This is a genomic window from Dongia sp. (assembly GCF_041909655.1).
Classification (GTDB): Bacteria; Pseudomonadota; Alphaproteobacteria; order Dongiales; family Dongiaceae; genus Dongia.
Genome location: NZ_JAYRDA010000017.1, coordinates 1 through 56,201, shown reverse-complemented (window position 1 = coordinate 56,201; position 56,201 = coordinate 1). Strand labels below are relative to the sequence as shown.

Genomic DNA, 56,201 nt, shown 5'->3' with positions numbered 1-56,201 from the left:
GACGATCACGGCATTGCAGGTTGAGGTGCTGCTGTGGGCTAGCGCCGCCCGGCATAAGATTGGCTGTACCAATTGCCGGTGAGACTATTGCGCTAGTCCTCCATCCGCGTTCACGTAGAAATCATAGACCAATGATCCTTCCGGAAATGTCCTCTTTTGAACAGCACGGGATTTAAAAGAGCCTAGGATCAGAGCACGTTCGCAAACAACTCTTTGCCGGCGGACGATCGCAGGCCGCGCGCTCATCAACCAGGTGGCGCGCCAATGTCAGCGCAGATTTAAGATGGAAGATCGCGGTGCCAAGGGCATCGCCTGAATCTTCATGGAGAATATGAAATGAATGCACCAACATGGCTGCAGCCGGGAATCACCGGCGCGATCATCGGCGGCATTGCGACGATGGTCATCGGCTTCAGCGCCGGCGGCTGGTATCTGGGCAGCACCGCCGAGACCATGGCCGCGACCCGTTCCGAGGTCGCGGTGATCGACGCCCTGGTTCCCGTCTGTATCAGCAAACAGCAGGTAGACCCAGAAGCAACCGGCATGCTCGCGAAGCTCGGGACGATGAAGACCACCTACGAACAACGCGATTACATCATGAAAGCCGGCTGGGCGACCATGCCGGCAACCGATGCCCCGAACCGGGATTTGGCCATGGCTTGCGCCGAGGCACTTTCGAAGGCGGCCGGCAGTTAATATCTCTGCCCTGCCGCAAGTATGGCGTGATTTGACGTGGATCCAGGCGTAGATTGCGTGAATGCCCGATTGGCGTCGATTATCCGCCGATCGGGCGGCTCGTTCACGCTCACTCATGCAACTCGATCATTCAGCAAGGACGCGGTGAAAGTGACCCTGCGTTCGGCGCGAGGAGATCCCGCATTCGCGACAAGCCAAAACTGAAAACGGCAAGGGCACAAGCCAAGCCTATTGCACGCGCGTCGGCCGTGAAGAAGGTCGCCAAGACCGTCAAGGCTAAACGCCCACAAACGCGCAAGACTGTCGGATTGATTCCGGCCATACATTTTGATGTCCGCAATTTCCTCGGCACCTTGGGCGCCGGCCGTTCAAACGCCTCCTATCGCCCGAAGGCGGTCATTTATCGCCAGGGCGATCCGGCGGATGCTGTTTATTATATTGAAACGGGCAAAGTTCAGTTGACCGTCGTTTCCCAGCACGGCAAGGAAGGCGTCATTGCCATGCTGTCGGCTGGCGACTTTTTCGGCGAAGGTTGCCTCGCCGGCCAGCCGCTCAACATGGCGTCGGCCTCGGCGATGGCACGCTCCACGATCAGCCGCATCGAGAAGAAAGCGATGATCGCCGCATTGCATCAGCATCCCGCGATGTCCGAGATGTTCATGGCCTTCCTGCTGTCTCGGAATATTCAGATCGAGGCGGACCTCGTCGACCAGCTCTTCAATTCAAGCGAACGCCGCCTCGCACGCCTGCTCCTCCTGCTGGCCAATTTCGGCAAGGAGGGGAAAATGGAGACCATCATTCCCCGGATCAACCAGGATATCCTGGCTGCGAAGGTCGGCACCACACGATCGCGCATTAATTTCTTCATGAACAAGTTCAAGAAGCTCGGATTCATTGAATATGACGGCGGCCTGAAAGTTCATACCTCGCTGCTGAACGTCATCGTGCACGATTGACTGGCTCGTTCGGGCGGCGCTCCCCCTCTCTCTATCCAAACGTGAACGCATAGGCGCGGACGCCCTTGTCGTAGAACTGGATCTCGAAGGTCCGGTCTGTCACGGATCCGGTTTGCCGGACGAGCTGATACAGGCGATCCTCCCTGACGGAACCCCAGCCATCAGCATCGATGTCGGCGCCATGATCGGCGCCGGGTGCTGCGCCATCTATCGTGACGCGAAAGCGGATGGGGCGGTCTTGCGCGGCAGGACCCATCACGAGGTGAAGGTCACGGGCGTGGAAACGGTGTCGGATGCCGCCACCCGCCGCGCTGAGCGTGGCGAACTCGCTTCCCACAATCCAGGTTCCAGCCAGGTCCCAGTAATTGAGCGGCAGTTCCGGCGCAAACTGATAGAGACCGGGCACGTCATGCCGAACACCGCTAGGAGAAATGAAATTGCTGGCGTTGGCATAACCGATATAGGTTTCGCCCGATCCCAGGTTTCTTTCATCCGCGGCGGCCTGCGGACCCTTGCCGTCGATCGCGGCGATCTCGCCGGCAACGGGGGTACCATTGGCTTCGCTTAGCAAGCGCCGGATCAGCCGCTCAGACTCGTCATAATTACCTTCGCCCAGAGCGTAATCTCGGATCTCTCCATCGGCGCCGATGAAATAGAGCGCAGGCCAGGCTCGGTTGCCGAAAGCGCGCCAGATCCCGAAATCATTGTCGATCGCGACGGGATAGGTGACGCCGAGTGCCGTCGCCGCTTTGGCCACATTGGCGGCGTCCTTTTCAAAGGCGAATTCCGGGGTATGCACGCCGATCACCACCAGCCCGCGATCCTTATAGGCTTCGGCCCAGGCACGGACATATGGCAAGGCCCGCAGGCAATTGATGCAGGAATAGGTCCAGAAGTTCACCAACACGACCTTGCCGCGCAGATCCCCGGCATGCAGCGGCGGCGTGTTCAGCCATTGCTGCGCGTCCAGCAGCGATGCCAGCGAATTGGAGAGGACCGGCGCAGGATCGGCGGCCATGGCCGCGCTCATGTTCAATGCGTCCTCTGTATGTAAAGCCGTCATGAGACCTTGCTCGATCGCATTTGTGCGCGCGGCAGACCAGCGCGTCAGCAGACCGGTATCGATTCCAGTCCAAATGAGCGCCGCGCCTGCCACCACCGCGACGCCGAGAACGCGTTTTAGGCCATCGCTCCCGCGAACCGAAAGTTTGAAGATCGCGAGCAGGCGCCCGCCGAAGAACAGCCCCGCGCCCAGCGACGTTGCTGCGCCCAAACCATAGGTCAGCAGCAGTAGCGATGTCTCGATGCCGGGACCGTTGAGGGCCGCGCCGGTCAGCGCCAATCCCAGGACCGGACCGGCGCAAGGTGCCCAGACCAGTCCGGTGGCGATACCGAGCAACAGGGAACTGGCAGGCGTAGCACCCCTTTCGGCAACACGACGTCCGGTCCAATCCATCAGTCGGGACCCGGCAACGACGATCGGTGCCGTCAGCCGTGTTGCCAAGGTGGGGAACAGCATCGTCAAGCCGAACAGGGTCATCAGCGTCAAGGCAATGAACCTGCCGCTCTGGTTTGCCGTCACGGCCCAGTTACCGGCAAAGGCCGCCAGGCTCGCCACGACGGCAAAACCAAAAGCCAGGCCCAGCAGCATCGGCAAGCCGCCTTGTTGAAAGGGCCTGTCGGCACGTGCCAGGACGAAAGGCAGGACCGGCAAGATGCACGGCGTGGCAATGGTCAGCAGGCCAGCCAGATAGGCGAGGACGTATAGGGTCATCGATTGTGCTTCACGAAATATGGCTGGCCGACTGACGCCGGCAATTCAGTTACACCAAATTGATCTCGACCTTGATGTTGCCGCGCGTGAGCTTGGAATAGGGGCAGGTCTGGTGCGCGGTATCGACCAATCCCTGCGCTACATCCCGTGCCAAGCCGGGGAGGCTCACATTGAGGCGCGCCTGCAGGAAATAGGCACCGCTCGCATTGACCAGGTCGACTTCGGCGTCCACGGCGAGATCGGGCGGAAGGGCGACCTTCGCCTTGCCGGCCGCCAAACCGATCGCGCCGATGAAGCAGGCCGACCAGCCCGCGGCGAATAGCTGCTCCGGATTGGTGCCGGTGCCGGCCGAGCCGGGGGAGGATAATTTGACGTCCAGGCGGCCATCATTGCTGCGGGATGCGCCGTCTCGGCCGCCGGTCGTATGGGTCTTGCCGGTATAGAGCACTTTCTCGATCTGGGTCATGAAGGGGTTCCTTGCTGAAGGTATTTAATATCTAATCCGATTAAATCGGACGCGATGTATATAGGGGTGAAAAATCCGCCGTCAAGCCCTTCCGATTAAATCGGATGCGATATATATAAATAAGGGAATTGGCTGTGACCAGCGAGAGGATGAACATGAAACCCGGCGGCACGAAAGAAGGTAAAGGCCCGAAACTGGCCGACTTTTTATGTTTTGCCATCTATTCGGCCAATCTGGCCTATGGCAAGGCCTACAAGCCGATCCTTGAGGAACTCGGTCTTACCTACACCCAATACATCGCGATCGTCGCCTTGTGGGAGGAGGACAACCAGACCGTCAGCAGCCTGGGGGAGAAGCTGTTTCTGGAATCCAACACGCTTACCCCGATCCTGAAAAAGCTCGAGGGAATGGGTTATCTCCGCCGCCAGCGGGATCCCGCCGATGAACGCCAGGTCCGGGTCAGCCTGACCGATGCTGGGCGGCGCCTCAGGGAGAAGGGGCTCAATATGAATCTGGTGAAGGCTTCCGGCCTGACGGCGGAAGAATTCCCCAAGATGCAGAAGGCGGTGGTGACGCTGCGCAACAACCTCATCAAAGCGGCGCAGGGCGAGGAATGAGGGCGAGGCTTTCGCGCGTGCGGTTTACGACCACTGGTCCGTCGTGACGCTGCGCCGCGCTTAAACTCAACAACCAGATGAACCAGATCCTCCGTTAAATCACGGCCTCTCGTGTCTCAAATATTCTGACGACGGGCACCCGTCACCAAAGAAATTCTCGGAGCGGATTTGCCCGCAGTACCGATGACGGGCGCTACTTGCTTTAGCCGAGCTCGTGGAGCGGCCATTGTTTCAATCGCAACGCTGATGGCGCGCTGTGTCGCCGGAATGTAATGCGGGTCGTTCACGATCACGTCTACACGGCGCTCTGCCAAATTCTGGTCCAAGCACCGTTCTGAAGTTAGCAATCATCGAATGCAATTAGCGAGATAGTGACATGATCGATATGACGTCGAAGGCTGTTGAGGTTTCAGAGCGCGTGCCAACTTCCGATTGGTCACCCTCTCCCCCAGCGGAACATGCGCATGTCATCAGCAGCGACGAGGAAGCGATCGCGATTGCCGAAGATTTACGCGTCCGCTTTCTTGCCGATGCAGGCTCAAGAGACAAGCACAGACGGCTACCGTTCGACGAGATCGACGTTTTTTCGCAAAGCGGCCTTTGGGGTATTACGATACCCAAAGCATACGGTGGCGCTGGCGTCTCGCAGACCACCCTCGCGAAGATTTTCATGCTCTTGGCTTCAGCGGATGCCTCGCTGGCGCAGATGCCGCAGAGTAACTTCGAAATCATCGACGTCATTCGACTCACTAGCAGCGAAGAGCAGAAGAGAGAGCTCTTCGGTAAGGTGCTCGCGGGCAACAGACTTGGCAATGCCTTTTCGGAATTCAAAGGCAAGAATGTCGAAGACATGAAGACCCGACTGGTGCGTGACGGGGATGATTACCTTGTCTCGGGGGAGAAGTTCTACTCAACTGGCGCTCTGTTCGCCCACCTTGTGCCGATCGTGGCACTGGATGAAAGTGGTCACGTCTTTGTTGCCGTAGCTGATAGAGCGGCGAGCGGATTGACAGTTATCGACGACTGGTCAAGCTTTGGCCAGCGCACGACCGCAAGCGGCACGGTGCTGCTTGAAAACGTGCGCGTTGCCGCGTCTCGGGTATTGCCTGCCCACATTGTCTACGAACATCCAAGCGCCGTCGGTCCGCAGAGTCAGATCATCCATGCAGCGATTGATCTGGGTATTGCCAAGCACGCTATCGATACCACAATCGAGTTGCTCAACACCTATGCTCGTCCCTGGATCGATAGCGGGCAAGACCGCGCAACGGACGACCCATACACCATCGCGGCGATCGGGGACCTGAAAATCCGGTACCACGCTGCCGAACTGATGCTCGAACGCAGCGGCCGGCAACTCGATGCCACGATTGCCAATGCCAATGAACAGACAATAGGCCTGGCCAAAATCGCGATTGCGGAGGCAAAGGTTCTGTCGACGGAGCTTGCCCTGCTTGCATCGAACAAGCTGTTCGAACTCGTTGGAACGCGCTCAACGCTCGACAAACTCAATCTGGATCGCCTGTGGCGTGACGCGCGGACACATACGCTGCATGACCCGGTTCGCTGGAAATTTCACGCGATCGGTCGATATTACCTGAATGGAATTCAACCGCCGATACATTCGTGGATCTAAGCAAAGTAGACGCCCTCCTGGAGGCGCCAGCGTTTCCAGGGCGCGAGTTTAGGACCATTGGTCCTGTGTACCGCTGCGGCGCCGTGCCTTTGCATTCACTTGCGGTCGCGCGGGCTTGATCTCGCTCACCGGCCGGCCATAGAGCCAGCCCTGGCCCAGATCGACACCGAGCTCGGCCAGGCATTTGTGCTGGTCTTCCTTTTCGACCATCTCGGCCACTGTCTTGATGCCGAGGCAACGGCAGGTGGTGAGCACGCCCTGGACGATCGCGCGTTCGCGCAAGGATTCGGTGATGCTGCGGATATAGACGCCGTCGATCTTGACGAAATCGACCATCAATTGCTGCAAATAGGGCAGGGACGAGGCACCCGCGCCGAAATCGTCGAGACAGACGGAATGGCCGCCGCTGCGCAGCCGGTCGACGGCGCGCGCTGCCTTGGCTAGGTCGTCAAGCTTGGCCGATTCCGTGATCTCGATGATCAATTGCGACCGGCGCGGCCCCATGCGCTGTGCGAGCTGCTCGAACATGGTGAGAAACGTGTCGTTGAGCAGGGATCTGGCCGACATATTGACGGCGAGTTGCAGCGTTCCTGCCTTGCCGGCGCTGTCCGAGATTTGTCGGACAGCACCCTGGGTCACGGCCAGATCGAGTTCGTGGATGATGTTGATTTCTTCCGCAAACTTGACGTCCTCGAAAGGCGAGCGGCCATCGGGGAAGCGCAGCAGGACTTCGTGATGATGCACGCTCCGGTCGGCAAGATGCACGATCGGCTGGAAATGCAGGGCGATCTTGTGCGTATGAATGAGGTCGCGCATCGAAACGACCCGGCTCAGGGTTTCCGCCGTCATCTTGCGCAGGTATTCATTGGCCGACATGCCTTGAGTAAGGCTCGCGGTACCGTCGCTGCTGAAGCGGCCGACCACATAGGCGAGGATGCTTTCGACGTCGTCATCTGCCAGAGCGGGGTCGTGCAACACGATCGTGCGGTCGCTCAGATTGAGCGCCTCGGCGTCGAGATCGTAATGGCGCCCGACCTCGGCGATCGCGGCAACGATCGAGGCCGAGTTCTCTTCGCCGAAATGCGCCACGCCGAATTTGCCATCCGCGATATGGGTGGCTGAATTGTAATCCATGGCATGAAGCTTTAACTGGGCGCCGATTTCCGACAGCAGGGATTCGGCGCGTTCGCTTCCCAACAGACGGTCAAGCTCGGCGCTCTCGCAGATTTCCAGCAGCGTCAGGCAGGCCGATTTGCCGGCGGCGCGGGCAGTCCGAACCGCCTCGGTGGCGCTGTGGGTGAATTGCGCGGCTTCGACCAGGCCGGTGACCCGGTCGGGGGCGGATGTACCGGTCTTCCGCGCGCCGATGTCGGGGCCGATTGTTATCGACAGGAAATAGACCTGCACTTCCTGAAGAACAGACCGGTTGATCGAAATCTGCGTCGCGATGGATATGCCCTGATCGTTCTGCAGGACGATCGGCATGTCGCGTCGGCGCTGGCCCGGGCCTAATTGATGCAGAGCGGATTTCATCAGCATGACGTCGCCGGGGGCGACGATACGGGCGACAGGCTGGCCGATCAGGCTGTCCGCATCCAGGCCCAGCATGGAGCGCAAGGCGCCATCAGCCCAGCGGATGCGTCCATCGCCATCCAGTTCCATGAGGATATCGGCATGCGCGAAGGCAAAGCCGACAAAACGGTCGCGCTCCTCACGCAGGCGATGCTGGCCCTGGCTCGCTAGCATAATGAAAAATCCTAGGACTTGAGCGAATAGATCGCGCTACGAAGCAACTAACAAGATAATCCAGGCTAGCGGCGAAAGGCTTAATTTTTCGTCAAATACCTGACGATCCGAGAAAAATTGGCGTCTGCGCCTTGGGGATCCGCGCGCTGGCAGCGCATCTGCCCCTTGTGGCCCTCTGGGCCGCGCGCTATCCATGCCTCAACCGGGCGGGATCCGGCGGAAAATGGGCGAGGGGAAAATGTCGAGAACGATCAAAGCGATACTGGGTGCTACGTTGGCTTTTGCCATGGCGGTGGCTATGCCGCTGGCCGGTCAGGCCCAGGACAGCAAATCGCTGCTGGATGAAATTCTGGCGCGTGGCACCTTGCGCGTGGGCACGACGGGGGATTATCCGCCCTTTTCGGAGCTCGACCAGTCGACCAATACCTATAGTGGCTACGAGATCGATGTCGTGACTCAGCTTGCCGCCGATCTCGGCGTCACGCTGGAATTCGTGCCGACGACCTGGGACACGCTCTCGGCCGGTATCCAGGCCGGGAAGTACGATCTGGCTGCGTCCGGTATCACCTTGACTCTGGATCGCATGAAGACCGTCGGCTTCTCGATTCCTTATCTCGATTCACCCTTGCTGCCGATCGTGCGCAGCGAGGATGGCGGCAAATACGCGGCCTGGCGCGATCTCGATAAAGAAGGCATCCGCATCGCCGTGATGAGCGGCACCTCGGCGGAAGGCTCTGCCAGGAAGGTCTTCACCAAGGCAGAAATCGTGACCATCGTGGCGCCGGCACTCGATTATCAGGAATTGCTCGCCGGCAAGGTCGATGCGGCGATCACCGATACGGTCTTCATCAAGAAAGTGCTCGGTCAATATGCCGACAAGATCGTCGCGGTCGATCCCGACCATGTCATCGAAGGCCAGCCCAATTCGATGATGACCGTGCGCGACGATCCGACCTGGCTCAACTGGCTGAATACCTGGGTGGAGATGAAGCAGCAGACGGGCTATTTCGACACGCTCTTTGCGAAGTGGATCGCCGGCAGTTGATGTCGGTTTCTGATCGTAGCCTCCCGCCGCGTGGCGGGAGGCTTTTCTTTGTCCCGGTTCTCTGTCTGCCGCTCGCCGGTTGCGGCGATTGGGCGCCGCTGCTGCCCGGGACGCCGGCCGGGGACAAGAATTTCTGGTCGCTGGTCCTCGGCCTCCAATACACCTTGTTGCTCTCGGTCTATGCGATCGTCATCGGCTCGTTGATCGGCCTGGTCGGCGCGATGCTGGCGCGCAGCGGTTTCCGCGCCCTGCGGCGCGCGGTCTGGCTCTATGTCGAGACCTTTCGCATGGTGCCACTCTTCGTGCTGCTGCTGTGGATCTATTACGCTCTGCCGATCGCCATCAACGAATTGCCGGATTCCATTTCGGACCTGCCCGGTTTTGATGCGCTGCGGCGGATGGAGCCGTTTACGGCGGCGATCATCGGTCTGTCATTGAACGCCGGCGCCTTTCTGGTCGAGATCTTCCGCGCTGGGATTGAAAGCGTGGGCAAGCCGCAGGTGGATGCCGGCCTCGCTTTCGGCATGTCGCGGCCTTTGGTCATGCGCCGCATCATCCTGCCCCAGGCGACCCGGCGCATGCTGCCGCCGATGACCAGCCAGTTCATCTCGATCGTGAAGGATTCATCCCTGGCCGGTGTGATCGGCGTCATGGAGGTGACGCGACGCGCGACGCTGCTGCAGACGCAGATCCTGCATCCGATGGAGATCTATACCTTCCTCACCCTCGAATACATGGCGATCCTGGTCCTGCTCACCGCACTCGCCCGGTATCTGGAGCGGCGCTATCCGCAGCACGGGTGAGGGCGTCTAGCGCAGCACTTTTTCCGCGCGCGCCATCGGTTCTTCGGCGCTGGCGATGAGGTCGGCAAAGGCCGCCCGCAATTGCTCGCAGCGCAGCGCCCCGGCCTGTTTCATGATCTGGCGCACCACCTGATAGCGCGCATAGAACTGCACCAGATCGACCGAGATTTCGCGCGGCAGGTCCTTGAGGCGTCCGGCATTGGCGGCGAAGATCGTCGCTTCCGGGAGGGCCATATTGGCGAGCTGCGCGGTGGGGATCGGCAGATCCTGGATGATGCTGGCCGTGGCCGCATGCGCCGTTTCGGTCGCGGCGCGGATCGCCAGCACTTCGCCCAGGAAAAGGGCGATGAGTGCCTGCACTTCACCTTGCTGGCGCTGTTCACGCGCGCGCCGCTTGCCGTTCGCGCGCAACAGGGCGATGAGGCCGCCGATAATCACCACCAGGATGAGCGGCAGGAGTGAGAGCCAGTTGCGCACCAGATCGCGGTCGATGCCGGGTTCCACCACCGGCGCCGGCGCCACGGTGATTTCTTCGGCCTGGGCGGGCTTTGCCCAGATGCCGAGCCGGCGCTCGCGCGCCTCCGTCTCGGCGGCGTCATAGCGCGCGGAACGTTCGCGCGTTTCGGCATTCTGGGAAATCGACTGGCGATAGACCGCGACCATGCCCCCGGCCAGCATCGCTTCCGCGACGTCGTCCTCGCCAACCTTGCAGACGCCGGATAGATGCTGCCGGTCCTCACCGCGATCGAGCACGGCGCAGGTCAGGCGCTGTCCGTCGATCAGTGCCTGAAGTGCCACCCGCGCTTCCGGTCCCATCGGCACGGTCATCAACGGTGCGGCGATGCCATCCAACTGGAAAATCACGTCGCCGATGGCGATCTCGTCGCCGTCGATCGCCTGGCCGGTGCCCTCCAGCGTGGCCGGAATCTGCGCTTCCAGCGGCGCACTGCCGACTTCACCGACCGGTACCGCGGGTGGGGGCGGTTGGGTCGGATTCTTGTTTTGCGCAATGGCCGGCGCGCCCAGAACGAGGGCGGTCAGGATCGGTGCGGCGAAGAGGAGCGAGCGTGGCATTGCTTTTCCTGGATTTTTTGCATCCCCGTCCCTTTGGTAATGGGGTGCCCGGCAATCGTCAATGGCAGGGTGATACAGGCTTGACTTGAAGCTGAATGATCATTCAAAATTTGAACGCTTATTCAATTTCACGGGGGTTCCGGATCATGGGCAGCAGATACGACGCCATCGTCATCGGTGGCGGCCATAACGGTCTGACGACCGCCGCCTATCTGGCCAAGGGGGGCGACCCCAATGGCAAGAACAAGCTCAAGGTCCTGGTCCTCGAGCGCTACCACAAGGTGGGTGGGGCGGCGATGTCGGAGGAGATCTTCCCCGGCTTCACCTATTCGACCTGCTCCTATGTCTGCTCGCTGTTGCGGCCCGAGATCATCCGCTTTCTGGACCTGCCGCGCCATGGGTTGCAGGTGATCCCTTACGAGATCAATTCCTCCCCCAATCCGGAAGGCGAGGGGATCGTCACCTATTCGGATCACGACCGGACTCGCGAATCCTTGCGCAAGCATTCGATCAAGGATGCCGAGGCCTATGACCATTACGCGGCCGAGATCAGCCGGCAATGCCGCTTCATCAAGCCGCTGCTGATGGTGACACCACCCGATCCCACCCAGCTCAATCCCTTTGCCCAGAACAAGATCAATCCCTGGGGCAAGCGCACGGACCTTGAGGGCCTGCTCAAGATCGCCTCCGAATTCGGCCGCATGGGCGAGAAGCAGATGTATGAGATCATCCGCTTCTGGACCATGTCGATCGGTGATTTCCTCGATGAATATTTCGAGACGCCGCGCTGGAAGGGTTTCGCGGCCGCTTCGTCGATCATCGGCACGGCGCTTGGTCCCTATTCGCCGGGCACGGCCTATGTGCTGCTGCATCATTATATGGGCGAGGTCGACGGTCAGATCGGCGCCTGGGGCTTCGCGCGGGGCGGCATGGGTTCGGTCTCGAAAGCGATCGCCTCGGCGGCGACCGAGGCCGGCGTCGAGATCCGCACCAATGCGGAAGTCGACAAGGTCATCGTCCGCGACGGGAAATGCGTCGGCGTCGTCTTGAAGAACGGCGAGGAAATCTATGCCCGCACGGTGGTCAGCAATGCCGATCCGAAGCGGACCTATCTGAAGCTCATCGACAAGTCGGATCTCGATGCGATCGATCCGGACATTCACACCTACGCCAAGAATTTTAAGATCCGCGGTTCGTCCGGCAAGCTCAACATCGCGCTCGACGGTCTGCCGCAATTCGCGGGGCTGCCCAAGGAATCGGCCTGGGGTACCATCGATATCGGCGGCGATTTCGATTATATCGAACGCGCTTTCGACGATTACAAATACGGCTCCTGGTCGAAGCGGCCTTTCCTCGACATCGTCATCCCGACCACGGTGGATCCGACCATGTCACCGCCCGGCAAGCATTTCATGTCGGTCTTCGTGCAATACGTTCCCTACAAGCTGGGCGAGCAGCAATGGACGCCGGAGATGAAGGCGGCCTTTGAGAAGGACGTGCTGGACACGATCGAGATGAACGCGCCGGGCTTCAAGAACCTGATCCTGCATTGTCAGACGCGCACGCCCTGGGACATCGAGAACGAGGTGGGCCTCACCGAAGGCAACATCTTCCAGGGTGAATTGACGCTGGATCAAATGCTGTTCAACCGGCCATTCCCGGGCCTCGGCCAATATCGCGGACCGTTCGACGGCTTCTATATGTGCGGTTCCGGCACACATCCCGGCGGCGGCGTCATGGGGGCACCCGGGGCCAATGCGGCACGCGAGATGCTCAAAGACTTCAAGCATGGGGTGGTGTGATGGCAACCCATCATCAAGGTTACGACGCGATCGTCATCGGCGCCGGCCATAACGGCCTGGTGACGGCGAGCTATCTGGCCAAAGCGGGGCAGAAGGTGCTGGTGCTGGAGGCGGGCGACCGGCCCGGCGGCGCCGCGCAGACGCGGGAATTCGCACCCGGCTATCGCGTCTCCACCGTCGCGCATATCCTCCACGCCCTGCATCCCAAGGTGATCGCCGATCTCGATCTGGAATCCCACGGTCTCAAGCCGCGCGCGCACAAGATCGGCACCTCGGCCTTGCTGCCGGGCGGTGCCCGCATCGACATCACCGACGATGCGCTGGCGACCCACGATTCGATCGCGCGCTTTTCGCCCAACGATGCGCTGGCATGGCATCCGCGTATGGAGCGGCTGATGCGTATTTCGGGGGCGCTCGGCACGTTCCTGATGAAAACACCGCCCAGCCCGTCGCCCTCGGCCAACGACTTCCAGACCAAGCTGGCGCTGGGCATGTTCGCGGTACAATTGCGCATGATGGGCAAGAAGGACATGCTGGAGCTCTCCCGCATCTTGACCATCAACGTGGCCGATCTTGCCAACGACTTCTTCGAAAACGATACGCTGAAAGGCCTGCTCGGTTTCGAAGCGACGCTGGGCGTCTATCTGGGGCCACGGTCGCCCAATACGGTCTTCAATCTGCTCTACCGGCTCGCCTCGCTCGGCAAGCACGGATTGGGTGGGCTCTATCTGCCGCAGGGCGGCATGGGCGGGATCATCGACGCTCTCGTGAAGGTGGCGCTGGGCAAGGGTGTCGTCATCCGCACGGAGGCGCCGGTCGATCATATCCTGATCGAGAAGGAAGTGGCGGTCGGTGTGGTGCTGGCCAATGGCGAGGAGATTCGCGCGCCGATCGTGGCCTCCAGCGCCGATCCGCAGCGCACACTGCTGAAGATGGTGCAGCCCGGCAATCTCGATACCGAATTCCTGCGGCGCATGCGGCATCTCCGCATGAATGGTTGCGTCGCCAAGGTCCATCTGGCGCTGGATGCCCTGCCGGGCGTCTTTGCGCAGGCGCAGGGCCGCATGGTGGTTGCGCCGTCGACCAATTACGTCGAGCGCGCCTTCGATTGTGCGAAATATGGCCGCGTTTCGGATCATCCGGCGCTGGAAATCGTGATCCCGACCTTGACCGATCCAAGCCTGGCGCCCGCGGGCAAGCATGTGGCCTCGATCCTCTGTCAATATGCGCCCTACAAACTGCGCGAGACCACGCCCGACCAGGCGCGTGCCCAGGTTCTGGAACGGACGCTGGAGGTGCTGGAGCTGATGGCGCCCGGCACCGGCAATCTTGTGAATGCCTCGGAAGTGCTGACGCCCCATGACCTCGAAAGTCGGTTCAACCTTTCCGGCGGTCAATGGCATCAGGGCGAAGTGACTTTGGATCAGGTCTTCTTCCTGCGGCCGGCAGCCTCGTTCCAGCAATACAAGATGCCATTGCCCGGCCTCTGGCTGTGCGGGGCGGGGGCGCATCCGGGCGGCAATGTCTCTGGCGCCGCCGGTGCCAATGCCGCGCGCGAAATCCTGAAAGACCTTCGACAGAACGACAAGCGGGGGGCTGCCTGATGACCCATGTTCAGCACCTGAAGCCTTTTCTGAAGAAGACTCCCTTCCATGAGCCGATGCAGGCCCTGATGCATGGGGCAGGCTGGATCCGCTGGCAGGGTTATTATTCGCCGGCCTTCTATGATTCCGTGCAGTCGGAATATTTCGCGGTACGCAACGGGGCCACGGTCTACGATATCTCGCCCCTCATCAAATATGCGATCAAGGGCAAGGATGCAGCCAAGTTCGCCAATTATCTGGTGACGCGCGACCTCACCAAGATCAAGCCGATGAATGCCGCCTATACCGCCTGGTGCGATGACGATGGCCGCATGATCGAGGAGGGGACGCTCTTCCGCCTGGGCGAGAACGAGTTCCTGCTGAATGCCGCACTTCACCAACTGCATTGGCTGAACGAATCCGCCTACGGCTTTTCGGTCGAGATCGAGGAGATTTCGGATCAGCTTGCCGGTCTGTCGCTGCAAGGTCCGACCTCCCGGCGCATCCTGGAAGAGCTCGGCGTGGCGGGAATCGGCAAGCTGCCACATTTCGGCATCCTGGAAACGAATATCGACGGCAAATGGCTGCGCATCGACCGTGCCGGCTTTACCGGCGATCTCGGTTACGAAATCTGGGTGAAGCCGCAGGATGCCTTGTGGCTGTGGGAAAGCCTGTTCCGCATCGGGGATCCCTTCAAGATCGCGCCCATGGGCAGTCACGCGCTGGAGATGACGCGGATCGAGGCCGGTTTCATCCTGGTCGATGTCGATTATATCGGCGCGCATCATGCCATCCGGCCGACCCAGCGAGTCTCGCCTTTTGAAGCCGGGATCGGCTGGGCCGTGGCGCTGAAGAAGGATGCCTATTTCGTCGGCAAGCGTGCCTTGCAGAAGGAGAAGGCGGAGGGGAGTTCGCGTTACATCCTCTCGGGCGTCGAGATCGAGGGTCGCAAGCCGGCGCCCGGCGCCTTTCTCTATGCCGACCAGAAGGGCACCAAGGAATTGGGGCTCACGACCTCAGCCATGTGGTCACCGCTCCTGAAGAAGAACCTCGCTTTCGCCCAGTTGCCGGCGGCCTATGCCAAGCCCGGCACCGAAATGTGGATCGAAATCTGGTACCCGAAGGAAAAGAAGATCGAGCGCAGCATGGTGAAATGCTGGGCCCGAAACCGCATGTTCTTCGATCCGCCCAGGAAGAAGGAGATTGTTTGACGAGCTGAACGTCGACAATCATGGCCAAGAACGCCCCCATCCGCAGCAACCGCCGCAAGGAATTGATCGAGGCGACGATCGCCGTCATCGCTCAGTATGGCTATCACGGCACGACGGTGAGCCGGGTCGCCAAGGAGGCGGGCGTCTCGGTCGGCTTGATGAATTTCCATTTCGAAACCAAGGACAAGCTGTTCGAAGCGGTCTTCAAGCATCTGGCCGACGAGTACCAGCAGGTCTGGGAGGAGCGGGCCAGCGCCTCGGACCAGGCCCCCTGGCCGCTGTTGCAAACGATGATCGCGACATATTTCGATCGCGAGGTTTTCAATAACGACCGGCTGCCGGTCTGGTTCGCCTTCTGGTCGGATCCGGCGCTCCGCGACAAGTTCCGCGATGCGGCAACGGCGGTCGAGCGGCGCTATGTCCAGCAATTGGAGATCCAGATCGGCCATCTGCTGGATTTCCACGCCCATCCCGACTGGGCGGCGCGGAATGTGGCGAGCGCGCTTTCAGCCATGATCGACGGATTCTGGCTGCAGGCCTTGCTCTATCCCAAGAAATTCAAGGCCAAGGATGCGGTCATCAAATGTACGGATTTCATCCGCACGGTCTTGTCCTATCACCTGCAGCGCCGCGAGCTGGCCCATCTGCGCCGGAAGGATGAGGACGCCGAAGACCTTTCCGATTTCGCGGCGGCTGTGCCCGAGAAAGACGCGCCGGGGACCTGAGCTAACCTTTCCTTGTTTAGGCAAGGACGTAATGCCCTAGAATGAATAGGTTTTTAGCTGGCCATGGCGTGCAGCCACGTCTCGGGCCGGAATCGCGCGAACGCCCTGACGGATAAATGACGCCCAGAAAGGGCACGGAAAAGTCACCCCAAGCGCGACATGTCGAAAATCGACTTTTGACCGGGGGATTGGGTATGGTCGCCCTTGCCCAGCGCCCTGGCCGCCGATTCCGATGCTGCGGGTTCCGGTGGCCTGTGGCAAAGGTTATCCCTCCGACGGTTGCCCGTCCGATTACTGGAGATTTCTCGCTGATGCTGCGTCATGCGCCGATTGTCGGTTTTCTCGTGTTTCTTTTTGCCGCCTGTGCCTGGGCACAGATTGCGCAGGCGCAAGACGCCCCGACATCGGCTGAAACCGATAAGTTGATCGAGACGCTGAAGGATCCGCAACGGCGCGAGGAATTGCTGCGCCAACTCGAAATATTGCGCCAGGCGCAAGGGCAGGCTCCGAAAGAGGCCGCTCAACCGGCAAACGGCTTGGAAGCGGTCGACCACACGATCGCGAATGCCCTTTCCTCGCTGACGGGGAAAGATGAGGCGGCCAACGAAGCGACGGATGCCGGCGCGGCACCGGAAGGCTCCGGGGCATTGGTCACGCTGGAGGAGATGGTCAGCGAGATCCGCGACAATCTCGAAGAATCCTGGCAATGGCTGGGCGGTCTCAAGGACGAAATCGGTCAGTTGGACTACACCGTCAACAGCCGGAAATTCCGTGCCTTCTGGGCGTCGCTGTCCTGGGAATTGCTGGCCATTCTGGCCGGCGCCAGCCTTGTGGGCGGCATCACGCATTTCCTGCTGCGTCGCCCAACCCAGCGTCTGCTGGGACATGCCCGGACCGTCACACGGCTGGTCTGGCGCAACGCTCTCGGCGTGGTGCTGAAACTGTTGCCGGCGGCCTTGTTCGGCCTTGCCGGATATGTGCTGGTGATCGCCCTCGATCTCAAACCGACGCCGAGCTTGGTCGCCATGGCGCTTATCAACGCGCAAACCGCGGTGCTGCTGATCATGGCGGTGGGCAGCCTCGATTTCGCCGTGGCGCGCGGACGCATCATGCCGGATTGGTTCACCGACGAGGCGACTTCGTTCCTGCGCGCCTCGATCCTGCATCTTGCCATCACGCTGAGCTATGGCGTGATGATGATCGAACTTGCCGGTGCCATGGGCGTCGACGCGGCGCTCATCCGCCTGCTGGTCCATATCGTCGGCTTCGTCACGGTGGCCATCGCGCTCTATACGGTCTATCGCCTGCGCCGCATCCTGGCTTTGCACGAGCAGGTACAGGAAGCGCAGGAAATCGACGCCATGGCGGCCGGCGCCGACAATGCCGCGGCGGCCATCGCCACCCGGTCGATTGCCAAGGCCGAGAATTCCTTGCGCCGCAACTGGGCGAGCTTTGCCACCCTGGCCGTGCTCGGGTTCTACATGCTGTGGATGGTGGCCCCAGTCGAGGTGCTGCTGTTCTGCCTGCGGGGTGCGATCCTCACCATCCTGGTGACGGTGTTCCTGCGCTCGCTGACGCGCCTCATCCGCCGCGCGTTCAAGCGCCATCTGGCGGAAGAGGGAAAGCAGACCTGGTGGAGCACCGGGCCGTGGCGGCGCTTTCAGCTCTATATCGATATCTTCCGCCGCGCCATCCTGGCCATCCTGACCGTGTTCGCGGGCATCCTCATTCTGCAGATCTGGGGTGTCGATTTCGTGGCCTGGCTGGTATCGCCGGTGGGGCAGCGTCTCGCCGGGGGCCTAGTGACGATTCTGCTGCTTATCATCGGCGGCATCGTGCTTTCCGAACTTTTCAGCATCGCCGTCGAAAGCCATCTGCAGAAGCGCAGCGCGGATTATTCCGATCTTTCGCGCCGCTCGCGCGCCCGGACCTTGTTGCCGCTGCTGCGCAACGTGGTGCGCGTGGCGCTGGGTACCATCATCACGCTCCTTGTACTTGGCGAGATGGGAATCCAGATCGGGCCGCTATTGGCCGCCGCCGGTGTGGTCGGCCTTGCTGTCGGTTTCGGCGCCCAGACCCTGGTCAAGGACATCATCACCGGCATCTTCATCCTCATTGAGGATACGATCGCGGTCGGCGACGTGGTCGATCTTGATGGTAATAGCGGCGTGGTGGAAAGCATGACCATCCGTACCGTGCGCCTGCGCGATCAGGCAGGGACGGTGCATACGGTGCCGTTCAGTGCGATTACCAAGGTCATGAACATGACGCGGGATTTCTCCTACGCCGTGTTCGAGATCAACATTGCCTACAATCAGGACATCCAGCAGGTAATCGACGTGGTGCAAGGGGTCGCAGCCGAGATGCGTAAGGACCCGAAATTCGCCCGCGATATTCTGGAGCCGATCGAAATCCTGGGGCTGGACCGGTTCGCCGATTCCGCCGTGGTCATCAAGGCACGCATCAAGACCAAGCCGATCCGGCAGTGGGATGTGGGGCGGAGTTTCAACTGGCGCCTGAAGGATGCCTTTGATGCGGCCGGGATCGAGATACCCTATCCCCAGCGCACGATGCATATCGTGGCACCCAAGCATCTGGCGGAAATCGCGCCGCCGCCGGAGGCGCCTGTCAAGGCGACGTGAAGAGTTCCCGCGCGCCCGTCAGGCCGCGCAAGGCATGGGAGCCCAGGGACCGCGGCCCGACACCGTCGAGGTGGCGCGTCATTTCCTGCGACATCACGAGCGGGACGCCCAATTCCTTGCCCTTTTGCACCATGCGCGCGCCCGCATTGACTGCCGGGCCGATCACGGTGAAATCGAGCCGCGAGGTGCCGCCGACATTGCCGTAGAGCACGTCGCCGATATGGAGCGCGATGTCGACCGGCATCGCATGCGGATGCTCGATTGCGAGCGCCGCATTGCTGCGGAGTGCTTCGATGGCGGCCTGATAGGCGGCACGGGCGGCCTCGGCATCGGTGGCGGGATTGGTCGGAAATACGGCAAGCAGGCCATCGCCCATGAATTTCAGCACCTGGCCGCCGTTGGTTTCGATCGGGGTCACGACAAGTTCAAGGTGGCGGTCGAGTGAGGTGAGGAGAGCGGCGGGGTCGAGCGTTTCCCCGCGCTGTGTGAAGCCGCGAAGGTCGGCATAGAGGATCGCCGCGCGGAGGCTGCGCATATCGCCGCGCGTGGTAGTGCCCTGGAGAACGCGCAAGGCGGCGTCCTGCCCGAGATAGGTCGCGAGCAGATCCTGGGCGAGGGTCGCAAAGACGCGGCCTTGGATGGCGGCCGAGAGATGCGGCAATAGCCGCTCGAACGCCACCTGATGCTGCTGCGACCATCCTTCCGGCAGATCGCAGCAGAGGGTCACGATGAAGCCAAGAGGTTCGTCGGGCATTGCCGTCGGGAGGAGCGTGAAGGGGATGAGATAGGCGGCCCAGGCGGAATAGCCGCGCGCCGCGAAGTCCTTGAGGATATCGAAATCGAGCTGTGCTTCCGGCCCTTGCAGGGGGCGATAGAGCTGGTCGATCCCCGCGGTCAGCATATGATGGATCGGCGAGCGCTGATAACCCGGCGGCATCGACGCATGCTCATAGCGCTCATGAATCACCGCGCCCGCCTGCCGTTCATAAATGTATCCTTCGGCGCGGATCAGCGGATTGAGGAGGCGGACCCCCAGATAGGCGCGCCCGACGCCGAAGCCCAGTGCGTTCAGGCGTTCCATGAAGCCGGCCATAATCGCATCGACCGGAGATCCATCGAGGCTGGCCCGCGCCAGCCAGAGCGGGAGATCGTCGAGGGAAGTGCCGGCGCCGGAATCGTCCATGGCGCGATCCTGCTGAGACGCGCGGCGCTTTGCAAGGCGCAAAAGAAAACGGCGCCGCACCCGGTGGGGCGCGGCGCCGTCGGTCAGCGCGGAAAGTAGATGTATTAGCCGCTGATGCCGGGCATCAGCTTGTTTTCGGTTTCGCGGCCCTTGGCGAGCTCGTCGAGGGTGAGATCGACCGCCTCCTCGAACTTCTGAAGCGTCTCGTCGAGGCAGGCCTTGTCGTGGGCCGAGGAGATGAACCAGGGTTCGCGGCTGTCCGGCTCGCACATGATGCCCATGTCGATGAGGTAGCCAGCCATCGTGTCGTAGAAGGTGTAGTCGCTGAGCTTCCAGTTGCGGTAGGTGGTCGGCGCCTCGGCGCTGAAGAACAGGCCCGACATCGATTGATGGCCGGTGAAGCTGTGCGGGATGCCGCGCTTCACCAGCACCTTGTGCATGCCGTCCTGCATCGCCTGGCCATAGCTGGCGATGTTCGCCAGGGCATCGGTATCCTTGAGAATGGTCAGCGTCGCCTCGGCGGCGGCGAGGCTCATCGCCTGGGCGGTATAGGTGCCGCCATGCGCAACGCCCTTGCCATATTTGCGGAGGATCTCTTCCTTGCCGCCGATGGCCGAGATCGGATAGCCGTTGGCCATCGCCTTCGCCACGGTGAAGATGTCGGCCTCGATGCCGTAAAGCTGCTGCGCGCCGCCCTTGGCGACACGGAAGCCGGTCTTCACCTCGTCGACGATCATCAGCACGCCATATTTCGTGCAGAGCTCGCGCACGGCCTTGATGAATTCCGGCTTCGAGGGAATGCCGCAGCAATTGCCGAGGATCGGTTCGATCAGCACGGCGGCGATGGTGTCATGATTCTTCTTCAGTACCTCTTCGAGGCGCTGCGCGTCGTTATAGGGGACCTGCCAGAAGAGCTGGCGGACGAGCTGGGGGATGCCCTCGCCATAGGGAATGACCTTGGGCTGCTTGGTCTGGTCCTTCATGTCCTCGGGATCGGCCGTCCACATGCTGGCGTCGAACAGGCCGTGATAGGAGCCTTCGAAGGTGACGTAATTGTCCTTGCCGGTATAGCCGCGGGCGAGGCGCAAGGCCGCCATCACGGCTTCGGTGCCGGAATTGGAGAAACGCACCAGCTCGGCGGCGGGCATCATTTCCTTGATCAGCTTGGCCACGGCTACTTCCTTCTCGGTGCCCAGCGCATAGACCGTGCCGATCGATTGCGCCGCGCGCGCGGCGGCATCGACGGTGTCGTTGCAATGGCCGAGAATCGCCGGGCCATAGCCGAGGCGGTAATCGATGTACTCGTTGCCATCGATGTCCCAGAGGCGGGCACCCTTGCCGTTTTTCACAAAGATGGTGTTGTCGTCGCCCCAGTAACGGAAGTTGGAGCTGACGCCGAGCGGCATGTGCTTGAGCGCTTCCTGGAAGTGGGCGCGGCTCTTCTCCATCTTCCGGCGCTCGGTCTTGATCGTCGACATGATAAAATACTCCATGAATACAATGATTTGCGGGGCTGTCCCGCGCTCCGGTTAGGTGCCTGTCCCAGTCTGGTCACCGTCCGGTCATTGAATGTTTGTATAAAAAATCTATCATGAGATTCGGAAATGCTCAATATCGCTAAATGAGTATTTAATGTTGCGACTGCAGCAAAGCGAGATATATCATGCACTTATCCGATTCTGGGCGGGATCGATTCCCAGGGTTCGCCTAATTTTATTGCCGAATGCCTAAAGGGGAGGCAGCGCTGATGGCCAAGGCCGAAGCCGCCAAGGAAGTACGCCGCAAGCAATTGATCGACGCCACGATCCGCGCCATCGGCCGGGTCGGCTATGCCAGCGCGACGCTGACGCATGTGGCGAGCGAGGCTGGCCTGTCGCCGGGCATCGTCAATTTCTATTTCAAATCGAAAGAGCAATTGCTGGTGGCGACCCTCGAGCAGATCGCCGAGGAATATTCGACCTTCTGGCAGCAGGCGATCAACAAGGGCAAGGTCTCGCCGGCGGCGGGCCTCGAAGCGATGATCGAGGCCGACTTTCATCCCACCGTCTGCAATGTCGAGAAGGTCTCGATCTGGTACGCCTTCTGGGCCGAGGCGCGCAGCAATGCGAGCTATCACGACGTCGTCCACAATCTCGAGCAGGATTATCTCGCGCAGACGGCGACGCTTTGCCAGCGCATCATTCAGGAAGGCGGCTATGAGGAGGTGAGCGCACGCGACGTCGCGACCGGCCTCAACGCCATGATCGACGGCCTCTGGTTCGATTGCCTGATGGAACCCAAAAGCTTCAACCGTTCGGAAGCCAAGCGCATCTGCCGCCTCTATCTCGCCTCGGTCTTTCCGGCGCATTTCTCGGGTGGTGCCGCCAAGCGCGGGAAGGGCGATAACGACAACGGCGTCGTCGTGGCGCTGGATCAGGAAACGCAGGGGCGTCATGCCCACCGGGCACGCCTGGCCGCGGCCTTGCGCAAGCGCATGGAGCCGGTCGGCCCCCTGCGCCGCGAAGTGCTCGCGGCCAGTGCCGGTATTTCGGTAAAGATGCTGGAAAGCTGGCTCGACGGCCGCGCCGAGCCCAATTCCTGGCAGATGGGGCGCCTCATCGTCGCCACCGATGCGCAGCTCTGGTTCGAGATCTACGGGCCTATGCATGAGGAGACGCAGCGCCTGTTCGACTCACGCCTCGCCCAGGCGCAGGAACAGGCCACCCGCGAGCGCGCGGCATTGGCAGCGTTGGCCAACAAGAAGGAATAGGCGGTCGAAGTCGGGCGGGGCATTCATCCAGATCATGCGGCCCTAACACGATTGGCGCGCAAGCCCTCTATTTTATGCGTCTTTCCCCTGGACAAGCAGGAAGCTTGTCGTGAATTCTGATTGTGCACAATGCCGTGTAGGAGGGTGATTCAGGTGTTGCACAAGCCAAATCGAGCTTCGCTTGTTGGGCTTGCGCTATTGTGCGTAGCGACTGCACGAGCGGAAGCGCAAGACCTTCCTGAAAATGCGATCATAGAGTTCTCGTCAGCGCTCGACTGGGTAAAGGTCGACGGATACATGTATTACATATCCCTTCCGGATGATGCGGCCATCAAGCGAATTCAGAGCTACGGCAAGATAAATCTGCCGAATGATCGCGCCGGCATTATCCAAAGCTGCAGCATGGGTATTGATGTTACTTCTGGTATGGCTAACAGCAATCACTCATACGGCGCCATCTGTGACGCAGTCACAGATGGAAAACCGAACTTGATCGCAATATGCGATGACATACACATTGGATGGTTTGCGGCCGCCGAAGTATCGGGAAGTATGAGCGAGAGAGAGCTTGCCCTGTTTGTCGTGAAAAGCTGTGTTGGGGGTTAATTTCAATATCGCGATAGCCCCAACCTTACGATCCATTTCTGAGTATCAACGATGAGATCGCCCCACAAACTCGATCGGCTGCTGCGGCCGAAAAGTGTCGCCCTGGTCGGGGCGAGTCCGAAAGACGGCAGTGTCGGGCGCGGCATGATCACGTCGACCGGTATGCCGGGGACGCCGTGCAAGATCTATTTCGTCAATCCGGGCTATGACGAGATCGACGGGCAGAAATGCTACAAGTCGCTCAAGGATCTGCCGGAAGTCGTCGATCTCGCGGTGCTGGGGATCGCGAACGCGCGATTGGAGGCAGCCCTTGACGAGGTGATCGCCTGTGGCATCGGTGCCGTCACGGTTTTCGCCAGCGGCTATGTCGAGAACGACACCGAACCGAAGCTCACCGAGCGCATCGCCGCCAAAGCGCGGGCCAACGGGATCGCGATCTGCGGCGGCAATTGCATGGGCTTCTATCACCTGGATTACGGCCTCCGGGTCTGCGGCTTTCCGCCGCCCGCCTGGATCCGCAAAGGCAATGTCGCCTTCATCACGCATTCCGGCTCGGCCTTTTCGGCGCTCTGCCATACTGACCGGCGCTTCGGCTTCAGCCTCGCGGTTTCGGCGGGGCAGGAACTCGCGACAGACGTCGCGCAATATATGGATTTCGCGCTGGAGATCCCGGCCACCAAGGTGATCGGCCTGTTCCTGGAAACCGTGCGCGACCCGGCGGGCTTCAAGGAGTCACTTGCCACAGCACAGGCCAAAGGCGTGCCGGTCGTGGCGCTGAAGGTCGGCCGCACGGCGGAGAGTGCAGCACTCGCGGTGTCGCATTCCGGCGCCGTCGCCGGTAACCATGCCGCCTATCAGGCCCTGTTCGAACATTACGGCGTGATCGAGGTCGCCAACATGGATGAGCTCGTCAACGCGCTCCATCTTTTCTCGTCGGAACGCAAACTGGCTGCCGGCGGCCTCGCCACGATGCACGATTCCGGCGGCTTTCGGGAATTGGTGATGGATCTCGGGATCGAGATTGGCGTGCCCTTCGCGCAGATCAGCGAAGCAACGCGCGACAAGCTGGCGGCGCGCCTCGATTACGGGCTGGAGCCGATCAATCCGCTGGATGCCTGGGGCACCGGCAATGACTGGGAGGCGATCTTCGAGGACTGCCTGCAGGCCTTGGTCGACGATCCCGATACGGCGCTGGCGAGCTTCTGCGTCGAGGCGCGCGACGGCTATTATCTTTCGGCCGGTTATGCCGATGTCCTGCGGCGCGTGGCGCAGCGGACCCGGAAGCCGGTCTTCTACACCACCAATCTCGGCAGCAACGCCAATCTCGACCTCACCACCAAGCTCGCCCATGACGGTGTACCGGTGCTCTCGGGCGTTGCCTCGATGCTGAGCGTCGTGAAGAAGGCGATGGCGGAGCGCGACCGCGCCGCCCTCGGCGTCGATCCGGCAATGCAAGCGCCGCAGGGCCTGCGCGCGAAATGGCAATTGCGGCTAGCTACCGGCGATCTCTCGGAGGCCGAGGCGCTGGATCTGCTGGCCGATTACGGCGTGTCGGTGGTGCCGCATCTCTTTGCCGAGAGCGAAGCGGAGGCACTGAAAGCGGCAGAGCAGGTGGGCTATCCCATCGTTCTCAAAACGGCGATGTCCGGCATCCTTCATAAATCCGATGTCGGCGGGGTGAAGTTGAACCTTGTGGATGCCGAGGCGGTGAAGGCCGCCTATGCGGATCTCGCGGCGCGTCTCGGCCCACGTGCGCTCGTCATGCCGATGGCGGGGAAGGGCACCGAGATTTCCTTCGGCATGACTCATGACGCCCAGTTCGGGCCGGTGGTGATGATCGGCGCCGGCGGCGTGCTGATCGAGATGATGAAGGACCGCCGCTTCGTGCTGCCGCCTTTCGGGGCGAAGATGGCACGCTGGCAGATCGATAAGCTCTCACTGCGGCCCCTGCTGGACGGCAAGCGTGGCGCCAAGCCCGCCGATGTGGCCGCGCTGGCGCGTGCGTTTGCCGCATTCTCGACGATGGTCGCCGATCTTGAGGGCCTGGTGAGCGAGATCGACGTCAATCCACTCATCGTCAACGAACGTGGCCTGGTGGCGGTGGATGCGTTGATCGTGGGGCGGACCGGTCACTAGCGCCCCCACCCAACCCTCCCCCTAAAGGGAGAGGGCTTTGGAACGAGGCCGAAGGATCAAGCTCGCTCCACCTCCCTCTCCCTTTAGGGGGAGGGTCGGGGTGGGGGCTTACGCCGCTTCGCGGTTTAGCGGCTGGCACATGCAATGGACGCCGCCGCCGGCCCAGGTGAACATGGTCATGTCGGGGTCGTAGACTTCGAAGCCGTGGGCGCGGAGTTTGGCGTTGAGGTCCTTGGCGCCGGAGGTCGAGAGGATCCGGTCCTTGCCCAGTGAGACCACGTTGCAACCCAAGGCCATCGTCTCCTTGAAGGTCGCCGGGATAATCTCGATCTTCTTCGCCTTGAGGAAATCGACGACGTCATCCTCGGTCGTATCGAGGCAGACGGCGGCCACCTTCTCGTTCAGCATGCAGACCATCAGATCGATATGGACGTAGAACTGGTCGATCGGCGCGAATTTCACTTCCCAGCCTTCGTCCTTCATCCAGCCGGCGATCTGTCGGGCCGAGATTTCTTCCGAGCGATGGTCGGTATAGCCGATGAGGGCGGTGTTGTGGGCGATGACGTTGAAATCACCACCTTCGAAATTACCCGAGCTGACCATGTCGTAGATCGGGATGTCGTTGTCCAGATAGAAGCGCAGACAGGAGGCGTATTCGCCGCGGCGGCGCGGATTGGCCATCTGGCAGATGACCGCGCCATAGGGCGTCATGAAGGAGGAATCGCGGGCATAGACCTGATAGGGGTTGTGCTCATCCAGGGGCAGGAAGTGGCAATTGACGCCGGCGCTCTCATAGGCACTCACCATTTCGCGGTGCTGGCGCATGGCGACCTGCTTGTCGAACTTGTAGCCCTTGCGGAGCGTGTCGCGGACCAGGGCCGACCAGGCGGCATTCTCAAGCCCCATCCAGCGAAAGCCTTCGGCCGGGCCAAGCAGCACGTCTTTCAGCACGCCGAAATCGTTGGTGAGGTTCCATTTCTTCATCACCGGCGTGCCGCCGCCGACGACGCGACCGCGCAAGGCGGTGGGCTTGGTGGCCGTTTGGGTGCCGTTCATGATGCTCGATCCTCGGTCAAGTGATGGGGATGCGAGAAATTATCAGGCGTCACTCCGCCGGCCCAGAGAGTATTGGTCGGCGCTAGGTTGAGTTTAAGTCAACCGGGCAGGTCGCGGGGCGGCTAGGCCGCCCGCACGCCGGCAATGAAATCCTCGATATTGCGGCGGAGTTTCTCGGTTTCCTCGTTGAGGCTGCCGGCGGCCGTCAGCACCTTGCCGGCGCCGTCGGTCGTGGTCGCCGCAGCGACCGAGACGTGGCTGATCGACCGGGCCACTTCCTGGGTCCCTTGGGCGGCCTCGGTGGCGTTGCGGCCGATTTCCTGGGTGGCGGCGGTCTGTTCCTCGACCGTGCCGGCGACCGTGGTCGCCATTTCATTGAGGCGATCGATCACGGTGGCGATCTCGCTGATGACCTCGGTGGCACTGCCGATGCTGGCGCGCATGGAATCGACCTGGCTGCGGATATCCTCGGTCGCGGTGCTGGTCTGCGTGGCCAGCGACTTCACCTCCGACGCCACCACGGCAAAGCCCTTGCCGGCATCGCCGGCACGGGCGGCTTCGATCGTGGCGTTCAACGCGAGCAGATTGGTCTGGCTGGCGATTTCGTTGATGAGACCGATCACGTCGCCAATCTTGGTTCCGGCCTCCTCTAGACGGCGTACCATCTCGCGGGCCTCCTGGGCACGGTGGGCGGCATCGTTGGCGACGTTGCGCGCATTGGTCATCTGCTGGGCGATCTCGCGGATCGAGGCTGTCATTTCCTCGGTGGCGGCGGCCACGAGTTCGACATTGCGGGTGGCCTCCTCGGAAGCGCTGGCGACGGCGGTAGTCTGATGCGAGGTCTCCTCGGAGGCCTTGGAAAGCGACTTTGCGGTCTGGTTGAGGCTGTCGGCGGAGGCGCCGAGGATCGACATCACGGCGGCGGATTGGCCTTCGAACACCTTGATGAGCCCCGCGACGCGCTCGCCCTGAGCCAGCTTTTCGCGCTGCTGGCGTTCTTCCTCCTGCGCCAGCTTGGCGCGCGCTTCGGCATTTTCCTTGAAGGTCGCCATGGTGCGGGCGATGTCGCCCACTTCGTCGCGACGCTCGGTGCCGGTCACGGCCACATCGAGTTCGCCATTGGCCAGGCGCTGCAATGCGCCGGTCACGATCTTGATCGGCCGGACGATGCCGCGATTGGCGACGAGATAACCGACAAGGACGCCCAGCACGATGCCGATGACCGCGACGGCAATCTGTACACGCAAGGCGTTCTGCGACAGGGAGAGCGCTCCGTCGCGCATCCCCTTCATGCGTTCGGCGGAATAGGTGCTGTAGACTTTGACGGTGTCGGTCACGATCTTCTGCGCCGCAAGGCCGTCGGCAAGGGCGGCATCGATCGCCGCCTTGTCGCCACTTTGCGCAGCGACGTCGACCATGGCGCGGATCTTGTCGAAATAGGGTGCCAGCACATTGCGGATCGCTTCCAATTGCTGCTTTTGCGTGGCATCGGCCGCGGCATCGAGCACGGCGAAACGCTCCAGCATTTCGGTGGTGCGGCGCTCGGTCTCGGCGCGGAAATCCTCGGCCTTGTCCGGTGCCTGTGCCAATTGATAGGTCATGCGGCTGATGGCGATGATGTCGAGACGCAGATCCATTGCCTCGCGGGCGGCTGCTTCCACCACGCCGACATCTTCCAGGGTCTTGCCGAGCCGGGTCAGGCCGTACCAGCCAGTGAGGGCGATGATCGCCGAAACGGTCGCCAGCATGATGACGACGCCGATGACCTTCGCAGAAATGGCGATGTTCTGTAACCGCATGATTTGCCTCCAAACGCATACGGCGCGCTTTGGCGCGCCGACTTGTATTTGTATGACATATCAGCGGCTGGTTGCGATTTCGTTAAAACGGGGCGGATTCCGTGGGGGAAGGCTCGCCCATTTCGCGCTCCAGCCATTCGGCAAACGCACGCGCCGCCGGTATGACAAGGTGCGGCAGCACCACGAAATAAGCGCCTAAATGCTCGATTGATTGCCGAAAGGGGCGTACCAGATTGCCTCGGGCGAGGTCCTCGCCCGCGGTGATCTGATCCGCCAGGCAGAGGCCCAGGCCCTGCCGGGCGCCGGCCAGCAGCAGATTAAAATCCTGGCAGTAGAGCGTGCGGGCCTGGCTCATATCCGGCACACCGGCGCGTTCCAGCCAGCGCCGCCAGTTGGCGCCCGCCGGATCGTCGAGGAGAAGGGTGTGGCCGAGAAGATCGGCGGGCTCGGCAAGCTGTGCCAGCAAGGCCGGAGCGCAGACCGGGAATGAGCCAACATGAGAGAGGAGGCGGGCGGTGCCGTCCTGCCAATGCGGTTCACCGAAACGGACGGCAAGGTCGACGGCATTCCCCAACACGTCGTCACCGGCATTCGAGGAGAGCAGCGAGAGGCGGAGGCCCGGCGCTGAATCGGTGAACTTGCCAAGACGCGGGATCAGCCATTTTTCGGCAAAGGCCGAAGGGACCGAGACACGCAACTCGCCGGCAATGGATTCTCCTTCGAGCCTGGCGATGGCATAACCCAATTGATCGAAGGCGTGTGTGGCAGCGCGCAGCAACTTGATGCCTTGCTCGGTCAAGGCGAGGCGATTGCCGTTGCGCTGAAACAGCGCAACGCCGAGCTGGTCTTCAAGATGCCCGATCTGCTTCGAGACCGCGCCATGGGTGACGCCGAGTTCATCCGCGGCGCGGCCCATATGCAGATGGCGCGCGGCGGCTTCGAAGGTGCGCAAGGCGTTGAGGGGCGGCAGATGGCGTTTTTGCACAGTTAACTCGAGATCAGCGATGCCGTGATGGTGGCGGGAAAAGGGAATTCTGTCCAGCTTTGGGTCCGGATCTATGCCATTTGTGAGGGCGGTCACAGCAAATGCGCTCGGAATGCCTGTGCGTTTGAAAAAGGCGGTGCTAGATTCCTTCTCGACCGACGCGGACGGGCGCCGGCAGTCACATCTTTTATTTCCAAATGGGAGTCTATCATGATTGCGCGTAGCCTGATCGCCGCTGCCGCGGCGCTGATGATTTGTGCTGCTCCGGCTGGTGCCGCGTCGGGCGTCAATGTGGGGTCGCTGAGCTGCAAGGTGTCCGGCGGTGTCGGTTTCATCTTCGGTTCTTCGAAGTCGATGAATTGCGTGTTTACGCGCGTGGACGGTTCGGCCGAGGTCTATAACGGCGATATCGACAAGTATGGCGTCGATATCGGCTTCACCTCGGAATCGCACATGATCTGGGCCGTGTTCGCGCCGGGCAATATCGCGCCGGGTGCTTTGGCCGGCAATTACGGCGGCGCTGCCGCCGATGTGGCGGCGGGCCTCGGCCTCGGCGCCAATGTGCTGGTGGGCGGCGGCAACAGCCAGATCGCCTTGCAGCCGGTCAGCGTGCAGGGCAATGTCGGCATCAACGTTGCTGCGGGCGTTGCCCAGATCAGCTTGCGACCGGGTATCTAAATCCCGTCCAGGAGGCTGATCGAAGCGATCGGAAGCCGCGGCCATTGCCGCGGCTTCTTTCGCCTGTAACGATGTGATGCGTGACACAGCCTTAGCATTTTCTTACGTTTCGCTGGTGACATGGTATCGCTAAAGAGCGTCCCCGAAACGATCCCGAAATCCCACAGGAGACACTGACAATCATGCGGAACATTGCGATCATTGCCGGCGCAGCCTTGCTGTCCATGCCGATCGCCAATTCGGTGCAGGCGGATGCACTGGTCGAACGCGGCGCCTATCTTGCCAACATCATGGATTGCGGCGGCTGCCACAATACCGGCGCCTTCACGCCGGAACCCAATCTGAAGACACCGCTTTCCGGTTCTCTGGTCGGTTTTGAAATCCCGGGCATGGGGGTCTTCTTTCCGCCCAATCTGACGCCTGACAAGAAGACCGGTCTTGGCGAGTGGACCGAGGAGCAGATCATCGCGGCTTTCACCAAGGGCGAGCGGCCCGATGGCCGCATGCTGGCGCCGGCCATGCCGTGGATGTCCTACAGCCATATCACGCCCGATGACGCCAAGGCGCTCACGGCCTATCTCCGCAGCCTGACACCGGTCGAGAACCAGGTGCCGGGCCCGTTCGGCCCGAGCGAGAAGGTGACCGGACCCTATCTCACGATGAAGATGCCGGAGTGAGGTTCGCCTAGGCCCGGTATTTGACGCCGGGCAGCACACAAAGCATTTCGTAGAGCAGGTTCGCCGCCAGCAGCGCCGTGTTGCCGCTGGGGTCGTAAGGCGGCGATACCTCCACGAGATCGCAGCCGACCAGATTGAGACCGCGGCAGCCACGGATGATCTCGATGCCCTGGATGGTGGTGAGGCCGCCGATCTCCGGCGTGCCGGTGCCGGGGGCCGAGGAGGGGTCGAGGCCGTCGATGTCGAAGGAGAGATAGACCGGCCCGTCGCCAAGCTGCTGGCGGATCTCGGCCATCAGGGGCGAGAGCGATTTGTACCAGCATTCCTCGGCCTGGACGACGCGAAAGCCCTGCGCCTTCGGCCAGTCGAAATCCTCGGCGGAATAGCCGGTCGCGCGGAGGCCGATCTGGGCCACGCGCTTGCCATCCAGGAGGCCTTCCTCGACCGCGCGGCGGAAGGGCGTTCCATGAGCGATCTTCTCGCCGAACATGGTGTCGTTGACGTCGGCATGGGCGTCGACATGGACCATGCCGACCGGCCCGTATTTCTTTTTCATCGCCCGCAGGATGGGAAGGGCGATGGTGTGGTCGCCACCCATGGTCATCGGCACGCAATTGTGGCCGAGGATCTCGTCATAGGCGGCTTCGATGATGGCGACGCTCTTTTGCAGGTTGAACGTGTTGATGGCGATGTCGCCGATATCGGCGATGCTGAGGCTGTCGAAAGGGGCCGCCCGCGTCGCCATGTTGTAGGGACGGATGAGGCAGGATTCGGCGCGGATCTGGCGCGGGCCGAAACGGGCGCCGGCGCGGTTCGACGTGCCGATATCGAAAGGCACGCCGACAAAGGCGGCGTCGAGCCCGGCGGCACTTTCTTTCGTCGGCAGGCGCATCATGCTGGCATGGCCGCCGAAACGCGGCATCTGGTTGCCGCCCAGGGGCTGATGGAAAATCTTCTCTTGGCTGATCTTGTTCATGGTGCTGCCTCGCTTGATGAAATTCGGCGAAACGTCGCTCCTGCAGGCGAAACGCCGGAATTGCCGCTCTCCAGCCGCCATTTGAGCGATCCTCGGGAGAGCCGTCTTGACCCGATCTCTAGCGAACTTTACCTCTCTTCGAAACAATCAATTACAGAAATGTCAGGGTCCATGATGCGTTATTCGGAATTCACCCAGCGTGTCGCCGGCGAAGGTGCCGCTGCCTGGGCGCTTCATTTCGAGGCGGTGACGGCCAAGCGCGCCGGGCGCGATGTCATCGTGCTGTCGATCGGCGATCCGGAATTCAATTCGCCGCCCGCGATCACCGAGGCGGCGATTGCCGGCTTGCGCGCCGGCAATACGCATTATGCCGACATCCTGGGCCTGCCGCGCGCGCGGAAAGCGGTGGCGGCGCAGCACAGCCGACTCACGGGCCAGCAGGTCGGGCCGGAGAATGTCGCCATTGTCGCGGGGGCGCAAGGCGGCCTGTTCTCGACCGCGATGAGCATCCTGGGACCTGGCGACGAGGTGGTGGTGCTCGAGCCGATGTATGTGACCTATGAGGCGACGGTGCAGGCGGGCGGCGCCACGCTCATCCGTGTGCCGCTGGCGGCGGAGACCGGCTTCCGTCTCGACCTCGTGGCACTCAAAGCCGCGATCTCGCCAAAGACGCGGGCGATCTTCTTCGCCACGCCGAATAATCCGACCGGCGCCGTTCTCAATCGCGCCGAGCTTGAGGGCATCGCCGCGCTGGCAAAGGAACACGATCTCTGGGTCGTCGCCGACGAGGTCTACAGCACCATCATCTTCGACGGCGAGCATGTCAGTATCTGCAGCCTGCCGGGCATGGCGGAGCGGACCGTCACCATCAACAGCCTGTCGAAATCCCATGCCATGACCGGCTGGCGCGCCGGCTGGATCGTGGGACCGCAGGAACTCATCGGCCATGTCGGCAATCTGGGCCTCACCAATCTCTATGGCCTGCCGCCCTTCATTCAGGACGCTGCGGCCTTGGCATTGGAAACGGTTGTGCCCGAGGTCGTGGAGATGCGCGACGCCTATCTGCGCCGCCGCGATCTCACCCTCGCGGCACTCGGCCAATTGCCGGGGATCATCTGCCGCGCGCCGGCCGCCGGCATGTTCATGCTGGCCGATGTGCGCGGCACCGGCCTCAGCGCGGGTGATTATGCCTGGCGCTTGTTCCGGGAAACCGGCGTCGCCGTGCTGGATGCGACCGCCTTCGGCAAGGCGGCGGCGGGTCACGTGCGCATTTCCTTCGCGATCGACGAAGCGACCCTCGCCGAAGCTTGCCGCCGCATCGCTACCTTCACGCGGGGTTTGGGCAAGGCGGCCTAGTCAGCGATCGAATTTATCGAGGAAGTCACGCAGCAGGACGCGCAGGCGATCCTGGCCGAAGCTCGGATAATGGCCGCCATGGACGACGCGGACGGGCAGATCCGTGAGGCGTTTCATGCTGGCCACATATTGCCGCATCGCCTCGGCATCCTCGGCATCGTAGGCAAGCTCGCCGTCATAGACGACATCGCCGGCGAAGAGGATGCCGCTCGCTTTCTCATAGAGCGCGATCGAGCCCGGCGAATGGCCGGGCAAATGGAAGATTTCGAAATGGCGGTCGCCGGTATCGACGATGTCACCTTCATCGAGGAGTGTCTGGGCGGGGGCCGGTTGGACATCATAACGCAGGGCGTTCCAATCACCGGGCGGGAGTGCCGTGAAGATGCTGTCATCCGCCACATAATAGTCGGCATAGGTATTGGCACGGGTGGGGTGCGCCAGGATCTCGGCCTCGGCCGGGTGAACGGCGCGATCCCTGAATTCGTGATGCGTGCCGATATGGTCGAAATGGGTATGCGACGCCACCGCCAGGATCGGGCGTTCGGCGAGGGTTGAAATCTGCTCCCGCAAGCTCACCACGCCCATGCCGGAATCGATCAGCAGATCGCGGTCGCGGCCGCGCACATGCCAGATGTTGCAGCGATAATATTCCTTGATGAACGGCTCATAGATCCAGGTGATCCCGTCGCCGACGGCGCGGGTTTCATACCAGGTCTCGGGTGTCGCGATCCGCATGTCAGGCTCGCTTGCGTTGGGGTTGGGTTTCGCCGGCAAGCCCGGTGACGAAGAGCGCAACCTGGGCGCGGAGACGCGCATGCAGCACGGTCTTCGGCATCTTCTCCTGGGCCACGAAATGCATGAAAAGGCCGTTGACGAGGATGAAAAGCGCGCTGCCGGCGATGGTCGGGTCGATGTCGGCACGCAACTTGTTGCGTGCCTGCAAGGCCGCAACCAATTCGCCGACCTGTTCGGCGAGCAGGCGGTCATTCTCGAAATAGCCGAGGCCGAAGGGTGAATCCGCCTGGGTGAGGGCCGTCGCCATGGCGTTGCGCCAGAGTTCCTTGGTGAGGTGCACCAGGGAGTGATCGACATAGATCGCCAGCAGGCCGTAGAGCGCCTCGGCGGCGTCGCTGGTGACGCTGGCGATGTAGCGCTTGCCCTTGGCGCGCACCTGTTCGCCGTCGAGGGCGACCAGGGCCATCAGCAGATCGCCCTTGGACGAGAAGTAGTTATAGACGGTGCCGGTGCCGACCTCGGCGCGTGCCGCGATCGCCTCGACCGAGGTATCGGCAAAGCCCTGTTTGGCAAAAAGCTGGCTGGCGGCGGCGAGGATATCGCGCCGGCGGCCGGCTTTCTGGCGTTCGCGGAGACCGGTCATCGGGAGTCCGTCCGAAATGTGAATTGACTTTATTTTGGAGTTCATTCACTTTTTTGGCAACAAGAAACCGAAGGAACAGGAGAGGGTCATGATCAATTCATACACGCGCAACCTCATCACGCGCCGCCGCGCGTTGCAACTCGGCACGGCCGGCCTCGCGACGCTGACGATCACGCCGAAATTCGCCAAGGCCGCGGACGAGCTCAACTGCCTGGTCTGGTGCGATCACACCCATGCGCGTTTGCTCGATCCCTTCGCCGAGAAGCACGGCGTCAAGATCAATGTAAAGGAATACGAGGGCACGGGTACCGCCTATAGCCTGCTGGAGCAATCGCAGCCTGGCGATTGGGACGTCTTCGTGATCGATTCCGTCGATGTGCCGGGTGCGGTCGCGAAGGGCGTGCTGGCAGAACTGCCCGATGCCGACATGCCCTGGGCCGATATCTTCCCGGAGCTGAAGCAGCCGCAGCTTCACTACAGCGACGGCAAGCTCTATGCGATGCCGGAGAAGTTCGGCTACAACTCGATCGCTTTCAACAACACGAAGGTCTCGGCCGAGGATGTGGCGACGGCCGCGGTGATGTGGAACCCGAAATATGCCGGCCGCATCGCGATCTACAATTACTACATCCCGACCATGGAGATGGTGGCGCTGGGCATCGGTATCCGTCCGGACACGATCACCAAGGACAGCCTGCCGGCGATCCGGGAAAAGCTCCTGGAGATGAAAAAGCTCGCCTCGGTCGTGGGCGACGTGGTCACCACCCAGAACGCGCTGCTGACCGGTTCGGCCGATATCCTGGTGGCGGGTGGCGAATATACCGTGGCCGGGATGATGGTGGAAAAGCCGGAACTCGATTGGACGCTGCCCAAGGAAGGTGGCATCCGCTGGGGCCAGGCGATCGGCGTCTTCGCGGATTCGGCCAAGAAGGATCTCGCCACCGAATTCGTGAAATACATCGTCTCGCCGCAAGGGCAGGGAGCGCTCGCGACCGCGGATTGTTATTGGGCGATGCCGGCGAATTCCAAGGCCGAGCTGGATGAAGGGCAGAAGAAGCAGCTGCGCTGGGACCAGCAGCCGGGCTTCATCGCCAATTCGCATCCCTATTTCATTCCAGATGCCGATCTCGACGCCGCCATGCTCGACGTCTGGACCGAAGTTCTCGGCGCGTGATGCACTGAATGCGTGGTGTGGCGACAGGGCTGAAGGGCTGGGGTCATATCCCGGCCCTTGCCTGGACCTTTGCCTTCTTCGTGCTGCCGCTCATCGCCATGCTGCTGATGAGCGTGTCGGAACGGATCGGCGGCAAGATCACGCTTACCTGGACTCTGGCGAATTACCAGGCTTTCCTCACCAAGGCCGAGGGGACCTTCGTCGGTGCGCTGGTCAATTCGATCGAGGTCACGGTGCTGACCACGATCCTTTCGATCCTGGTCGCCTATCCGCTGGCTTATATCCTGGCCTATCGCATCCCCAGGCAGTGGCAACGCCTGGTACTGGTCCTCACCGTTTTGCCGTTTTGGACCTCCTATGTGATCCGCTCCTATAGCTGGCTGCTGGTGCTTTCAGAGAACGGCATCATCAATCAATTTCTGTTGGGGCTCGGCGTGCTCGATCAGCCGATCGGCATGGGCAACAGCCGGTTTGCGACCGTTCTGGGCTTCGTGCATTTCTTCGCGATGCTTCTCACCCTGACGATCTATGCCAATCTGGTGCAGATCAAGGAAAGCTACCGCAAGGCCGCGGCCGATCTCGGCGCCAATCCCTGGCAGGCCTTCTGGCATGTGACCTTGCCCTTGAGTTTGCCGGGGGTTGCCGTGGGGGCGTTTCTCACTTTCGTGCTGGCCATCGGCGATTACATCACGCCGCAGATTCTGGGTGGCTCGAAGGAATTGCTGCTGCCGCAGGCGGTGATGCTGCAATTGGGACGGCAGGCGGATTTCCCGCTGGCCTCGGCGCTCTCCATGGTGCTGATGCTGGTGGTGACGGCGGCTTTCCTGCTGTCGGCGCGGCATCTCAAGATGGGGCGCGTCTGATGAGCACCCGTCTTGGATCCGTTGCGACGTGGTTCTATCTGGCGCTGGCGTTGCTGTTTATCTTCCTGCCGGTTCTGGTCCTCATTCAGTTCTCCTTCCAGGGGGGTCTTGCTCCCGTACCGCCCTTTGACGGGCCCAGCCTCAAATGGTGGGCCAAGGTGATGGCGAATCGGAAGATCACCGATGGCCTCTGGAACTCGTTGCTGGTGGGGTTGGGCTCGGCCTTCGTCGCGACCTTGCTCGGCTTTCTCGCCGCCTATGCCCTGGCGCGGCGCCAGCGCCGCCTGTCCGGAATCTATCAATTCCTGCTGATGGCGCCGATCACGGTCTCCTATCTCATCATCGGCATGGGATTGCAGATCGCGTTCAACCATCTGGGCATCGGCAAGTCGCTCTGGGTGATCGGTATCGGCCATGTGGTGATCAATCTGCCGCTCTGCTTCGCGATCCTCTATTCGCAACTGGGCGAACACCAAGCCAATATTGAGCGCGCGGCCTATGACCTCGGCGCCAGCGACTGGCGGGTGATCCTGGAAATCACCGTACCGATGCTGTGGCCGAGCCTGCTCGCCGCCTTCTTCATTGCCGCCACCTTGTCCTGGGATGAATTCGTCATCGCCTTCCTGCTCTCGCGTTTCGACGTCACCCTGCCGGTGGTCATCTGGAGCATGCTGCGCTCGGGCCTCTCGCCGGAACTCAATGCGGCGGGGACATTGGTGTTCGCTATTTCCATTCTGGCCGTGGGCCTCGTCGAGTTCCTGCTCTGGCGATCCCGGCGCAATTCGGTTTGAGTACAGTCATGAAAGATCGCGTCGAATTTCGCCGGGTGAGCAAGGATTATGATGGTATTGCCGTCGTGGCACCGCTCGATCTCTCCATCGCCGCCGGCGAGTTCGTCGTGTTGCTGGGCCCCTCCGGCAGCGGCAAGACGACCCTGCTCAACATGATCGGCGGGTTCGCCAGCCCCAGCGCGGGGCGGGTGCTGATCGACGGACTCGACGTCACCGATCTACCGCCGGCCAGGCGGCCGACCGCGACCGTGTTCCAGGATTATGCCTTGTTCCCGCATATGAGCCTGGCCGCCAATGTGGGTTTCGGCCTGCGCATGCAGGGGATGGGGAAAGCGGAGCGCCAGGCCAAGGCCGAGGCGATGCTGGAACTGGTCGGCCTCAAGGGCTTCGGCAAGCGGGGTGTGCATCAGCTTTCCGGCGGGCAGCGCCAGCGCGTGGCCTTGGCGCGCGCGATGGCGGTGGAGCCCAAGGTGCTGCTGCTCGACGAACCCCTGGGAGCCCTCGATCTCGCGCTTCGGCGCCAGATGCAGGAGGAGTTGGTGCGGCTGCAGAAGCGCTCCGGCGCCACGTTCGTTCATGTGACGCATGATCAGGAAGAGGCGATGTCGATTGCCGACCGCATTGTTGTTGTGAACAAGGGCCGCATCGAGGATATGGGACCGCCATCGCGGGTCTATCTCAAACCCGCCAGCCTCTTTGCCGCGACCTTCATGGGCGAGAGCAACGTGCTGGCCGGCCGCGTCACGGAATCATCCGGCGGCGAGATCAAGGTCGAGACGGCTTTGGGCGGCTTCGTCGTGCCCGGCCAGGCTTGTCCGGATGCCAGTGTGCATCTGGTGTTGCGTCCCGAGCAATTGCAGCTTTCGCGGCCGGAACAGGGCATCATTTTGGGCCAGGCCCGCGTCGAGGAGCTTTCGTTCCAGGGCACCCATTGCCGCTGCCATTGCCGCATCGCCGGCCAGGATCTCATTCTGCGGGCACCCGTCTCGACGGGCCTCACCGCCGGCCAGGTCGTGACATTGCACGCAGCGCTCGGCGACGTGGTGGTACTGGGCGATTAACGAAGTTTCGTAACGATCTCATTAGCGGACGACGAGTCCACGGTCGCAATTTCTAAAGTTACAATTTTGGAAAGTGATCTTGCCTGGAGTAACAATAATTCGATCAGGATAAATAGTAGCTTGTGACGCTTTTCCTCGAAGATATCCACGTTTGATCGATAGGCCGTTTGGCAATATCTCCATCTCTAGATCGAAGATTCGCATGCCCGAGCGAATAGAAATTCTTCTTCCAGAAATATCATAATCCCATACTCCCGTGCTTACCGATAAGCAGCCTCCTCTAATGCGAAGGATTTCACGACCAGTTGCATCTGTGGCTCGCAAATTAAGAGTGAGCTGCCCATGGTCATTGCTCATTCCAAGAACTGAAAGGCCATCTAAGACAATTGCGTTGAAGTGATTGCGGGTTTCTGAGAATTGAAAATGGTATGAGTTGCTGCCCACTATGAATACAGCGTCATCAGCCCTTAGATGCATCATATGCGCCGTGGTTCTAGGGGCCAACAAGTTTGCTGGCGACTTTGCATAAGTCTTGATGACATTCTTCGTGAGCCGGCCACTTGTTTTGTCTTGGTGGTGATTGGGGCATAGAAGCACGATGTTATCTACGTCGTGCCCCTTTACCGAGGCATACTCTTCGATGTGATCGTAGTGAAATACCGGCAAACCGCAGATTATGCATCCGAAGCCACATTTCTGCCTAACCGCTCGCATGATTTCGGTCGGTATATCGCGCCCTTGAGACATATGGCGGTTTACCCTTCTCAGCAGTAATTTTGATTACTAATCTAACAATTAATAGAAGAAATAGAAAAGGCGAATATTCAGTTACTTACTGGAGCCTGCTGCGGGACAGGGTGTGACGTCGTGCACCATCAATGAGTACTTAGTAGCGCTGCGGTGATCGCTCAGGTGTCACCGATCTGCCGTTCCCGGAACGCCGCCTTCTTCACCTTGTTCCCGCACCGATTCATCGAGCACCAGCGACGCTTGCCGGGGCGAGAGTGGTCGACGAAGAGGACCGAACAGGAATGCTCGGCGCATTCGCGCAATCGCGTGAGGTCCGGGCCGGTCAGAAGGTCGATCGAATCCCGCGCGATGGCGGCGAGATTGGCCGGCAGCGGATCTTGGGCGGCGTAGCTGAGCTTTGTTCCATCGGGGCTGAGCTGCGGCGCTGCGACGGGGCGGGCGGCCCATTGATTGATGAGGGCGATGTCGGAGGGTTTGGGCTTGCGCCGCGCTTCGCCGGCTTTGATGCTGCGATAGATCGCCTCGCGGAGATCGCGCGCCTGGGCGAGATCGCGTGTCGCGACTTTGGTGGGAACAGGCAGCCCGGCCTCGTCGCACCAGCGGGCGAGATCCGCCGTGCCGAACCAGCGGTCGAAGCTCTGCCCGTTTCGCGATGCCATGGTCGCCGTGAAATTGAGGCATAGCCGCCCGGTCTCGAAATGAAAGGCGCGGTCAGCCATCTCGATCAATGAGTGGTCGATGGTTTCCAGGGGCTCTGACATGGAACTTGTATAACCGGTTCCCGTTTGCTAGACAAGAGAACCTGTTTAACTGGTTCTGAAAGGAGGGCGCCATGTTCGAGGGATTCGCGCGCCAGCGCATCCGCATCGACGAGACCACGCTCCATGTCCTCATCGGGGGCAAAGGGCCGCCTTTGCTGCTGCTGCATGGTTTCCCGCAGACCCATGTCATCTGGCATAAGGTGGCGCCGGAACTGGCGAAGGACTTCACCCTGGTGATCCCCGATCTTCCGGGCTACGGCGCCAGCCAGGGACCGGTCCCCGATACGGCGCACCGCAATTTTGCCAAGCGCAACACCGCCGGAATCATGGCGCGCCTGATGACACGCCTGGGCCATGAGCGCTTTTTTCTCGCCGGTCATGACCGCGGCGGCCGGGTCGGTTTCCGCCTGTCGCTGGATCATCCCGAACGCGTGCTTGCTTTCGCGGCGCTCGACATCGTGCCCACTTTGGCGGTCTGGGAAGGGATGGGTTGGCGGCAGGCATTGGCCACCTATCACTGGCAGTTCCTGGCCGTGCCGGCGCCGGTGCCTGAACACATGATCGGCCTCGACCCGGATTTCTATATCGACCACCTGATCGAGCGCTGGGCGGGCGATGCGACGCGGCTGGATAGGGAGGCGCGCGAGGCCTATCGGGTGGCATTCCGCGACCCCAAGGTCATCGCCGTAGCTTGTGCCGATTACCGTGCCGGGGCCAGCACGGATGTGGCCGACGATGCGGCGTCGCGGGAATTGGGGCAGCGGATCGGCTGCCCCGTTCTGGCGCTGTGGGGGCGCTATCTGGACGAGGGCGTCTCGGTGCTGGAGGCTTGGCGGGAATGGGCGGACGATGTCAGGGAAGTTGTCCTGCCCTGCGGTCATTTCCTGGCCGAGGAGCAGCCGGAGGCGACCGCCAGTGCCCTCCAGGGGTTCTTTTCCGCCCAGACTTGACCCGGGTGCTGTAAATGCGCCCTTATGCCGCCCGAACACATCAGTCGGGATTTCAGGTCATGCTTTCGGGAATCAATGAATACGGGCGGTTGAAGAAACTGGCGATGCGCCGGCCGGAGGATTCCTTCGTCGATGACGAAAAGATCGACAAGGAGTGGAAGAACCTCAACTACCACACCCGTCCGGATCTGGCGAAAGCCAAGGTCGAACATGCGCGCTTTGCCGAGATCATTGAGAGTGTCGGCGCCGAGATCCTGTACCTGCCGCCGGACCGCAAGCTCACCATGGACAGCATCTATGTCCGCGACGCGGCGGCCGTGTGCCCCAAAGGTGTGATCCTGGCCAATATGGGCAAGAAGCAGCGCGAGGCCGAGCCCGGCATTCATGGCCATTTCCTGGAAGAGGCGGATGTACCGGTGATCGGCGCCATCCAGGGCCAGGGCAAGCTGGAAGGCGGCGATCTCATCTGGCTCGACGAGAAGACCGTCGCCGTGGGCCGCACCTATCGCACCAATGACGCGGGCATCCGCCAGTTCAAGAATCTGGTCGGCCCCGAGGTGCATGTCGAGATCGCGACGATGCCGCATTACAAGGGCCCGACCGACGTCTTTCACCTGATGTCGGTAATCTCGCCCTTGGACAAGGATCTGCAACTGGTCTATTCGCCGCTGATGCCGATCCCGTTCCGCGAATGGCTGATCGCGCGCGGTCAGACTCTGGTCGAGGTGCCGGACAGCGAATTCGCTTCCATGGGCTGCAACGTGCTCACGATTGCGCCGCGCGAAGTTGTCATGGTGAAAGGCAACCCGGAAACCAAGGCGCGAATGGAAGCCGCCGGCTGCAAGGTCCATGTGATCGAGGCCGATGCGATCTCGGTCCCGGGCGAGGGTGGGCCTACCTGCCTGACCCGGCCTTTGGAAAGACACTAAGTATAGAAACAGCAGCTTAAAGTAGTTTATTGTAGCGTCCACACTAACATAGAGGGCGCTATGAAACTCACATTCTACTTCGAAAGAGCCCTGTTCATAGTCGGGGAGCGAAACGACGGTAAGAGCACTCAGTTAAGGAGCATGTTCCGGGACTGGAGGTTGGGCAACCAAGGAATCGTTCCCTCATCGTCCAGGCTTCGCGAGCACTATGCACTAAGTAACGAGAGGTGGCTGTATTTGAGATTGAGTTCTCCTCACGAAGGGAATGATAAATCGTTGAAAGGCTTTCTTGCCTATAGCAAAGCAAAAATGCAGCAAAAGAACGTTCCTGCGCGGCGATGGAACTTCGCCGGTGCTCTGCAAATTTCTGCAACAACGAAAATTCCCGCCGCCGACGAAGTAGTTGCCGGGTTCTCAAAATATTTTCGGCCTGAACGAATTAGAGTTGTGCTGCTCTCGCCAAATTCACGGGGGAATCATCTGCCGCAAGGTATTTGGACTGCCCTGACTTCGAAATTAAACCTCATCCCAGAGGTTGAAATAGTTACCGTTGACGCTAGCAAAAAAAACGCGAACGGATTGATCTATTCCGATTTTTTCGACTTTACATAACAGCATAAGCGAGCGCGATCACCCGCATTTGTGTCATAGATTTGACGCCATCGCGACATCCGGCACGGCGCAAAATCGACAAAAATCGGTCGCCGGTAGGCAGATGGCCGGGCGGATTCGGACCTAGTCTCACCACCGAGGTCGCCCGCCGGTAACTCGCCGGCCTGGGCCATCGGCAAAGTTTTTGATCCATAGGGGAATTTCCATGTCGAAGAAGGTCGGCAGCGATATTGAAATCGCGCGCGAAGCCAAAATGAAGCCGATCCGCGAGGTCGCGGCGAAGCTTGGCATCAAGGAAGAGCATCTGCTGCCCTTCGGCCATACCAAGGCCAAGATCTCGATGGATTACATCAAATCGCTGAAGGGTCAGAAAGACGGCAAGCTGATCCTCGTGACGGCGATCAACCCGACCCCCGCCGGCGAAGGCAAGACCACGACGACAGTGGGCCTCGGCGACGGCCTCAACCGCATCGGCAAGAAGGCCATCATCTGCCTGCGCGAGCCCTCGCTCGGGCCTTGCTTCGGCGTGAAGGGTGGCGCGGCGGGCGGTGGTTATGCCCAGGTCGTGCCGATGGAAGACATCAACCTTCATTTCACCGGCGACTTCCACGCGATCGGCGCCGCGCACAACCTGCTCTCGGCCCTCATCGACAACCATATCTATTGGGGCAATGAGCTGGGCTTCGACACCCGCCGCGTTACCTGGCGCCGGGTCATGGATATGAATGACCGCGCGCTCCGCCAGATCACCAATTCGCTGGGCGGCGTCTCCAACGGCTTCCCGCGCGAGGACGGCTTCGACATCACCGTGGCGTCGGAAGTCATGGCGATCTTCTGCCTGTCGACCGATCTTGCCGATCTCACCAAGCGCCTTGGCAACATCATCGTCGGCTATACCCGCGACAAGAAGCCGATCTATGCCCGCGACCTCAAGGCCGACGGCGCCATGACGGTGCTGCTGAAGGACGCGATCGCGCCCAATCTGGTGCAGACGCTGGAGAACAACCCGGCCTTCATCCATGGCGGCCCCTTCGCCAATATCGCCCATGGCTGCAATTCGGTGATTGCCACCACCACTGCGCTGAAGCTCGCCGATTTCGTGGTGACCGAAGCCGGCTTCGGTGCCGATCTCGGCGCCGAGAAGTTCTTCGACATCAAATGCCGCAAGGCGGGTCTGAAACCGGCGGCGGCGGTCATCGTCGCCACCATCCGCGCCTTGAAGATGCATGGCGGTGTCGCCAAGGAAGACCTCGGCAAGGAGAACGTGGCCGCGGTGAAGAAGGGCGGCGAGAACCTCGCCCGCCATATCGAGAACGTGAAGAAGTTCGGCGTGCCCGCCGTGGTCGCCATCAACCGCTTCTCGGCCGACACCGATGCCGAGCTCGACGCCGTGCGTCAACTTTGCGCGGAACTGGGTTCGGAAGCGATCGAGTGCAACCACTGGGCGCTCGGTTCGGAAGGCACGGAAGCACTCGCCAATGCGGTGGTGAAGCTCACCGAGACCCCCAGCAATTTCAAGCCGCTCTATCCGGACGAAATGCCGCTCTGGGACAAGACCCGCACCATCGCCCAATCGCTCTACGGCGCCCAGGGCATCATCGCCGACAAGGCGGTGCGCGACCGTTTCGCCGAGTTCGAAAAGGCGGGCTTCGGTCACTACCCGGTCTGCATGGCGAAGACCCAGTACAGTTTCTCGACCGATCCCAACCTCAAAGGGGCACCGTCGAACCATGTCGTGCCGATCCGCGAGATCCGCCTCTCGGCCGGCGCCGAGTTCATCGTCGTCGTCTGCGGCGAGATCATGACCATGCCGGGCCTGCCGCGCGTGCCATCCGCGAACCACATCCGCCTCAACGACAAGCTGGAAGTGGAAGGCTTGTTCTAAGCTTCCATCCTGCACTTACAGGAAAAGGCCGGTGCAGCGATGCGCCGGCCTTTTTTCTTGTGATTATCGCGCGAGGTGTTCGCTCGGGACCGCGCCGTAAATACTGCGGTAGCGGCGGATGAAATGCGAGCGCGAGGCATAGCCGGCAGCTTCGGCAGCGGTGCTGACATTGGCTTCGCCGCGTTCGAGCATGCCGCGGGCGATCTGCATGCGCGCTGTTGCAAGAACCTCGCGCAAGGCCGTGCCGTCCTGCGTGAGATGGCGGCGCAAGGTGGAAGCACCCATGCCGAGCTTGGCGGCGATGGCTTCGGCGGTCCATGTCCGTGTCGTCTCCGCCACCACCATCCGGGCGATCCGTTCCCGCAGCGAGAGATCGAAGAGGCAGCGCGCCGCCGGATCGTTGCGCAGCAACATCAGGACCTCGGCAAGACGATGCTCCGCGAGAATTTCGGCATGATCCGAACTCGCCAAAGTGTGCGCGGCGTGGGAGAGCGCATCGACCAGTTCGGCGGTCAGCGTCACGTCATGCCTGGTTTCCCTGGCGGCCGGCTGCGGCAATTCCGGCAGGGCGGCCAGAGCCGGCGGCAGGTGGTGCACTTCGACAATCAGCGCCTCGTAGCGTCCGCGGCGGTCATCCGGAATATTGACGACATCGAGTTTCGTTCCGGCGGGCAGGACGAAGACCTGGCCTGCGGAGAAGCGCCGGCCCGAATTACCGACCCAGAATTCCTTGGTGCCGTTGAGCACGATGCCGATAACAGCCTGCAATGTCTCGAAGGCGGCGATGCGTTCAGTGGTGAAACAACAATAGGAAAAGAGCTGGGTGCCGCGAAACTGCATGCCGCAGGGTTTCTGGGCGCGGCCGGGCGTCTCGACCAGCGGGCGCAGCCGCTCCAGCAGCAGTTTTCGCAGGGCTTCCTGTGGGGTCGGAATATCCATGACCGCGAGGTTAGCGGCGGCGGGCATTCGGCGCAACGCAGGCGTGAGCGTTTCGGGCGCGCTTGGTAGCGCTTCCGGCGCATAGCGTCCCACGGGACGGCGCATGATGCGGCCACATCACCTGACGGGAGAACCATCATGAAAATTGTGACATTTGCCATCGCCCTCGCGAGCGTCCTGACTGTCGCCCAGGCCGCCAATGCGGCGGAGGTCAAATTGTGGCGTCTGGATTGCGGCAGCATCCAGGTCAAGGACCTCAACGCCTTTTCCGATACCTACGATTATACGGGCACGACGCGGGTGCTGACCGATAGCTGCTACCTGATCAAGCACGATGACGCATATCTGATCTGGGATACGGGGCTGCCTGCCGGCATGCTCAATGCACCCTTTGACGACAACGCGCCGATGTCGCCTAGCTTGAAGGAGACCTTGCCCGCGCAATTGGAGAAGCTCGGCGTGAAGCCTGACGATATCGGGACCGTCGGCATCAGCCATTATCACTTCGATCATATGGGCCAGGCTGCGGATTTCCCGAAGGCGAAGCTGTTGATGGGGCAAGGCGATCTCGCGGCCATGAAGCAGGATCCGCTGCCTTTTGCCGTCATGCCGGACCTGCTGGCGCCCTGGCTGAAGAACGGCGCGCCGGTCGAGGAAGTCATGGGCGACAAGGACGTCTTTGGCGACGGATCGGTCATGATGCTGACGATGCCGGGGCACACGCCGGGAAGCTATGCCCTGCTTGTCCGGCTGGAGAAGACCGGCCCGGTCCTCTTGAGCGGCGACATCGTCCATTTCGAGGAGCAGTTCGAACATAACGGCGTGCCGCCGTTTAATCACGACCGGGCGCAATCGCTGGCCTCGATGGACCGGCTGCAACATATGGCGCGGAGCCTGAAGGCGATCTTGGTCGTTCAGCACGATGCAAATCATATCAATAAGTTGCCGGCATTTCCGGAACCGGCTGAGTAACTGGTTGCGGCGAGGTCGACGTTATAAAGCGCTATACTGTTGCCTAACTGTGGACAGTGTTGTGTGAAGTGGTGCGATTGTTTCCGGTGTTAAACGGCGCCATCTTCCCTCCATCAGTTATTGAGGAGGCAAACATGAGCTTTATCCGTCGACCTTCGACCGAGCGCGGTGGCGAGAATATGGGCTGGCTGGACAGCAAGCACAGCTTCTCGTTCGGGCATTATTACGATCCCGGCCATATGGGCTATCGCGCGCTACGCGTGATCAACGAAGACCGCGTGCGGCCGGGCAAGGGCTTTGGCCGGCATGGCCATCGCGACATGGAGATCATCTCCTATGTCGTGAGTGGCGCGCTGGCCCACGCCGATACCTTGGGCAGCAAGGGCGTGCTGAAGCGCGGCGACGTGCAGGCAATGTCCGCGGGCACCGGCGTCGAGCATAGCGAGTTCAACGGCTCGGATGCCGAGGACGTTCATTTCCTGCAGATCTGGATTTTGCCGGAAGCCGGTAATCTGCCCAGCGCCTATGCGCAGATCAACGTGCCGGATGAGGAGAAGCGAGATCGGCTGCGTCTCCTAGTTTCGCCGGACGGTGCGGAAGGATCGCTGCGGATCAACCAGGACGCCCGGCTCTATGCCAGCATCCTGGAGGCCGGAGCGCGTGTCGAGCATCAACTGGCCGCCGGGCGCGGTGCCTGGGTGCAGGTCGTCGCCGGCACGCTGGCTGTGAATGGCAAGGTTCTCGAGGCTGGCGACGGCGCGGCGATCGAAGACGTCGATACCGTCACGGTGACGGCGAGCGATACCGCCGAGTTCCTGCTGTTCGATCTCGCCTGAGACGCGTCAGCCGACGCGGCGCCGGTCCATGGCAACGCCAAAGGGCAGGGCGCCGCGCCGGCGATTCTCCGGCACGAAACCGCGATAGGGCAAGGGCGTCTCGGCCAGCGCAGCGATGCGCTGTTCGGGCGTGCCGCCATCGGTCTGGCAGATCTCGTCGACGCAATCGGCCAGCGCCTTGCGCCAGTCCGGCTGAATAAGCCCGAACATCGTCGTTGCCGTCGAACAATCAAGCTCGGTCCGGCGCGCGGGCGCACCGGTGACCCCGAAGCGGCTGGGCGTGATCGGCACGAGGTCGGGTGCGACCTGGAACGATGCCGCGCGGCCGATCGCCACTTCTGCAAATTCATAAAGTGTTGCCGCCGGCGCGCCGGAAAAATGCAGCGTATGACCACCGAACTCGGCGGGCGGGGTTTCCAACATCCGCAACGCGATCTGGCGCAAGGCGGCGCAGAGTTCGCGCACCGGCGTCGGCCCGCTGACATGATCGTGGGGCACATGCACGCGGCCGCCGCGGCGTCCCAAAGAGATCATGGTGCGGAGCATGTTGTGGCCGTTGGCGCTGAACAGCCAGCCGGTCCGCAGGATGACATGGCGGCGGCAATGGGCCCGGATTTCCGCTTCGCCCGCGGCCTGGCTTTGACCCAGGACGCTGATCGCATCGGCGGCATCGGTTTCCCGATAGGCCTCCAGCCGGTCGCCGGCAAAGACCTGATCCGAGGAGAGGTGCAGCAGCGGGATGTCGCGATGACCGGCGACCTCGGCGAGATCGCCCACCGCCCAGTGATTGCGCGCCTGTGTGACGGTGCGGCCATGTTCGATGCGATCGGTCGAGGCGGATCCGACCACGCTGATGATCAGCGATGGCGCCAGCGCGTCGATATTCCGGCGCAAGCGGTCGATGTCGAGTAGACCGAACTCGGCGCCGTCCACCATGCGAGCTTCGAGGCCAGCCGGCCAAAGCATCGTCCCAAGATCGTGGGCGAGGGCGGCATTGCGGCCGATGATCAGGATCTTATGAGGCGCGGACATCGGGTCACTCCGAACATGCATCCGGCCAAGCTTGGCCGAGTCACAAGATAACAAACGGAGAGTAGCACCAAGTTCGCCGTTAACCTAGACGTGCACAGAAATATTACAGTTAAAACAATAAGATAAAGGAAAAACTTTAGGCAAATACCGGGTGTGTCGGCCGCGTTGAGGGCAAAGAAAAACCGCCGGTGGCATCAGCCGACCGGCGGTTGATCTGGTCCCGGATCGAAAAATCAGGGATTCGGCGCGCGGGCGCCGATGCAGGCGGCCTGGTAATCGGCCGTGCGCAATTCGACATGGCGGTAGTAATCGAAAGCCGGGGCGCTGCCGCTGGCTTCGGCGATATCGACATAGTCGCCGCCGAGGAGATTGGCGACATCGCCGTTCACGGCGACGCTCTGATTGTTCTTGTAGATCTCGCCGATGATCACCGTTTCTTCGCCCTGCAGCGTCGCGATATTCGCATCGCCCGAGCCACACTCGCCGGAGACCTGGCGGTTGAGATCGTATTGCGGCGTGACCGAGCAGGCGGCCAGCGCCAGAGCGCCCAGAACGGGCAACAGGATCTTCTTCATGCGAGTCTACCCCTTTTAAGTGATGCCAAGTGCCGGATAACAACTGCCGCCACGTGGCTGCAGCCCCCGATTCCGGCCGGAAGGTTCATGAAGGATCAAATCATAATAATAGGTTAACCGCAAGATGGGGTGTTGAGGGACCGGGCGTTGCATCAAAATATCATCCACCGCCCGGACGGCCTCGATTTCCTCAGAAAACCAGGGCTTTGGCCTGTTGAACCTGGGGCAGGTCCTGAACGGCCTTCAGGATCTGGGGTGGCATGGGGCCGTCAATCTCGACCAGGGCGATGGCATCGCCGCCCTGGGCGGACCGGCCGAGGGCGAAGGTCGCGATGTTGATGCCGTTATCGCCCAGGAGCGTGCCGAGCTTGCCGATGAAGCCCGGCTTGTCGTCATTGGTGACGTAAAGCATGTGCGGTCCCAACTCGGCATCGATCTTGATGCCCTTGATGTCGACCACGCGCGGCCGCTGATCGGCGAACAGAGTACCGGCGATCGAGCGCGACCAGCGCTCGGATTCGACTGTGAGCCGGATGAGCGTGTGATAATCGCCCTCACGCTCGTGCTTCACTTCGGTGAGATCGATATTGCGCTCCTTGGCGACCAAAGGCGCATTCACCATGTTGACGCTCTCGGCCAGCAGTGGCTTCAGCAATCCCTGCAGGATGAGCGCGGTCAGCGGCCGCGTGTTGAGGCCGGCAACATGGCCTTCATATTCGACCGTCACTTTGCGCAGGCCGGTTTCTGTGGCCTGTCCCGCAAAGGCGCCCAATTGATCGGCCAACTTCATATAGGGCCGCAGCTTGGGCGCTTCCTCGACCGTGACCGAGGCCATGTTGAGGGCGTTGGTGACGGCTCCGTGCAGCAGGAAGTCCGACATCTGCTCGGCCACCTGGATGGCGACGTTCAATTGCGCCTCGGTCGACGAGGCGCCGAGATGCGGCGTGCAGACGACATGGGGATGGCCGAACAGGATATTCTCCGTAGCTGGCTCGACCGGGAAAACGTCGAGGGCCGCGCCGGCGACCTTGCCGGAATCGAGCGCCGCTTTCAGGTCGTCTTCGACGATGAGACCGCCACGGGCGCAATTGATGATGCGCACACCGTCCTTGCATTTCGCCAGCGCCTTGGCATCGATCAGGTTGCGGGTCTGATCGGTCAAGGGCGTGTGCAGCGAGATGAAATCCGCCCGGTGCAGCAGGATATCGAGTTCCACCTTCTCGACGCCGAGATCGAGGGCGCGTTCGGGTGAGAGGAAGGGGTCATAGGCGATCACCTTCATCTTCAGTCCCTGCGCGCGGTCGGCGACGATCGAGCCGATATTGCCGCAGCCGACCAGACCCAGCGTCTTGGCGTAGAGTTCGACACCGACGAAGCGGGATTTCTCCCATTTGCCCTGATGGGTCGTGGCGTTGGCTTCGGGAATGTGCCGGGCCAGGGCCATCATCATGGCGACGGTATGTTCGGCGGTCGTGATGTTGTTGCCGAAAGGCGTGTTCATCACGCAGATACCGCGGGCGGTCGCCGCCTTGACGTCGATATTGTCGACGCCGATGCCGGCACGGCCGACCACCTTGAGCCTGGTCGCGGCGGCGATGACGTCGGCGGTTACCTTGCTCGCCGAGCGCAGGGCGAGGCCGTCATATTCGCCGATGATGGCGGCGAGTTCCTTCGGCTTCAGGCCGACCTTCTCATCCACCTCGATGCCGCGATCCTTGAAGATCTTGACTGCGGCGGGCGACAATTCATCTGAAATAAGTACTTTTGGCATGACTCAGTTCCCGTTCGCAGCGTGTTTCACTGTGGCATAGGCCCAATCGAGCCAGGGCAGGAGAGCCGCCACATCGGCTTTCTCGATGGTGGCGCCGCACCAGATGCGCAGGCCCGGCGGTGCATCGCGATAGGCGCCGATATCGAGTGCCGCCTGCTCCTTCTCGAGCAATGCTGCGATGTCCTTGGCGATCTTCTCTCGCGCGTCCTTGTCCTTCGCCGTGAACCAGGGATCGACGATGGTCAGGCAGACCGATGTGCAGGAACGCGTCGCCGGATCTTCGGCGAGGAATCCCGCCCAATGCGAATTGGCGACCCAATCGGTCACAAGTTGCAAATTGGATTCGCTGCGGGCAATGAGGCCGGCAAGGCCGCCGGTGGATTCCGCCCAGGCCAGGGCATCCAACTGATCCTCGACGCAGAGCATCGAAGGGGTGTTGATGGTCTCGCCCTTGAAGATACCCTCGATCAGCTTTCCGCCCTTGGCCATGCGGAAGATCTTCGGAATCGGCCAGGTTGGTTGATGACTCACCAGACGCTCAACCGCGCGCGGCGAGAGTGCGATCATGCCGTGACCGCCTTCGCCGCCCAGCACCTTTTGCCAGGACCAAGTCACGACATCGAGTTTCCGCCACGGGAGATCCATTGCAAAGACCGCCGAGGTGGCGTCGCAGATGGTGAGCCCGGTGCGGTCGTCGGCGATCCAATCGGCATTTGGCACACGCACGCCGGAGGTGGTGCCGTTCCAGGTGAAGATGATGTCGTCGTTCTTGTCGATGCGGCCAAGATCGGGGAGGCGGCCGTAATCGGCGCGCCGGATCTTGGTCGGCAGATGGAGTTCGTTGACGATGTCGCTTGCCCAGCCTTCACTAAAGCTTTCGAAGGCGAGCACGGTGATGGGATTGGTTCCCAGGAGCGACCACAGGGCCATCTCGACGGCACCGGTATCGGAGGCCGGTACGATGCCGAGCCGGTAATCCGCCGGAATGCCGAGCAGCTTTTTCGAGCGGTCGATCAGCGCCGCAAGCTTGTCCTTGCCGGGCTTCGAACGATGCGAGCGGCCTAGCACGGAAATATCGAGATTGGCGGGGGTCCAGCCGGGGCGCTTGGCGCAGGGACCAGACGAAAAATGCGGCCGCGACGGCCGCAGGAGCGGTCTATTCATGGCGTTCCTTCCAGAACGAAGCGCTCCGTTGGGGGAGCGTGGCCCGCAGCCCGTATGCCGCAGGCCGCCCCCGGATGTCAAGCGGGGAACAGAAACAGTCGCTTCCAGGGGGATTTTGCCGCAGGTCCGGGCCGGTGGGATGGCGCGGCGTTTCGGACTTTGCCTTTCGCAAGGTGCTGGCGTAGTTTCCGCGGCGATGGTTCTCGGATTCGGGGCGGCAGTGGTCGTTTCCGGCCGGGATTAATAGGGAACGCGGTGCGATACCGCGGCTGCCCCCGCAACTGTAAGCGGCGAGCGATCCATCACCGACGCCACTGGGATCCGACGATCCCGGGAAGGCCGGTGGAGCGCCCCGACCCGCGAGCCAGGAGACCTGCCATCATCCGATAAACCCAAATGACCGGGCGGTGGGCCTGGCGGAGGTTAGCGTGATGATCGCCTCTCAGACTGATTTCGTATCTCCCGATTTTGCATCCCGTCATGCCGAGCAATATTGCGCGTCGCTGCGCCTGCTCGATTCCATTGCCAACGAAAGCGTGCAGATGAAAGTGCTGGCCTGGGTAATGGGCCTGCCGGCGGGGATCGACCCAGCCGATGCCGCACGCATGGTGATGCGCGAGCAGGTGGCAACGTCCGCACCGAAAATCTCGGCACCGCTGATGAAGCTTATTGAAACCGTCGCTCAATATCCGGCCGAGCGCCTCGCGCAACTGGTGCGCGGTCGGGGGCGCTCCATCGTCAATTAGCTAGGCGCCAGCCTTGGCCACGTGGGGTTCGAACCAGCCCTCAGGTCGTTTGAGATCCGCGGCAGCGAACGTCATGAGGCTGGCGTCATTCGTTGCCCATGGCGACTTCGGGACTGGGCGAGCGCCAAATCGTTCGAAGAATCGCCTGCTGCGGCCGTCAGCCTTGAAGCTGATTTGTTCGACTTCGGACATGCTCATCATTGCCGACATCAGGGGAAACATTGCTGAGCCAAGCCGATGGTCACGTAAATCGGGCGGCACATAGATTGCCTGGAGCGTTGGTTCCTCGTCCAAGCCAATGATGAAGAACGAGCACGGCTCGCCGTCGAAGCGGCCAAGCGCCATAAGGCTGCGCGTATTGGTCTCAAGTGCCGAGAGCGCATTGTCGAGGACCACGGCATCATCGGGGAAAAATTCGCGAAGAGCCGTGACGAGTCCGGCCAGTTCGTCGAATTGTTCCTGGCTTGTAATCGGCGAAACCGAAAATTCCGGCGTGCTCATTCAACACCTCTTAATAGAGTGGCGTTGACTGAATTACACGAAATGAGAGAATAATAAAACAAAAAAATGGCACCGGTTGTAGGCGCCATTTTCTATTCGAGTGGTCCGATCCGTTTAAGCCAGCTTCGCCGCGATCTTCGCGACATGCTCGCCCTGGAAGCGGGCCATGCCGAGTTCCTGTTCGCTGGGCTGGCGGCTGCCGTCGCCACCGGCGATGGTGCTGGCGCCATAGGGCGAGCCGCCCTTGATCTCGTCGAGGCCCATCTGCGCGGCGCAGGAATAGGGCAGGCCGACGATCACCATGCCGTGGTGCAGGAGAGTGGTGTGGAAGGAAAGGATGGTCGATTCCTGGCCGCCATGCTGGGTGGCCGACGAGGTGAAGACGCTGCCCACCTTGCCGATCAGCTTGCCGTTGAACCACAGGCCGCCGGTCTGATCGAGGAAGTTGCGCATCTGCGAGGCGGCGACGCCGAAGCGGGTGGGGGCGCCGAAGATGATCGCGTCGTAATCGGCGAGTTCATCGATTGTGGCGACCGGGGCCTTCTGGTCGAGCTTGAAATGGTTCTGCTTGGCGACATCATCCGGCACCAGTTCCGGAACGCGCTTCACCACGACATCGGTGCCGGCGACCTTCCTGGCACCTTCGGCAACGGCATAGGCCATCGTCTCGATATGGCCGTAGGTGGAGTAGTAGAGAACGAGCACTTTCGACATGGCAGCCTCTTTGCAGATGAGTTGTGCGGGAATCTCGCATTGGGTGGCCGTAATTTGGGCTCTCTGGCGCCTGGATACAATCGGCCCGCCTGTGATAAGATCGTTCACTAAATGATGACAATTGAGTGTCGCCGATGGATCAGTTGACGGCCATGCGCACCTTCCGTCGCGTGGTGGAATTAGGGAGCTTTACCGCCGCGGCGCGCAGCCTTGGCCTCAGCAAAGCCGCCGTTTCCAAGCAGATCGGCGAGCTTGAGGGGCATCTGGGTGCCACCCTGATCCACCGCACGACCAGGCGTCTCTCGACCACCGAAGTGGGCAATGCCTATTTCGAAAGCTGTATCCGGCTCCTGGATGAGTTCGAGGCGGCCGAGGCGGAGGTGCGTAATCTGCAGGCGGAGCCCACCGGTTCGCTGCGGCTCAGTGTGCCCAATGCTTTTGGCGTCACGCAGATGGCGGCGACGATCAATGAATTGTCCCAGCGCTACCCGAAGCTGCGGTTGATCATCGAGGCCAGCGACCGCTTCGTCGATCTCATTGAGGAGGGATTTGACGCGGCCATTCGCATCCGTACGGATCTGCCGGATTCCAGCCTGATCGCGCGGCGCCTGTGCACGATTCCGCGCTATGTCTGTGCCAGTCCGAAATACCTCCGGAAGTTCGGCGAGCCGCAGCGGCCGGAGGATCTCAAAGCGCATAACTGCCTGATCTATACCCAGTCGCCGACCCCGTTCGATTGGGCTTTCCGCACAGGCCAGGGCCGCAAGACGGTGCGCGTCGCGGGGACGATGCAGAGCAATCACGGTTTGTTGCTGATGGATCCTCTGCTGGCCGGACGCGGCATTGCGCTGCTGCCTCTATTCACGATCGAAGCCGCGCTGAAATCCGGCAAGGTCAAAAGGCTGTTGACGGAGTTTCCGACCGACGATGTATCCTTGCACGTCGTTTATCCGCAGAATCGGCATCTGTCGCCAAAAGTACGGGTGCTGGTGGATCTGATGGCCGAGCATTTCGCGCAAAGCAAGCCCTGGGGTGAAGGATGACGGAGCCGCATTCGACCGATACCGAGCTCACGCCGGTACCGGTCTGGGATATCTGGGTGCGGCTGTTCCATTGGGGGCTGGTGCTGGCGATCAGCGCCAGCTTCGTCACCGACAAGATCGGCGATCTCGATTCTCATTACCTCGCGGGCCTGGCCGTTCTGGGTCTGGTGATTTTCCGCATCCTGTGGGGATTGGTCGGCAGCCCGACCGCGCGCTTCACCCATTTCCTGCGCGGCCCGCAGGCCATCATCGTCTATCTGCGCCATGCGCTGGTGCGGCGGCCGTCTTTCAGCTTCGGCCACAATCCGGCCGGGGCCTTGATGGTGGCGGCGTTGCTTTTGTTGCTATTGGCCCAGGCGGTGAGCGGTCTGTTCAACACCGACGATATTCTGTTTGAAGGCCCGCTTTACGACAACGCCAGCGGCGCCGTCGCCAGTTTCATGGGGCGCTGGCACGGGCGTCTTGGTGACGCCATTCTCATTTTCGTGCTCGTGCATGTCGCGGTCGTGCTGCTTTATCGATTCATCAAGGGCGAGAATTTGATCCGCGCGATGATCGTGGGCACAGCGAAACTGCCCAGGCCCGTGGCGCAAGCGGTCGCGAAAAACGGCGAGGGAAAATTCGCCTCGCCGTTTCGCGGTATCGTCTGTGCCTTGATCGCCGCGGCGGTACCGCTGGCGATCCACTGGCTGAACTGATTACTTTTTGATGCGATAGGCCTTGTGGCAGGTGCCGCAGGCGCCGCCCACTTTCTCGAATTGCGCGCCGATCGTCGCCATGTCGCCGCCCTCCGCGGCGGAGGCCAGCATCGTCGCTTCATCGCCCAGCGATTTTGCCTTGGCCTGGAAATCAGACCAATTCGTCCAGATGTCGGGGCTGGCTTCGTCGTCGGGGGTGTCTGAACCTTCCGGGAAGAGACTGGGAATCGTGGCGGCGATCTCGGCGATCTTCTGCGCCGGTGCCACGATGTCGGCAGCGGGTCCGCCGGCGCCGATCAGTTCCTTGATCGTCTTGATGCTGGCGCCCATGGTTTTCATGCCTTTTTCGCGCGCGTCGAGCACGGCCGTATCGGCAAAAACCACATTTGCCGTCACGCCGAGCGCCAAGACGATCGCGCCAGCCGCAATGGTGAACTTCAACTGCTTCATTTTTGGGTTCCCTTTCAAGGACCTAGTCAATGCTGGAGTCAATGCCGGGCGGCAGTATGCCGAGAGTGGTATTTTACCGCACCCCCACTGTCGTGACTTCACGGATTTGTGAGAAACCCCATTATACTGATAGTGAAATGTCATCAAACCGTCATTTCTTCTGCAGGTAGGTGCTCACTAGGATCGCGCGCTGGACGGTTGGGGATCATGAAACAGGAAATCGAGCTGAAGCTGACGCTGCCGGATGGGGCGGCCAAGGTGCGGCCGGCCAAACTGCGCGGTGTGTTGGGCGCCAAACCGGCGTCGCATGCGCAATTGCTGGAAACGACCTATTTCGATTCAGCCGATGGATGGCTGCGCCGGCAAGGCATGGCCTTGCGCGTGCGGCATATCGGCAAAGCACGCATCCAGACCTTGAAGGTTCCGTTCCAAGGCCCCGGAGGTTTGCAATCCTATACTGAATTCGAGCAAGAGATCGTCGGCGACCGGCCGGTCCTCAGCGCGATCAGCGACGCCAAGCTGCGGCGGCGTTTCCAGCGCAACGGCCTGATGGCGCGATTGCGGCCGCTTTTCACCACGCGCTTTGAACGTACCACCTTGGACGTGCAGCACAATGGCAGCGAGATCGA

Annotated in this window: 53 protein-coding genes and 1 riboswitch; of the genes, 31 read left to right on the top strand and 22 right to left on the bottom strand. The window is 61.3% G+C overall.

Going from position 1 to position 56,201, the window contains the following annotated elements; genetic code table 11:
* The first annotated feature begins 336 nt into the window (after positions 1-336).
* Positions 337-696, top strand: coding sequence for a hypothetical protein (locus ACE3PR_RS20725; RefSeq protein ID WP_374376081.1), 360 nt, complete (start codon positions 337-339; stop codon positions 694-696).
* A gap of 53 nt (positions 697-749) precedes the next feature.
* Entirely contained in the window at positions 750-1,652 is a 903-nt protein-coding gene (locus ACE3PR_RS20720; RefSeq protein ID WP_374376078.1) for a Crp/Fnr family transcriptional regulator, read from the top strand.
* Positions 1,653-1,683: 31 nt separating this feature from the next.
* Here ACE3PR_RS20720 and ACE3PR_RS20715 read toward each other — a convergent pair whose 3' ends face one another.
* Positions 1,684-3,426 (bottom strand): redoxin family protein, encoded by a 1,743-nt coding sequence (locus ACE3PR_RS20715; protein WP_374376075.1) that lies wholly within the window; start codon positions 3,424-3,426, stop codon positions 1,684-1,686.
* 49 nt (positions 3,427-3,475) lie between these two features.
* Positions 3,476-3,892: an organic hydroperoxide resistance protein gene (locus tag ACE3PR_RS20710; protein WP_374376072.1), complete on the bottom strand. Its 417-nt coding sequence runs from the start codon at positions 3,890-3,892 to the stop codon at positions 3,476-3,478.
* 134 nt (positions 3,893-4,026) lie between these two features.
* Between ACE3PR_RS20710 and ACE3PR_RS20705 the strand changes: the two genes are divergently transcribed.
* The gene (locus tag ACE3PR_RS20705) at positions 4,027-4,509 is read left to right on the top strand and encodes a MarR family winged helix-turn-helix transcriptional regulator (RefSeq protein WP_374376070.1); all 483 of its coding nucleotides are present in this window, start codon (positions 4,027-4,029) and stop codon (positions 4,507-4,509) included.
* 376 nt (positions 4,510-4,885) lie between these two features.
* Positions 4,886-6,145 carry an SfnB family sulfur acquisition oxidoreductase gene (locus ACE3PR_RS20700; RefSeq protein WP_374376068.1) on the top strand — a complete coding sequence of 420 codons (1,260 nt, stop codon included), beginning with the start codon at positions 4,886-4,888 and terminating at the stop codon, positions 6,143-6,145.
* A 48-nt stretch (positions 6,146-6,193) separates the two neighbouring features.
* Here the strand turns inward: ACE3PR_RS20700 and ACE3PR_RS20695 are convergent, their stop codons facing one another.
* Positions 6,194-7,891, bottom strand: a complete 1,698-nt coding sequence (locus ACE3PR_RS20695) for an EAL domain-containing protein (RefSeq protein WP_374376066.1) — start codon at positions 7,889-7,891, stop codon at positions 6,194-6,196.
* A 238-nt stretch (positions 7,892-8,129) separates the two neighbouring features.
* Here ACE3PR_RS20695 and ACE3PR_RS20690 point away from each other — a divergent pair, with 238 nt between their 5' ends.
* Both ACE3PR_RS20690 and ACE3PR_RS20685 read left to right on the top strand, forming a co-directional pair.
* Positions 8,130-8,936 (top strand): transporter substrate-binding domain-containing protein, encoded by an 807-nt coding sequence (locus ACE3PR_RS20690; RefSeq protein WP_374376064.1) that lies wholly within the window; start codon positions 8,130-8,132, stop codon positions 8,934-8,936.
* A complete protein-coding gene (locus tag ACE3PR_RS20685) occupies positions 8,936-9,739 on the top strand; it encodes an amino acid ABC transporter permease (protein WP_374376062.1) in 804 nt (267 codons plus the stop codon). The genes ACE3PR_RS20690 and ACE3PR_RS20685 overlap by 1 nt, the downstream gene beginning before the upstream one ends.
* A gap of 6 nt (positions 9,740-9,745) precedes the next feature.
* Here the strand turns inward: ACE3PR_RS20685 and ACE3PR_RS20680 are convergent, their stop codons facing one another.
* A complete protein-coding gene (locus ACE3PR_RS20680; RefSeq protein WP_374376059.1) occupies positions 9,746-10,813 on the bottom strand; it encodes a thermonuclease family protein in 1,068 nt (355 codons plus the stop codon).
* 146 nt (positions 10,814-10,959) lie between these two features.
* On the opposite strand from ACE3PR_RS20680, the gene ACE3PR_RS20675 reads away from it, so the two are divergent.
* The 5 genes from ACE3PR_RS20675 (at position 10,960) to ACE3PR_RS20655 (ending at position 18,776) form a co-directional block, all read left to right on the top strand.
* The gene (locus tag ACE3PR_RS20675; RefSeq protein WP_374376057.1) at positions 10,960-12,615 is read left to right on the top strand and encodes a phytoene desaturase family protein; all 1,656 of its coding nucleotides are present in this window, start codon (positions 10,960-10,962) and stop codon (positions 12,613-12,615) included.
* A complete protein-coding gene (locus ACE3PR_RS20670) occupies positions 12,615-14,219 on the top strand; it encodes a phytoene desaturase family protein (protein ID WP_374376055.1) in 1,605 nt (534 codons plus the stop codon). The genes ACE3PR_RS20675 and ACE3PR_RS20670 overlap by 1 nt, the downstream gene beginning before the upstream one ends.
* Positions 14,219-15,409, top strand: a complete 1,191-nt coding sequence (locus ACE3PR_RS20665; protein WP_374376053.1) for an aminomethyltransferase family protein — start codon at positions 14,219-14,221, stop codon at positions 15,407-15,409. Before ACE3PR_RS20670 ends, ACE3PR_RS20665 begins: the two co-directional genes overlap by 1 nt.
* A gap of 20 nt (positions 15,410-15,429) precedes the next feature.
* Positions 15,430-16,134: a transcriptional regulator BetI gene (betI, locus tag ACE3PR_RS20660; protein WP_374376050.1), complete on the top strand. Its 705-nt coding sequence runs from the start codon at positions 15,430-15,432 to the stop codon at positions 16,132-16,134.
* A gap of 311 nt (positions 16,135-16,445) precedes the next feature.
* Positions 16,446-18,776, top strand: coding sequence for a mechanosensitive ion channel family protein (locus ACE3PR_RS20655; RefSeq protein ID WP_374376048.1), 2,331 nt, complete (start codon positions 16,446-16,448; stop codon positions 18,774-18,776).
* Here ACE3PR_RS20655 and ACE3PR_RS20650 read toward each other — a convergent pair.
* Both ACE3PR_RS20650 and ACE3PR_RS20645 read right to left on the bottom strand, forming a co-directional pair.
* A complete protein-coding gene (locus ACE3PR_RS20650; protein WP_374376046.1) occupies positions 18,763-19,959 on the bottom strand; it encodes an adenylate/guanylate cyclase domain-containing protein in 1,197 nt (398 codons plus the stop codon). The genes ACE3PR_RS20655 and ACE3PR_RS20650 overlap by 14 nt on opposite strands.
* Positions 19,960-20,063: 104 nt before the next feature.
* Positions 20,064-21,437, bottom strand: a complete 1,374-nt coding sequence (locus ACE3PR_RS20645; protein WP_374376043.1) for an aspartate aminotransferase family protein — start codon at positions 21,435-21,437, stop codon at positions 20,064-20,066.
* A 269-nt stretch (positions 21,438-21,706) separates the two neighbouring features.
* Here ACE3PR_RS20645 and betI (ACE3PR_RS20640) point away from each other — a divergent pair, with 269 nt between their 5' ends.
* The 3 genes from betI (ACE3PR_RS20640) to ACE3PR_RS20630 all read left to right on the top strand — a co-directional run bounded on the left by betI (ACE3PR_RS20640) (position 21,707) and on the right by ACE3PR_RS20630 (position 25,450).
* Positions 21,707-22,708, top strand: a complete 1,002-nt coding sequence (gene betI, locus ACE3PR_RS20640) for a transcriptional regulator BetI (RefSeq protein ID WP_374376041.1) — start codon at positions 21,707-21,709, stop codon at positions 22,706-22,708.
* Positions 22,709-22,861: 153 nt separating this feature from the next.
* Positions 22,862-23,314, top strand: a complete 453-nt coding sequence (locus ACE3PR_RS20635) for a hypothetical protein (protein ID WP_374376039.1) — start codon at positions 22,862-22,864, stop codon at positions 23,312-23,314.
* 51 nt (positions 23,315-23,365) lie between these two features.
* Positions 23,366-25,450: an acetate--CoA ligase family protein gene (locus ACE3PR_RS20630; RefSeq protein WP_374376037.1), complete on the top strand. Its 2,085-nt coding sequence runs from the start codon at positions 23,366-23,368 to the stop codon at positions 25,448-25,450.
* Positions 25,451-25,558: 108 nt separating this feature from the next.
* On the opposite strand, the gene ACE3PR_RS20625 is transcribed toward ACE3PR_RS20630, so the two are convergent.
* The 3 genes from ACE3PR_RS20625 to ACE3PR_RS20615 all read right to left on the bottom strand — a co-directional run bounded on the left by ACE3PR_RS20625 (position 25,559) and on the right by ACE3PR_RS20615 (position 29,290).
* A complete protein-coding gene (locus ACE3PR_RS20625; protein WP_374376034.1) occupies positions 25,559-26,506 on the bottom strand; it encodes a dimethylarginine dimethylaminohydrolase family protein in 948 nt (315 codons plus the stop codon).
* A gap of 122 nt (positions 26,507-26,628) precedes the next feature.
* Entirely contained in the window at positions 26,629-28,305 is a 1,677-nt protein-coding gene (locus ACE3PR_RS20620) for a methyl-accepting chemotaxis protein (RefSeq protein WP_374376032.1), read from the bottom strand.
* A gap of 82 nt (positions 28,306-28,387) precedes the next feature.
* Positions 28,388-29,290 carry a LysR substrate-binding domain-containing protein gene (locus ACE3PR_RS20615; protein ID WP_374376029.1) on the bottom strand — a complete coding sequence of 301 codons (903 nt, stop codon included), beginning with the start codon at positions 29,288-29,290 and terminating at the stop codon, positions 28,388-28,390.
* A 210-nt stretch (positions 29,291-29,500) separates the two neighbouring features.
* Between ACE3PR_RS20615 and ACE3PR_RS20610 the strand changes: the two genes are divergently transcribed.
* Both ACE3PR_RS20610 and ACE3PR_RS20605 read left to right on the top strand, forming a co-directional pair.
* Positions 29,501-29,968: a DUF992 domain-containing protein gene (locus ACE3PR_RS20610; protein WP_374376027.1), complete on the top strand. Its 468-nt coding sequence runs from the start codon at positions 29,501-29,503 to the stop codon at positions 29,966-29,968.
* Between the two features lie 182 nt (positions 29,969-30,150).
* Complete coding sequence (locus ACE3PR_RS20605; protein WP_374376025.1) at positions 30,151-30,645, top strand: cytochrome c; 495 nt, start codon at positions 30,151-30,153, stop codon at positions 30,643-30,645.
* A gap of 7 nt (positions 30,646-30,652) precedes the next feature.
* Here ACE3PR_RS20605 and speB read toward each other — a convergent pair whose 3' ends face one another.
* Positions 30,653-31,621 (bottom strand): agmatinase, encoded by a 969-nt coding sequence (gene speB / locus ACE3PR_RS20600; RefSeq protein WP_374376023.1) that lies wholly within the window; start codon positions 31,619-31,621, stop codon positions 30,653-30,655.
* A gap of 171 nt (positions 31,622-31,792) precedes the next feature.
* Between speB and ACE3PR_RS20595 the strand changes: the two genes are divergently transcribed.
* Positions 31,793-32,977: a pyridoxal phosphate-dependent aminotransferase gene (locus tag ACE3PR_RS20595; RefSeq protein WP_374376021.1), complete on the top strand. Its 1,185-nt coding sequence runs from the start codon at positions 31,793-31,795 to the stop codon at positions 32,975-32,977.
* Here ACE3PR_RS20595 and ACE3PR_RS20590 read toward each other — a convergent pair whose 3' ends face one another.
* Complete coding sequence (locus ACE3PR_RS20590; protein ID WP_374376019.1) at positions 32,978-33,712, bottom strand: MBL fold metallo-hydrolase; 735 nt, start codon at positions 33,710-33,712, stop codon at positions 32,978-32,980. It lies immediately after the preceding gene.
* A 1-nt stretch (position 33,713) separates the two neighbouring features.
* Entirely contained in the window at positions 33,714-34,355 is a 642-nt protein-coding gene (locus tag ACE3PR_RS20585) for a TetR/AcrR family transcriptional regulator (protein WP_374376017.1), read from the bottom strand.
* 88 nt (positions 34,356-34,443) lie between these two features.
* Between ACE3PR_RS20585 and ACE3PR_RS20580 the strand changes: the two genes are divergently transcribed.
* The 4 genes from ACE3PR_RS20580 to ACE3PR_RS20565 are packed head-to-tail and all read left to right on the top strand — an operon-like array spanning position 34,444 to position 38,244.
* A complete protein-coding gene (locus tag ACE3PR_RS20580; protein ID WP_374376015.1) occupies positions 34,444-35,529 on the top strand; it encodes a PotD/PotF family extracellular solute-binding protein in 1,086 nt (361 codons plus the stop codon).
* 8 nt (positions 35,530-35,537) lie between these two features.
* Positions 35,538-36,392 (top strand): ABC transporter permease, encoded by an 855-nt coding sequence (locus ACE3PR_RS20575; protein WP_374376013.1) that lies wholly within the window; start codon positions 35,538-35,540, stop codon positions 36,390-36,392.
* Entirely contained in the window at positions 36,392-37,183 is a 792-nt protein-coding gene (locus ACE3PR_RS20570; protein WP_374376011.1) for an ABC transporter permease, read from the top strand. The genes ACE3PR_RS20575 and ACE3PR_RS20570 overlap by 1 nt, the downstream gene beginning before the upstream one ends.
* 8 nt (positions 37,184-37,191) lie before the next feature.
* On the top strand, positions 37,192-38,244 hold the full coding sequence (locus ACE3PR_RS20565; RefSeq protein ID WP_374376008.1) for an ABC transporter ATP-binding protein: 1,053 nt from the start codon (positions 37,192-37,194) through the stop codon (positions 38,242-38,244).
* Positions 38,245-38,265: 21 nt separating this feature from the next.
* Here the strand turns inward: ACE3PR_RS20565 and ACE3PR_RS20560 are convergent, their stop codons facing one another.
* Both ACE3PR_RS20560 and ACE3PR_RS20555 read right to left on the bottom strand, forming a co-directional pair.
* Entirely contained in the window at positions 38,266-38,991 is a 726-nt protein-coding gene (locus tag ACE3PR_RS20560) for an HNH endonuclease (protein ID WP_374376006.1), read from the bottom strand.
* Positions 38,992-39,152: 161 nt separating this feature from the next.
* Positions 39,153-39,755 (bottom strand): ABATE domain-containing protein, encoded by a 603-nt coding sequence (locus ACE3PR_RS20555; RefSeq protein ID WP_374376004.1) that lies wholly within the window; start codon positions 39,753-39,755, stop codon positions 39,153-39,155.
* Between the two features lie 71 nt (positions 39,756-39,826).
* On the opposite strand from ACE3PR_RS20555, the gene ACE3PR_RS20550 reads away from it, so the two are divergent.
* The 4 genes from ACE3PR_RS20550 to ACE3PR_RS20535 all read left to right on the top strand — a co-directional run bounded on the left by ACE3PR_RS20550 (position 39,827) and on the right by ACE3PR_RS20535 (position 44,131).
* On the top strand, positions 39,827-40,705 hold the full coding sequence (locus ACE3PR_RS20550) for an alpha/beta fold hydrolase (protein WP_374376002.1): 879 nt from the start codon (positions 39,827-39,829) through the stop codon (positions 40,703-40,705).
* 59 nt (positions 40,706-40,764) lie between these two features.
* Entirely contained in the window at positions 40,765-41,634 is an 870-nt protein-coding gene (locus ACE3PR_RS20545) for a dimethylarginine dimethylaminohydrolase family protein (protein ID WP_374376000.1), read from the top strand.
* Positions 41,635-41,910: 276 nt separating this feature from the next.
* The gene (locus ACE3PR_RS20540; RefSeq protein WP_374375998.1) at positions 41,911-42,246 is read left to right on the top strand and encodes a hypothetical protein; all 336 of its coding nucleotides are present in this window, start codon (positions 41,911-41,913) and stop codon (positions 42,244-42,246) included.
* A gap of 205 nt (positions 42,247-42,451) precedes the next feature.
* A complete protein-coding gene (locus tag ACE3PR_RS20535) occupies positions 42,452-44,131 on the top strand; it encodes a formate--tetrahydrofolate ligase (RefSeq protein WP_374375996.1) in 1,680 nt (559 codons plus the stop codon).
* 63 nt (positions 44,132-44,194) lie between these two features.
* On the opposite strand, the gene ACE3PR_RS20530 is transcribed toward ACE3PR_RS20535, so the two are convergent.
* Positions 44,195-45,097: a helix-turn-helix transcriptional regulator gene (locus ACE3PR_RS20530; protein ID WP_374375994.1), complete on the bottom strand. Its 903-nt coding sequence runs from the start codon at positions 45,095-45,097 to the stop codon at positions 44,195-44,197.
* A gap of 111 nt (positions 45,098-45,208) precedes the next feature.
* Between ACE3PR_RS20530 and ACE3PR_RS20525 the strand changes: the two genes are divergently transcribed.
* Complete coding sequence (locus ACE3PR_RS20525; protein WP_374375992.1) at positions 45,209-46,042, top strand: N-acyl homoserine lactonase family protein; 834 nt, start codon at positions 45,209-45,211, stop codon at positions 46,040-46,042.
* Positions 46,043-46,176: 134 nt separating this feature from the next.
* Positions 46,177-46,878 (top strand): pirin family protein, encoded by a 702-nt coding sequence (locus ACE3PR_RS20520; RefSeq protein WP_374375990.1) that lies wholly within the window; start codon positions 46,177-46,179, stop codon positions 46,876-46,878.
* A gap of 6 nt (positions 46,879-46,884) precedes the next feature.
* Here ACE3PR_RS20520 and ACE3PR_RS20515 read toward each other — a convergent pair whose 3' ends face one another.
* From ACE3PR_RS20515 to ACE3PR_RS20500, 4 genes are all read right to left on the bottom strand, one after another.
* Complete coding sequence (locus ACE3PR_RS20515; RefSeq protein ID WP_374375988.1) at positions 46,885-47,910, bottom strand: NAD(P)-dependent oxidoreductase; 1,026 nt, start codon at positions 47,908-47,910, stop codon at positions 46,885-46,887.
* Positions 47,911-48,143: 233 nt separating this feature from the next.
* Positions 48,144-48,485 (bottom strand): hypothetical protein, encoded by a 342-nt coding sequence (locus ACE3PR_RS20510; RefSeq protein ID WP_374375986.1) that lies wholly within the window; start codon positions 48,483-48,485, stop codon positions 48,144-48,146.
* A gap of 190 nt (positions 48,486-48,675) precedes the next feature.
* Positions 48,676-50,256, bottom strand: coding sequence for a phosphoglycerate dehydrogenase (serA, locus tag ACE3PR_RS20505; RefSeq protein WP_374375984.1), 1,581 nt, complete (start codon positions 50,254-50,256; stop codon positions 48,676-48,678).
* A gap of 3 nt (positions 50,257-50,259) precedes the next feature.
* Positions 50,260-51,420 (bottom strand): phosphoserine transaminase, encoded by a 1,161-nt coding sequence (locus ACE3PR_RS20500; RefSeq protein WP_374375982.1) that lies wholly within the window; start codon positions 51,418-51,420, stop codon positions 50,260-50,262.
* Between the two features lie 207 nt (positions 51,421-51,627).
* Positions 51,628-51,816, top strand: a riboswitch (cobalamin riboswitch).
* Positions 51,817-51,851: 35 nt separating this feature from the next.
* Between ACE3PR_RS20500 and ACE3PR_RS20495 the strand changes: the two genes are divergently transcribed.
* On the top strand, positions 51,852-52,166 hold the full coding sequence (locus tag ACE3PR_RS20495; RefSeq protein ID WP_374375980.1) for a hypothetical protein: 315 nt from the start codon (positions 51,852-51,854) through the stop codon (positions 52,164-52,166).
* Here the strand turns inward: ACE3PR_RS20495 and ACE3PR_RS20490 are convergent, their stop codons facing one another.
* Both ACE3PR_RS20490 and wrbA read right to left on the bottom strand, forming a co-directional pair.
* Positions 52,167-52,667, bottom strand: a complete 501-nt coding sequence (locus tag ACE3PR_RS20490; RefSeq protein WP_374375978.1) for a hypothetical protein — start codon at positions 52,665-52,667, stop codon at positions 52,167-52,169.
* Between the two features lie 114 nt (positions 52,668-52,781).
* Positions 52,782-53,381, bottom strand: coding sequence for an NAD(P)H:quinone oxidoreductase (gene wrbA, locus ACE3PR_RS20485; protein ID WP_374375976.1), 600 nt, complete (start codon positions 53,379-53,381; stop codon positions 52,782-52,784).
* A 134-nt stretch (positions 53,382-53,515) separates the two neighbouring features.
* Here wrbA and ACE3PR_RS20480 point away from each other — a divergent pair, with 134 nt between their 5' ends.
* Both ACE3PR_RS20480 and ACE3PR_RS20475 read left to right on the top strand, forming a co-directional pair.
* Positions 53,516-54,424, top strand: coding sequence for a LysR family transcriptional regulator (locus ACE3PR_RS20480; RefSeq protein ID WP_374375974.1), 909 nt, complete (start codon positions 53,516-53,518; stop codon positions 54,422-54,424).
* A complete protein-coding gene (locus ACE3PR_RS20475) occupies positions 54,421-55,122 on the top strand; it encodes a cytochrome b/b6 domain-containing protein (RefSeq protein WP_374375972.1) in 702 nt (233 codons plus the stop codon). The genes ACE3PR_RS20480 and ACE3PR_RS20475 overlap by 4 nt, the downstream gene beginning before the upstream one ends.
* Here the strand turns inward: ACE3PR_RS20475 and ACE3PR_RS20470 are convergent, their stop codons facing one another.
* Positions 55,123-55,572 (bottom strand): cytochrome c, encoded by a 450-nt coding sequence (locus tag ACE3PR_RS20470; protein ID WP_374375970.1) that lies wholly within the window; start codon positions 55,570-55,572, stop codon positions 55,123-55,125.
* Positions 55,573-55,779: 207 nt separating this feature from the next.
* On the opposite strand from ACE3PR_RS20470, the gene ACE3PR_RS20465 reads away from it, so the two are divergent.
* On the top strand, positions 55,780-56,201 hold a 422-nt coding region (locus tag ACE3PR_RS20465), incomplete at its 3' end, for an inorganic triphosphatase (RefSeq protein WP_374375968.1).

Bases quoted from the DNA above. Each gene is read 5' to 3' on its own strand.
- wrbA (WP_374375976.1), bottom strand. From the start codon at position 53,381: ATGTCGAAAGTGCTCGTTCTCTACTACTCCACCTACGGCCATATCGAG.
- ACE3PR_RS20725 (WP_374376081.1), top strand. From the start codon at position 337: ATGAATGCACCAACATGGCTGCAGCCGGGAATCACCGGCGCGATCATC.
- ACE3PR_RS20555 (WP_374376004.1), bottom strand. From the start codon at position 39,755: ATGTCAGAGCCCCTGGAAACCATCGACCACTCATTGATCGAGATGGCT.
- ACE3PR_RS20550 (WP_374376002.1), top strand. From the start codon at position 39,827: ATGTTCGAGGGATTCGCGCGCCAGCGCATCCGCATCGACGAGACCACG.
- ACE3PR_RS20590 (WP_374376019.1), bottom strand. From the start codon at position 33,712: ATGCGGATCGCGACACCCGAGACCTGGTATGAAACCCGCGCCGTCGGC.
- ACE3PR_RS20690 (WP_374376064.1), top strand. From the start codon at position 8,130: ATGTCGAGAACGATCAAAGCGATACTGGGTGCTACGTTGGCTTTTGCC.
- ACE3PR_RS20585 (WP_374376017.1), bottom strand. From the start codon at position 34,355: ATGACCGGTCTCCGCGAACGCCAGAAAGCCGGCCGCCGGCGCGATATC.
- ACE3PR_RS20595 (WP_374376021.1), top strand. From the start codon at position 31,793: ATGATGCGTTATTCGGAATTCACCCAGCGTGTCGCCGGCGAAGGTGCC.
- ACE3PR_RS20655 (WP_374376048.1), top strand. From the start codon at position 16,446: ATGCTGCGTCATGCGCCGATTGTCGGTTTTCTCGTGTTTCTTTTTGCC.
- ACE3PR_RS20470 (WP_374375970.1), bottom strand. From the start codon at position 55,572: ATGAAGCAGTTGAAGTTCACCATTGCGGCTGGCGCGATCGTCTTGGCG.
- ACE3PR_RS20570 (WP_374376011.1), top strand. From the start codon at position 36,392: ATGAGCACCCGTCTTGGATCCGTTGCGACGTGGTTCTATCTGGCGCTG.
- betI (WP_374376041.1), top strand. From the start codon at position 21,707: ATGGCCAAGGCCGAAGCCGCCAAGGAAGTACGCCGCAAGCAATTGATC.
- speB (WP_374376023.1), bottom strand. From the start codon at position 31,621: ATGAACAAGATCAGCCAAGAGAAGATTTTCCATCAGCCCCTGGGCGGC.
- ACE3PR_RS20645 (WP_374376043.1), bottom strand. From the start codon at position 21,437: ATGTCGACGATCAAGACCGAGCGCCGGAAGATGGAGAAGAGCCGCGCC.
- ACE3PR_RS20535 (WP_374375996.1), top strand. From the start codon at position 42,452: ATGTCGAAGAAGGTCGGCAGCGATATTGAAATCGCGCGCGAAGCCAAA.
- ACE3PR_RS20525 (WP_374375992.1), top strand. From the start codon at position 45,209: ATGAAAATTGTGACATTTGCCATCGCCCTCGCGAGCGTCCTGACTGTC.
- ACE3PR_RS20480 (WP_374375974.1), top strand. From the start codon at position 53,516: ATGGATCAGTTGACGGCCATGCGCACCTTCCGTCGCGTGGTGGAATTA.
- ACE3PR_RS20575 (WP_374376013.1), top strand. From the start codon at position 35,538: ATGCGTGGTGTGGCGACAGGGCTGAAGGGCTGGGGTCATATCCCGGCC.
- betI (WP_374376050.1), top strand. From the start codon at position 15,430: ATGGCCAAGAACGCCCCCATCCGCAGCAACCGCCGCAAGGAATTGATC.
- serA (WP_374375984.1), bottom strand. From the start codon at position 50,256: ATGCCAAAAGTACTTATTTCAGATGAATTGTCGCCCGCCGCAGTCAAG.
- ACE3PR_RS20685 (WP_374376062.1), top strand. From the start codon at position 8,936: ATGTCGGTTTCTGATCGTAGCCTCCCGCCGCGTGGCGGGAGGCTTTTC.
- ACE3PR_RS20495 (WP_374375980.1), top strand. From the start codon at position 51,852: ATGATCGCCTCTCAGACTGATTTCGTATCTCCCGATTTTGCATCCCGT.
- ACE3PR_RS20650 (WP_374376046.1), bottom strand. From the start codon at position 19,959: ATGGACGATTCCGGCGCCGGCACTTCCCTCGACGATCTCCCGCTCTGG.
- ACE3PR_RS20560 (WP_374376006.1), bottom strand. From the start codon at position 38,991: ATGTCTCAAGGGCGCGATATACCGACCGAAATCATGCGAGCGGTTAGG.
- ACE3PR_RS20710 (WP_374376072.1), bottom strand. From the start codon at position 3,892: ATGACCCAGATCGAGAAAGTGCTCTATACCGGCAAGACCCATACGACC.
- ACE3PR_RS20680 (WP_374376059.1), bottom strand. From the start codon at position 10,813: ATGCCACGCTCGCTCCTCTTCGCCGCACCGATCCTGACCGCCCTCGTT.
- ACE3PR_RS20715 (WP_374376075.1), bottom strand. From the start codon at position 3,426: ATGACCCTATACGTCCTCGCCTATCTGGCTGGCCTGCTGACCATTGCC.
- ACE3PR_RS20545 (WP_374376000.1), top strand. From the start codon at position 40,765: ATGCTTTCGGGAATCAATGAATACGGGCGGTTGAAGAAACTGGCGATG.
- ACE3PR_RS20625 (WP_374376034.1), bottom strand. From the start codon at position 26,506: ATGAACGGCACCCAAACGGCCACCAAGCCCACCGCCTTGCGCGGTCGC.
- ACE3PR_RS20490 (WP_374375978.1), bottom strand. From the start codon at position 52,667: ATGAGCACGCCGGAATTTTCGGTTTCGCCGATTACAAGCCAGGAACAA.
- ACE3PR_RS20620 (WP_374376032.1), bottom strand. From the start codon at position 28,305: ATGCGGTTACAGAACATCGCCATTTCTGCGAAGGTCATCGGCGTCGTC.
- ACE3PR_RS20510 (WP_374375986.1), bottom strand. From the start codon at position 48,485: ATGAAGAAGATCCTGTTGCCCGTTCTGGGCGCTCTGGCGCTGGCCGCC.
- ACE3PR_RS20565 (WP_374376008.1), top strand. From the start codon at position 37,192: ATGAAAGATCGCGTCGAATTTCGCCGGGTGAGCAAGGATTATGATGGT.
- ACE3PR_RS20665 (WP_374376053.1), top strand. From the start codon at position 14,219: ATGACCCATGTTCAGCACCTGAAGCCTTTTCTGAAGAAGACTCCCTTC.
- ACE3PR_RS20475 (WP_374375972.1), top strand. From the start codon at position 54,421: ATGACGGAGCCGCATTCGACCGATACCGAGCTCACGCCGGTACCGGTC.
- ACE3PR_RS20610 (WP_374376027.1), top strand. From the start codon at position 29,501: ATGATTGCGCGTAGCCTGATCGCCGCTGCCGCGGCGCTGATGATTTGT.
- ACE3PR_RS20530 (WP_374375994.1), bottom strand. From the start codon at position 45,097: ATGCCCGCCGCCGCTAACCTCGCGGTCATGGATATTCCGACCCCACAG.
- ACE3PR_RS20695 (WP_374376066.1), bottom strand. From the start codon at position 7,891: ATGCTAGCGAGCCAGGGCCAGCATCGCCTGCGTGAGGAGCGCGACCGT.
- ACE3PR_RS20515 (WP_374375988.1), bottom strand. From the start codon at position 47,910: ATGTCCGCGCCTCATAAGATCCTGATCATCGGCCGCAATGCCGCCCTC.
- ACE3PR_RS20500 (WP_374375982.1), bottom strand. From the start codon at position 51,420: ATGAATAGACCGCTCCTGCGGCCGTCGCGGCCGCATTTTTCGTCTGGT.
- ACE3PR_RS20670 (WP_374376055.1), top strand. From the start codon at position 12,615: ATGGCAACCCATCATCAAGGTTACGACGCGATCGTCATCGGCGCCGGC.
- ACE3PR_RS20605 (WP_374376025.1), top strand. From the start codon at position 30,151: ATGCGGAACATTGCGATCATTGCCGGCGCAGCCTTGCTGTCCATGCCG.
- ACE3PR_RS20520 (WP_374375990.1), top strand. From the start codon at position 46,177: ATGAGCTTTATCCGTCGACCTTCGACCGAGCGCGGTGGCGAGAATATG.
- ACE3PR_RS20675 (WP_374376057.1), top strand. From the start codon at position 10,960: ATGGGCAGCAGATACGACGCCATCGTCATCGGTGGCGGCCATAACGGT.
- ACE3PR_RS20580 (WP_374376015.1), top strand. From the start codon at position 34,444: ATGATCAATTCATACACGCGCAACCTCATCACGCGCCGCCGCGCGTTG.
- ACE3PR_RS20700 (WP_374376068.1), top strand. From the start codon at position 4,886: ATGATCGATATGACGTCGAAGGCTGTTGAGGTTTCAGAGCGCGTGCCA.
- ACE3PR_RS20630 (WP_374376037.1), top strand. From the start codon at position 23,366: ATGAGATCGCCCCACAAACTCGATCGGCTGCTGCGGCCGAAAAGTGTC.